We start from the raw sequence: 57,671 nt of genomic DNA on the forward strand, positions 1-57,671 counted from the left end.
ATGTTTTTGTTGTGTTGTTATTTTTATAAACTTTCTTAAAAACAGAAAAGCCCGATTCTTAGGTAGAACCGAGCTTTTATACTGTTGTATATATATTCTTTATTCCAAAGAATAGTTTGGTTCTAATGCGAACAATAGCTTGGCGTTACCAAGTATTGCTACGATATGTTTTTGTCCTGTTTTGATCATATGTTGAAAATAATGCATAAAAAAACCCGAGCCTTTTTTATGACTCGGGTTTTTATGATGTGATATCTATATTATTTAAAGATACAACTGGTAAAACCTAAGTCGTATGTCGGAATGTTTCCGGCACCTTTTCGATATGTAAGTTTTACGTTTTGCACTTTATAGTTTTTGTTAATATTTATTTTTTGTTTTGTCACGTTTTGATGTTTGCAAATATAGAAGATCATTTTTTAATTTTCCAAATTTATTTTTTCTCAGCCTCTTTTTTGAGGTACATTTTGAGCATGGAATGATCGGATTTCCAAGTGGTATTTTTTTCCGTTTTTAGAATTTCGACATCTTTGGAAACCCAGATGTGATCTAGGGAAAGTAACGGAATGTTCCAAAACCAAGTTTCTCGAAATCCGTTTCCTTTTTCCGTGAATGCATGTTGGTAATTTTTTTTGAATTTTTTAAAATATAACGACTCAAATGGCGTATTAAAGTCTCCTAAAATGATTGTTTTGTCTTCCGTTTTGACTTCAGAAATGATACTTTCTAGCATCGGTTTTCGAAAATGCCTGAGATCTGAAGAAACATCTATTGCATAAAAATGTGTGTTTTTTGTGCTAAAATGAACCACAACAACATGATCTTTTGTTTTTACTTTTGAATGAATTTTTATGGGTGTTTTTGAAAAAATTCCAACGGATTTTTCGGTGAGTTCAAAATGATAGTTTTTGTGTTTTTCTTTTATTTTTTGATAGTCGTATTCATCACATTCAATTAAAACCATCACATCAGGAGTTGATTTGCTTACCAAAAATGCATCTTCAAAGTTTCGGATTCTGTACGCATTCCACAATACAATTTCTAAGGAATTGCCAGTATCAACATCAGGCGAATACGTGTAGCTTCTACTTACCCAAATTACCGTTAATAGAAGCACTAATACTGTATAGTACTTTCTGGCGGAAGCCTTTATAAACAGCAGTAAAAATAATAATCCGAGCATTATCATCGGAAGCGGAGTTCCATAAAATACCAAGCCTGAGATATAGAATGCATCTTTGATCGTAAAATGAATTATGATCGCTACACACAAGAAAACTTGAAGTGATTTTTTTAGGTAATGACGCAGTTTTACTTTCAATTTTATGTTGTAAGCTGTAAATAGTTTTTAAAGAAATTTTCAAACCATACCAAATCGCTTCTTAAATGATTGCTTTTGAAGCCTTCTATACTTATGATTGTGACTTGATTTCCTTCTTTATCTTCCAAGAAAACATTTCCCATCAAAATACTATCGCCGTGAATTTCAATACTGTTTTTGATAGTTGCTAAATTTTCTACATCATATTTTTTTTCCTTTCCATCTACTTTCAGGACTAATTTCCTATTGGAGAGAACTTTTGATGCATGATTTTCCTTTTTCTTTTTTCGAATGCGCAGTAAACCACCATACGCAAAGCCTATTAGAGCAAAGCCACTTACATATGCCAATCCAAATACTAGTTGAATTTTAGGAATATAAACGCCATAAAAAATGATGAATAGAGATACACCTAGTACAACAATACTCCCTAAAGTTAATGGCATTAAGAAGTAAATTAGAAGTTGTTGATAGTCTGTTTTTGCTGTTTTGATGATGATGCGATCACCTCTTTTTTCAAAATTGATTTTGTGTCGTTTTAATTTTTGCTCAAATAAGTTAATCTCATTTTTTATGTTAAACATGATCTGTTTTTTGAAGTAAATCTTGGGTTCATAGTCGTTTCCCGCTTAGGTGAGAACAAGCTTATCGCAACGGATATCCTTTTCCTGCCCACCAAGGATGCAATTCTATTTCCAAACGTCCTGCTTTTACAGATGGATCTGAGTTTGCTAAACTGTCTGCCATTTCAAGGGTTGGCACATTGTAAATTGTAACGCCACGAATGTCTCCCAAATCACCAAAAGGTCCCGAAATATCTGCATATCCTAAGTCATACATTTTCTTTAAATGTGCCAAATGCAAGCGCTGTAAACTGTCTGCCGTTCGCTTGCTTTGTTCACGGTTTTTTCCTTTTTTTAGAAATGCCATGAAGTATTGTTGCATCAAGATGGTATCTTTTGTTTTTGGATCTATAAATTCTATGATTTTATACCCTTTGTCTGTTAGTTTTTTGATTTCAGCTGGGGAAAATTTTTTGGTTTCTTTGTGTGTATGTTTAATTTCTTGTTTGTGATTTCCGTTGGAATTGTTACACGAAACGCTAAAAATTGCGATCAAGATTAGGCAGATATATTTATTCATGACGCCAAGTTTTATATGGTTTTTTACTGAGTTGAGAGTTGTAATAGTTGGTTTGACCTGTAACTTCTTCGCCAAGCCAATCAGGTTTTTGAAAGGTTTCATTTTCATGCTGTAATTCTACTTCGGCTACAATAAGTCCTTCGTTTTCGCCAAAGAATTCGTCTACTTCAAAAATATGATTTCCATAAGGAATGTTGTACCGTATTTTTTCAATGATTCCTTTTTCGCAGAGATGTAGCAATTCTTTTGCTTCTGCTACTGAAATTTCTGTTTCCCATTCGAAACGACTTGTTCCACTTTCGTTAGATTTTCCTTTGATGGTTAGAAATCCTTGATTTCCTTTTATACGAACTCGAACTGTACGTTCGGCATGTGTATTGAGAAAACCTTGCGCTATTTGGAAAGAACTTCTGGCTTCTTTTTTAAATTTTAGACTGTTAACGAGAAATTTTCGTTCTATTTCTTGCATGAATATCGTTATAGACTGCTAAAGATATTATAATTTTGAATATGGACTTTGATTTCCCTTTACGAAAAATTATTCATGTGGATATGGATGCGTTCTATGCGTCTGTAGAACAGATGGATAATCCTGAACTGAAAGGAAAAGCACTTGCGGTTGGCGGTGGCGGAAAACGTGGCGTTGTGAGTGCAGCTAGTTATGAAGCACGAAAGTTTGGTGTACGAAGTGCCATCAGCGGTTTTTTGGCTAAGAAACGTTGTCCTGAGTTGATTTTTGTGCGCCCGAGATATGAACGTTATAGTGAAATTTCTAAACAGATTCGGAAAATTTTTTATGAGTATACCGATCTCGTGGAACCTTTGTCTTTGGATGAAGCGTATTTGGACGTGACTCAGAATAAGAAAGGAAATCCGAGCGCATCTTTGATTGCTGAGGAAATTAGAGCTAAGATTTTGAAAGATGTAGGCTTAACCGCTTCCGCAGGAATTTCCATTAATAAATTTGTTGCAAAAGTTGCCAGTGATTATAATAAGCCGAACGGACAAAAAACGGTTCCGCCAGAAGAAGTATTGGAGTTTTTGGAAGCGTTAGATATTCGAAAGTTTTATGGCGTTGGGAAAGTGACTGCTGAACGCATGTATCAGCTCGGAATTTTTACAGGAAAGGATTTGAAAAACAGAGATGTTGAGTTTTTAACTGAACATTTCGGCAAGTCGGGAAGCTTTTATTATAACGTTGTGAGAGGAATTCACCTCAGTGCTGTAAAACCCAATAGAGTTGCAAAATCGGTTGCTGCCGAACGTACATTTTCAGATAATTTGACAAGTGAGATTTTTATGCTTGAAAAACTTGAAAATATTGCCAACGAACTCGAAAAGCGCTTAAAAAAGTATGCTATTTCGGGAAAAACAATTACTTTAAAAATAAAATACAGCGATTTTACCACACAAACTCGAAGCAAAACTATTCTCTATTATATTGCAGATAAAGATTTGATTTTTGAAACGGTAAAAGATTTATTGTATCAAGAGAAATTGAAGGATTCTGTGCGTTTGTTAGGCATTTCTTTAAGCAATTTGAACACTGATAAGAAAGAAAAAAGCACAAAAAAAACTGAAGAGAAAAAGAGTATTTCTGTTCAGTTGAAGTTTGATTTTTGATTAATTAGATCGCTAACGCTCTTAGACCGCTGTCGCTTCTAGATTGTTAGACTGACTTAGACTTCTTGGAATGTTAGATTTTTTTTATTCTATATTCTTATTCTATTTTTTTAGTGGAATTTCCTTCTTTTACAAATAGATTCCTGCCTGCGCAGGAATGACAATGAAGTTTAAACGTCAGTTCGAGTGGAATTCTGAAAGAATTTTGTATCGAGATCTACTTGGAAAAGTGATTGTTTATTAATAGATCTCGATACAACGAATCACAGATTCGTCACTCGATCTGACGCCTTAATTTCACTAATTTATAGATACTTTCGAAAGCACATACAACATTTCGGTTCCTATTTGTTGGCAACGTTCGTCATATTTTGCAGCTTCTTGTGGTGTTCCATCAAATGCTTTTGGATCTTTAAAAGGCAAGGCAATTCTGAAATCTGTTCCTGGCACAAAAGGACAACCTTCATCAGCTTCCGTACACACCATTATTGCAGCGAATTCTTCTGTAGGATTCGGAGCTTCTTCAAAACGTTTTGAAAATGCTTGATATGCTTCTTGATCTGTTTTCCACTGAACATTATAGATCGGGTTTTTAGCTTCAGCCTCTTTTGTTACTTCAAAACCGATTCTTTGTACCGCAGCAATTGCATTTGGATTGAAAGCCGTTGCTTCCGTTCCACCTGAAAAAGATTCTAGCGTTGGCAATTGATAATAATCTGCTGCTGCTGCTAACCATAATTGTCCTAAATGACTTCTTCTTGAGTTGTGTGTGCAAATCACAATCAGTTTTGGCGCTTTTTTATCGTTATACTTTTTTTGAATGTACGCAGATAGTGTTTCTAGTTGCGCTTTTCTATCCTCAGCAATTGAATCAAAATTCTCTGTGAGTTTTTCAATGTTTTCTAGTAATTCTTGAAGAATCATAATTGGTTTTAATTAAAAAAATATGCTTTAATACAGACACGTATCAAAGCATATTGCTGTACTATTTATTTTTTTGATTTGATTTGTTTATTCGATCAATGATACACGCAAGGTATTTACCATTCCTTTGTCTGTAATTGGCATGGCAGCCAAGTTGATTAACATATCGTCTTTCTTTACAAACCCTTTTTCTTTAGCTATTAGATTTACATCTTCAACGGTATCATCTGTACTTACAAATTTGTCATAGAAGAATGCTTTTACGCCCCAAAGTAGGTTTAATTGTGTTAGAATTCTTTTGTTTGATGTAAATACTAAAATGTGTGAAGCTGGTCGCCAAGCAGATATTTGAAATGCTGTATATCCACTATTTGTTAAGGTACATATAGCTTTTGCTTTTATTTCGTTTGCCATGTGCGATGCATGATAACACACCGATTTTGTAATGTATCGTTTGGTACGAATGTGTGGCGGTTCTTCTGGCACGTTGATTAACGGAGAATCTTCAACACTTTTGATGATTCTTGTCATTTGCTCAATTACTTGCACAGGATATTTACCAACCGAAGTTTCTCCAGATAACATTACTGCATCTGCTCCATCCATAACAGAGTTTGCTACGTCATTTACCTCAGCTCTTGTAGGCGTAAGGCTTGTAATCATGGTTTCCATCATTTGTGTAGCAATGATTACTGGTATTCTCGCTTTTTTAGCGCGAAGTACTAGTTGCTTTTGGATTAATGGAACTTCTTGTGCTGGCACTTCTACTCCCAAATCGCCACGTGCAACCATTAAACCATCACAATAGGCAACAATTTTATCAATGTTTGCAACTGCTTCTGGCTTTTCTATTTTGGCAATGATTGGAATTTTATGTTCTGAATGTTCATTGATAATGGCTTGTAAATCCATTAAATCTTGACTGTGACGTACAAACGATAAAGCTAACCAATCTACTTCTTGCCCAATGGCAAAAATGGCATCTTTCACATCTTTTTCTGTCAAAGCAGGCAATGAAATATCTGTATTTGGAAGATTAACTCCTTTTTTAGACTTTAATGGACCACCTTGAATTACTTTGGTAGTTACTTCTTGTTTTCCATCACTTTTTACGACTTCAAACATTAGTTTTCCGTCATCAAGTAAAATACGTTCACCAGCTTTTACATCTCTTGGAAAGTTTTCGTAATTCATGTACACCCTTTTTGATGTTCCTTTGAATTCTTTTCCTGTACAAAATTTGATTTCGTCTCCTGGCTCTACAATAACATCTTCTGACATTACGCCAACTCTTAGTTTTGGGCCTTGTAAATCGGCTAATATTGACGTGTTATATCCGTATTCATCACTTAATTCGCGAATCATTGTTATACGTTCTTTTACATCGTCATAATTGGCATGCGAAAAGTTGATGCGAAATACATCTACTCCTTGCTCTATCATTTTTTTAAGGGTTTCCTTAGAGCTTGTTGCAGGTCCTAATGTAGCTACTATTTTCGTCTTTTTTCTTTTTGGCATTACTCAAAAATTAAATTGTTCTTAGATTTTAGTTGGTTTGCATCTAAAATATATGCGGTAATTACTTCTGCTATTGCATTTATTTTAGATACTATGATTTTTGGGGATTTTAAATGACTTTCGGTCGATATTTTTACAAAATAATCAACTTTTTTTCGTTCAGGAATTAAGTACTTGGAAACAGTTCTTTTTCCTTGTTGTTCTGAAAATAATGATCCAGCGCTTGCAATTCGTTCTACTTCTTTTCTGCTTGTATTTGTTACTAAATTCCAAGTAACAAAGTTTTTTTCATCATCCCATTCATAAATAGAAAAAGAAGCTTCCATATAATTATAATCCAAATCTTCCTGTTTTCTTGCTAATTTTAGATTGAGATTACTATTTAACAAATACGCCAATCGATAATCTTCTGCTGAACAATGAATTGCAATCAACGTATAGTTATCTTCTTCAAAATCATCCTCAAAGAGTTTATGAATTGCCATAAATCTTGTTATTATCAAATGTAAATATAGGACTTAATGCCTATATAAAGGTTAATTTTTAGTAATGTTTATGAAGATTTCGTAACGAAAACGTTATAGCTGATGTATTCTTTTTTAGAAATCGTAAAATAAGAGATGATTATTGCGAAATTTGAGATAAAAACAGTGGATTGTCTCTAAAATATTAGGGCATAATTTGTTTTTGAAAGGCAAAATAAGCTCTTTTTGATGCTTTTTCTTCTGCTTTCTTTTTGGAAGTTGCACGTGCTTTTCCAACAACACGATTGTCGATAAACAACTTAACTGCAAAATGTTTCAATTCGTCATTTCCGGTATCTTCATATACATCGTATTTGAAGTTCTTTTTTTCTTTTTGACACCATTCAATGAGCAAACTTTTATAGCTGATTACCTTTCCTTCTAAACGTTCAATATCTACATACGGAGAAATTACACGAAGGTGAATGAACTTTTCGCAGTATTTATATCCTTTATCTAAAAAAATAGCACCAACTAAGGCTTCAAATAAATTTCCATGAATGTTTTCACCAAAATTATCTTTAGGAATGCGAGAACGCACTAAATCGATCAATTTTAAATCGCGACCTAATTCATTTAAGTGTTCACGACTCACAATTTTTGAGCGCATTTTGGTTAAATATCCTTCATTTCCAGAAGGAACTTCTAAAAAAAGATACGAAGATATGACACTGCTTAACATGGCATCACCTAAAAATTCTAGTCGTTCGTAGTTTACAGAATTCCCTTTCGAGTCTTTCTGATTCATCGAACGATGTGTAAAAGCTTTCTTATAAATTCGCTTTCTTTTGGTTTTAAATCCGAGAATATCTTCAAGTTCAACAAAAAAATCCCCATCTTCATCAGATCGGGAATTTAATATTTTGCGAACAAAATTCATTTACGAGTCTAACTTTTTAAATAATACACAAGCGTTGTGTCCTCCAAATCCAAAAGTGTTGCTCATAGCAACTTTCACATCTCGTTTTTGGGGTTCGTTGAGTGTTAAGTTAAGGTTCGGATCAATATTTTCATCTACCGTAGAATGATTTATCGTTGGCGGCACAATTCCGTGCTCAATGGCTAATATCGAAGAAATGGCTTCAATAGCACCAGCTGCTCCTAATAAATGTCCTGTCATGGACTTGGTAGAGTTAATGTTTATGTTTTTAGCATGATCGCCAAATACTTCGGTGATCGCTTTCAGTTCTGCAACATCTCCTAATGGAGTTGATGTTCCGTGCGTATTGATATGATCTACTTCTTCTGGCTGCATTCCTGCATTCTCCAAACAGTTTTTCATTACGGCTACGACTCCAATTCCTTCTGGATGTGGTGCAGTCATGTGATATGCATCTGATGACAATCCGCCACCAATAACTTCAGCATATATTTTAGCTCCTCGTGCTTTTGCGTGCTCATATTCTTCAAGAATAATTGCTCCAGCACCTTCACCTAATACAAATCCGTCACGGGTTGCATCAAATGGTCTAGAAGCTGTTTGTGGATCATCGTTTCGTGTTGACATGGCATGCATGGCATTAAATCCACCCATTCCAGCAATGGTAACAGCGGCTTCACTTCCTCCAGTTACAATTACATCACAATGTCCCAGTCTAATATAGTTTAAGGCATCAATCATCGCATTGGCTGATGATGCACATGCAGATACCGTAGTATAATTTGGCCCCATAAATCCATGTTTAATAGAAATATTTCCAGGCGCAATATCTGCAATCATTTTTGGAATAAAGAAAGGGTTGAATTTTGGAGTTCCATCACCGTTGGCATAGTTAATCACTTCTTCTTGAAATGTTTCTAAACCTCCGATTCCTGCTCCCCAAATAACACCAACTCTTAATTTATTGATAGTGTCCATGTCAAGTTTCGCATCTCCAATAGCTTCATCGGAAGCAACTACAGCGTATTGCGAAAACTTATCCATTCTTCTCGCTTCTCTTCTATGGATAAAATCTGTGACATTAAAGTTTTTAACCTCACAGGCGAATTTTGTTTTAAACTTTTCAGGATCAAAATGCGTTACTGGAGCAGCTCCGCTTTTTCCAGCGACTAGTGCATTCCAATATTCCTCTACGGTATTTCCGATAGGAGTCAATGCTCCTAAACCTGTAACTACAACTCGCTTTAATTCCATCTTTGACTAAGTTCGTTTAAAAAATTAAGAAGAAATTCCTTTTTAACAAAACATTAGAATGCATAATATGCATTCTAATGTCGCTTTTAATATAGAAAATTTATTCTTTTCTTACTTTTTTGCTTCTTCAATGTAAGAGATCGCTTGACCTACAGTTGCAATGTTTTCAGCTTGATCATCTGGAATTTGGATATCGAATTCTTTTTCGAATTCCATAATCAATTCAACAGTGTCCAATGAATCTGCTCCTAAGTCGTTTGTGAAGCTTCCTTCCGGAACTACTTCGTTCTCATCCACACCTAATTTGTCTACGATAATCGCTTTTACTCTTGATGCAATGTCTGACATAATCTTATAGTTTTTAAAATTTAATTGTTGGCAAAAATAAAAAACTTTAATTTAAAACAACATTTTGTTTGAAAAATGTGATCTAATTTACTAAAATTTTACAATAAGTTATTTGCTTTTGCCTTCATTTTGTTAATAATTATTCTTTTTTTTGTCGAAACAACAGTTACTAAAATTTCATTCTTTTATGAAGCGTATTGCAATTTTTGCTTCAGGTTCCGGAACTAATGCTGAAAATATTATTCGATATTTTCAAGAGCGAAACAATGCTTCCGTTGTTCAGATTCTGACTAACAATCAGCATGCCAAAGTTCTAGACCGTGCTAAAAACCACAAAATCAGTGGGTTTAGCTTCAACAAAACTGCTTTACACCGCAGTGATGATGTACTAAATTTACTCCAAAACGCCCAAATTGACCTCATTGTCCTTGCAGGGTTTCTATGGAAATTTCCTGTGCATATTCTCGCTGCATTCCCAAACAAGGTAATTAACATTCATCCTGCTTTGCTTCCAAAATATGGAGGAAAAGGCATGTATGGAGTTCATGTGCATACTGCTGTGGTTGCAAATAAAGAAAAAGAAAGCGGTATTACCATACATTTTGTCAATGAAAATTATGATGAAGGTGCTATTATTTTCCAAGCTAAGACAATTGTGACTGAAAATGATACACCTGAAACACTCGCTCAAAAGATTCATCAGCTTGAATATAAGCACTTTCCAGTCATTATTGAACAAGTACTTTTAAATTCATAATTATGGAAGACGTACGTATTTACACAGATGGTTCCTCTAGAGGAAATCCAGGACCTGGTGGCTATGGAATTGTTATGGAATGGGTAGGAAAACCGTATCGCAAAGAATTTTCGGAAGGGTACAGAAAAACAACTAACAATCGCATGGAATTGTTGGCTGTTATTGTCGCTTTAGAAAAATTAAAGTTTATGCATACCGATGTTAAAGTTTTTACCGATTCGAAGTATGTAGTAGATTCTGTAGAGAAGAAATGGGTTTTTGGTTGGGAGAAAAAAGGGTTCTCTGGAAAAAAAAATAGTGACTTATGGATGCGCTATTTAAAAATTCATCGAAGACATATTGTCCGTTTCCAATGGATTAAAGGTCATAACAACCATCAACAAAACGAACGTTGCGACTTTTTAGCTGTAGAAGCTTCTAAAAAAGAAAAGGTGAAAATTGATTCTTTTTTCGAAAACGAGAGTCGTAAATTGCTGTAAATAGTTTATTTGAGATCATATTTGTATTTTCGCAGCTCTATATTCCTCAAAATCAAACATGAAAACCTATATTGCTATTTTTAGTTTACTAATTGTAATGCCACTTTTTGCTCAAAAAAACTGGAAACTCAAGAAAGATAAAAATGACATCAAGATTTATGTAAAATCTTCAAATACAAGCAGTTTGAAGTTATTTAAGGCCGAAATGACTGTTAAAAGCTCCATAAATAAAGTATTAGATGTTATTTTAGATGGTGATAAACTACAGGATTGGAGTTATAAAACATTAGATAGTAAACTAATTAACAAATCTTCAGAAAACGAGTATTTAATTTGGTTAGCACTCGATCTTCCTTGGCCAGTACGCAATAGAGATGTTGTTATTGCGCTAAAAACACGTCGAATTACAAAAGGTGTTATTAAAATTGATGTTTCAGCTGCTTCTGAACAATATGCAGAAAAAGACGATTACCTACGTATTACCTATTTTGAAGGTTATTGGCTGCTAGAACAACAAGGAAATACGGTAAAAATTACACATCAAATGCATGGTGACCCAGGCGGAAGCATTCCAAATTGGTTTATAAATAGTACCATTACAAAAGCACCTTATTATAACTTTAAAGCATTAAAAGAACGCTTAGAATAGCATATTTTTAGCAGACTTCTTATCAAAACAATCACAAAACCTATATCTACACGCAGAAGCTATTTTTCTTGGAAAAATTTTATGTAAGTTTGCAAAAAATTTTAATTCAAGAAATGAGCAAATTATTAATTGTAGGAACGGTTGCTTTTGATGCTATTGAAACACCATTTGGAAAAACAGATAAAATCTTAGGTGGCGCAGCTACATATATTGGATTATCTGCTTCAAACTTTAATGTAGATTCAGCAATTGTATCAGTTGTCGGAGAAGATTTTCCGCAAGAGCACTTAGATATGTTAGTTGCTAGAAATATTGATATTTCAGGAATAGAAATAGTTAAAGGAGGAAAAACATTTTTCTGGAGTGGAAAATATCACAACGATATGAACTCTAGAGATACATTGATTACAGAACTGAATGTATTGGCAGATTTCAACCCTGTAGTTCCAGAAAATTATAAAGATTCTGAAATTGTAATGTTAGGAAACTTACATCCTGGCGTACAAATGAGTGTGATAAATCAAATGACAGAGAAACCAAAATTAATTGTATTAGATACAATGAACTTTTGGATGGATTGTGCTTGGGACGATTTATTAGCAGTGATCAAAAAAGTAGATGTAATTACAATTAATGATGAAGAAGCGCGTCAATTATCTGGCGAATACTCTTTAGTGAAAGCTGCACAAAAGATTCACGAAATGGGTCCTGAATATGTAGTAATTAAAAAAGGAGAACACGGAGCATTGATTTTTAACGACGGAAACATATTCTTTGCACCAGCATTACCATTAGAAGAAGTATTTGATCCTACTGGAGCTGGAGATACATTTGCAGGTGGATTTTCTGGATACTTAGCAAAACACGAAAACATTTCGTTTGAAAGTATGAAAAATGCCATCATTTACGGTTCTAACTTAGCTTCATTCTGTGTAGAGAAGTTTGGAACACAACGAATGGAATCACTCACGAAAGAAGAAATAACAGAGCGACTGAAGCAGTTTAAACAACTGACTCAGTTCGAAATAGAAGTAAACTAAAAAAACGCGCTCAAAACTGAGCGCTTTTTTTTGTCACAATAAGCAACAACAACACAACAAACTACAACAATGAGTGACGCTTTGAAACACGAGTGCGGTATTGCACTTTTAAGGCTATTAAAGCCATTAGAGTACTATAAAGAAAAATATGGTACTGCATTTTATGGAATCAATAAGATGTATTTACTAATGGAAAAACAACACAACAGAGGACAAGATGGTGCTGGATTGGCGAGTATTAAACTCGATACAAAGCCAGGTGAACGTTACATCAGTAGAGTTCGTTCCAATCAACAGCAGCCTATTCAAGATATTTTTGCACAAGTAAATGAACGCATTAATGCTATTATGGATGAAACTCCAGCATTAAATGATAATGTGGCACGTCAAAAAGCAGAGCTACCATATTTGGGAGAATTGTTTTTAGGACATGTACGTTACGGTACTTTTGGAAAAAATAGTATTGAAAGTGTGCATCCGTTTTTAAGACAAAACAACTGGATGCATCGTAACCTGATTGTTGCTGGAAACTTTAACATGACCAATGTAAATCAGCTTTTTGAAAAACTAATTGAACTTGGACAGCATCCAAAAGAAAAAGCCGATACCATTACTATTATGGAAAAAATTGGTCACTTTTTGGATGATGCAGTCGCTAAATTATACAAAAAGCTTAAAGCAGAAGGTTATAACAAGCAAGAAGCTTCTCCGCTGATTGCAGAGCGTTTAAATATTGCTAAAATTTTAAAAAGATCTGCAAAAGATTGGGATGGTGGTTATGCAATGGCAGGATTGCTAGGTCATGGAGATGCTTTTGTATTGAGGGATCCAGCGGGAATTCGCCCAGCATATTATTACAAAGATGATGAAATTGTAGTGGTTGCATCAGAACGTCCTGTGATTCAAACTGTATTCAATGTAGATTTTGATGATGTACAAGAAATTGATCCAGGAAATGCATTAATCATCAAAAAAGATGGAACCGTTAAGAGTAAAGAAATTTTAGCTCCTTTAGAGCGCAAAGCATGTTCTTTTGAGCGTATTTATTTTTCTCGTGGAAGCGACGCAGAAATCTATCAAGAGCGTAAAAACCTTGGGAAGTTATTGCTTCCTAAAGTATTAAAGGCAATTGATGATGATATTAGAAATACCGTATTTTCATTTATTCCAAATACAGCAGAAACTTCTTTCTTTGGTCTTACAGAAGCCGTAGAAGAGTACTTGAACGAACGTAAAACCAACGAAATTTTAAATGGACAACGTTCATTATCTGCTGAAAAAGTACGTGAAATTCTATCCGAAAGACCACGTGTAGAAAAAATTGCCATCAAAGATGTAAAATTACGAACGTTTATTACTGAAGATAGCAGTCGTGATGATTTGGTAGCACACGTATACGACGTAACATACGGTGTAATACAACCAGAAGACAATTTGGTCATTATTGATGATAGTATTGTACGTGGAACTACATTGAAAAAGAGTATCATTAAAATGATGGATCGTTTGCATCCGAAGAAAATTGTAGTTGTATCATCTGCGCCACAAATTCGTTATCCAGATTGTTATGGTATCGATATGGCACGTATGGAGGACCTAATAGCATTTAGAGCTGCTCTATCTCTATTAAAAGATCGCAATCAATACGATTTGGTAGAAGAAGTATATAACAAGTGCAAACTGCAAGAAAATTTAAAAGATATTGATGTTCAAAATTTTGTAAAAGAAATTTACGATCCTTTTACAGACGAAGAAATATCAGAAAAAATAAGTGAACTTATCAAAACCGATACAGTAAACGCAGAAGTGAATGTAATTTTCCAAAAAGTAGCCAACTTAAATAAAGCATGCCCAAACAATTTAGGTGATTGGTATTTTACAGGAAATTATCCTACCGACGGAGGAAATCGTGTAGTGAACAAAGCGTTTATTAATTTTTATGAAGGCAACAAAGAGCGCGCATACTAAGTTTTTGAAACTCAATAAAAAAAGCGTTTTTCTTTGTAAGAAATTTTCCAATGTCAGTATTGGAATCTTAAATAAAAGTTAAATTATACACTTAGTCTAAAAAAAAGGTATTTGATCTGATTTATTAGTGCTGTTTTAACGAGTCTACTTACATTAGCAATGCCATAGCATAAGTAGGTTAAGTTCATGGTAAGATTTGGGGCAAAAAAAGGTGGTTTATTCCACCTTTTTTTATGCGCTAAAGTGAAATTTTAGACTTGTTTCCGCTATTTAGAAACTTTAAAAACTGAATTCCATAAAAAAAAGACGAACATTGCTGTTCGCCTTTTCTATTTTACAGAAGTTCTTTTACTTCTTATTTGTTTTCTGCATAACGTCTCTCAACTTCATTCCAGTTAATTACATTAAAAAATGCTTTGATATAATCTGGGCGTCTGTTTTGATAGTTTAAATAATATGCGTGTTCCCATACGTCTAATCCTAAGATTGGTGTTCCTCCACAAGTGACACCTGGCATTAGCGGATTGTCTTGATTTGGTGTAGAACATACTTCTACTTTTCCTCCTTTGTGTACACAAAGCCAAGCCCAACCAGATCCAAACTGCGTAGCAGCTGCCTTGCTAAAAGCTTCAATAAATGCATCTTTAGAACCATAAGCAGCTTCAATAGCATCTTTTAATTCCCCTGAAAGATATCCTCTACCTTCTGGGTTCATTACTTCCCAGAAAAGGCTGTGATTGTAAAATCCACCTCCATTGTTACGAACTCCAGCATTGTTCATATCTAAGTTCGTTAATATATCTTCAATTGATTTCCCTTCTAAATCAGTTCCTTCAATCGCTGCATTTAATTTATTTGTATATCCATTATGATGTTTTGAATGGTGGATTTCCATCGTTCTAGCATCAATATTTGGTTCTAGAGCATCGTATGCATAAGGTAATTTCGGTAATTCAAAAGCCATTATGATTGTTTTATTTAGTTAAACATTTGTTCTTATTACGTACAAATTTAATCATCTATGGCGACATAATAAAACGATTGAAACAGATTATCACAATCCCTACATAGAGTTAATCTATTTGTAATGAAAGCGAATAGGTCTTTTACAATAACACAATGCATAATAGTTTTTAATTAACATTGTCATTATATCTATTGACAAATACTTCTGTTTTTTATGCGTAGCTCTTTTAATAGTTTTAGCATATGATTGCCAAAAAAGTGAAGCTTTAAACAAACAATATTCACTTCAATAAAAACATTTTTTAAAATTTATATGCTCATGAAAAAACAGGTATTCTCTCTAGTTTTATTTTTGATACTTAACTTTATTGGAAATTCTTCAAACACAAATAATTCTATTCAAATAAACGATCCAGAGTTCGATATTGTAGGTTATAACTGCTCAAACAATAACTATTTATTAACTGTTATATCTCACATTGTAGATAATGGTCCTCAAGATTACAAATGGACATTATACGAAACAACTGTTCAGGGTTCTACTTCTTTAGATGATGTAGTGGCATCTAGTCAATATCAATCTGGAAATTCCAATGCTATATTTATAGTAGATTCTCAAAAATATTATTTCATAAGCCATAGTGTAAAAAAAGAAGCAAATGGAGTTTTTGAAGAAACAAGAATGGCGGTTCCACAATATTTTCAAGGAATTACACAGTTTACATTAGAAGATCATGTTGGAATGGAACGTGCTATATTTTGTGACAAAGATGAGATATTTTTAAATCCGCTTGGATCACAAGGAGAAGGATTTTACAAAATAAGCATTGAAAGACGGTTTGTTGGAATTGGAATTGTAGGTGTTTTTTCTGATTATCAAGAAATCGACTGGTTCCCACCATATACAATAAGTGTACTTCTAAATGATGAATTTACAAATGCACAGTTTCCGGATTATTTTATACCAAATTATGAATATAGAATAACATTCTCACTTTCCGACGGAACAACATGCGGCAATACTTCTCTACAAAAAATCTTTAAAATCATAACTGATTGTAGTACTTGTGAAGAAGCGACACCTCCAAAAAATTTACAGGCTAATGGTAATGTATTGTCATGGGATCCTGTTATTGGAGCAACTAGTTATCTTGTATTTTCGCCTGCACAATCAGAGGTTAGTTGTTCATGCAAAGGCATTACGATGCATTCTCCTGTTCAAATATTTACAAATTCATATACAATTCCTCCATCATTTTCAACAAAATGTTTCTTATGGAAAGTTCAAGCAATATGCAATAATGGAACATCTGCAACAACATCAGAAGAAACGCTTTGTTATGGCGGATCTGAATTAGAAAAAGAAAAACTGAACACAATTTCAATTGCTCCAAACCCAACAAAAGGAATTGTAAATTTTACAATAAACACTTTAGAAATAACAGAAGTAACAATAGTGATATATAACTTTTCTGGACATAAAATCACATCATTTACACAACAAGTAATACCAAAAAGAGAAAACACATTTATATGGAATGGAACAAGCAAATTAGTAAAAGGAATATACTTTGCTCATTTTAAAACAGGCAAACAAACCATCGTCAAAAAAATCATAGTTGACTAAATTAATTACGAGCACATCATTTTTAAAACCACTTTAATTTTCAGCACAAAGAATACTGCATTAACAAATTGATAATCTTACGTGTATAATATTTAACTAAAAATTTTAAATCATGAAAAAAAAGAATCTAATCAAGAAGTTACAATTAAAAAAACGCAAGCATCCAACTTAGCAAAAAATCAATACGTACTTCTTCTATTTTAATAGACTTAGATATTAAAAAATAAAAATATTACAAATTGAAGCATCTACTTTTAAAATGCTTCTCGTTTAGTTACTAATGGGTAACATTTTAACCAATTGATACTCTTAGTAGTAAATGTTAACTATATAAAATTTTTAAATTATGAAAAAAAAGAATTTAATTAAAAAGTTACAGTTAAAGAAAACTCAGGTTTCTAACTTTAACAAAGATGGAGTTGTCGGCGGACTTAGAAGCTTTAAAGTTTTTTGTGGTCCAATTGACTTATCGATTGCTGAAACTTGCGTTGCAGATTGTGACTTAACAGTAACATGTACTAATTATACAGATTGCAATCAATATACATTTGCCAACTGTTCACAGAACAATTGTGGAACTGGAGGAACTGGTGGCACAGGCGGAACTGGAGGTACAGGTGGAACTGGAGGAAACTCTGGAGAACCATCTTGTGCTAACTTTAGCTGCTAAATATTCAAGGAAAGTCAATCGGAAGATTGGCTTTCTTTTTACAATCAATTCAATATATACTACTTCCACTCTAATACACTCACATCTTAAAAAACAAAATACTACAAATTGATACGTACTTTTTTGAAATACTTTTCGTTTCTTTATATACATAGTTGAAAATTAACCACTTGAAACTATCAAATAAAAATATTTAACCACAAAATTTTTAAATCATGAAAAAAAAGAATCTAATCAAAAAGTTACAGTTAAAGAAAAGTCAAGTTTCTAACTTCAACAAAGATCAAATTGTTGGAGGATCTAGGTTTGGGTGCGGACCAATTGACTTATCGGCAATAGAAACATGCAATGTAGTATGTAACTTAACTGATACATGCACACAGTTTAGAACATGTAATGACATATCGTTCTTAAATTGTACTGTTTACAATTGTCCTTCCGATGATTGTGGAACTGGAGGAACTGGCGGTACAGGTGGAACTGGAGGAAACTCTGGAGAACCATCTTGTGCTAACTTTAGCTGCTAAAATATTCAAGGAAAGTCAATCGAAAGATTGGCTTTCTTTTTTATAACCAATTCAATACCTACCGCTTCTACTCTAAAAAATTTACATCTTAAAAAATAAAATACTACAAATTGATACATGTTTTTTTGAAATACTTTTTGTTTCTTTATGCACATAGTTAAGAATTAACCACTTGAAACTATGAAATAATAATGTTTAACCACAAAATTTTTAAATCATGAAAAAAAAGAATTTAATCAAGAAATTACAGTTAAAGAAATCACAAGTATCCAACTTTAGTAAAGACGGTATTGTGGGAGGTATTAGATCTTTAGCATTTGGGTGCGAACCAATTGACTTATCTATTGCAGAAACTTGTATTGAAGGTTGCGGTCTTACAGTAAATTGTACAAATTACACTAACTGTAACAACTACACCTTTGCAAATTGCTCTGTAAACTGTCCTACAAACGGTTGTGGAACTAATAATTGCGGAACTAATGATTGCAACCCTTCTGGAGGTATTTCTTGTCCAGGATATGTATGCTAAAAACACATTTCTATAATAAAAGAAATCCAGCTTTGTAACGAAGCTGGATTTTTTGTTTTCCATCAACTTCATTTTTTAAACTATCTTTGTAAATACCTATAAAACCTCTTTCGTGTCTACACCTTTTATTATCTATAATGCTTCCGCAGGATCGGGAAAAACGTATACACTCGTTAAAGACTATTTGCGCATTTTACTTTCTTCTGTTCAAAAAGATACGTACAAGCAAATTTTAGCGGTTACTTTTACGAATAAGGCTGTTGCCGAAATGAAAGCACGTATTATTGAGAATTTAAATGCTTTTTCTTTTGATGAAACTGCCAAAAATTCGCCCATGTTTGTGGAATTGGCTGAAGATTTAAAACTGCATCCAGCGCAATTACAGCAAAAAGCTAAAGAAGTTCTAAAAAGTATTTTACACAATTATGCTTTTTTTGAAGTTGCTACGATAGATAAATTCACGCATAGTGTCATTAGAACATTTGCTTACGATTTAAAGCTTCCGCTGAATTTTGAAGTGGAACTCGACACGGATGCTTTATTAAATGAAGCTGTAGACCAATTGATCTCAAAAGCTGGTGAAGACAAACTCATTTCAGATGTTTTAATAGCGTATGCACTCGAAAAAGCAGACGACGATAAAAGTTGGGACATTGCGTTTGATTTAAATAAGATTGCAAAATTACTATTGAATGAAAACGAAAAACCGCATCTACGGAAGCTAAAACATAAAACACTTGAAGATTTTAGCGAATTAAAAGAATTGCTTAAAAAGAAGATCGGCATAACTTCCAAAGAACTTTCAAAAGCTGGAACAATGGTTTTAGAACTGATTGAAAATGCAGGACTGGAGTTTGATGATTTTCTACGCAAAACGCTGCCCAATCATTTTAAAAAAATTACAGATTCAGATTTTAATGAAAAAAGTCTGTATGGAAACAAACTAGCCGACAGTTTAGCCAATGGAAATGTGTATAAAAAAACACTAGATCCTACCAAAGCTGCAACGATTGATAGTTTATTGCCACAATTAACCGAACTCTATCACAGTTGTAAAGAAAATGTGTATGAGTTGAGTTTCTTGAAGAATTTTTATAAAAATGCAACGCCACTTTCTGTACTAAATGCCATTCAGCACGAGCTAGAAACTATTAAAGATGAACAAAATTTATTGTTGATTTCCGAATTTAATACATTAATAAGCGAAACCATTAAAGATGAACCTGCGCCATTTATTTATGAACGTTTAGGTGAAAAATACAAGCATTACTTTATTGACGAATTTCAAGATACGTCCGAAATGCAATGGGAAAACTTAATTCCACTGATTTCAAATAAGCTGCAAACCGAATCTTTGAGTACAAAAGGTGGTTCATTAACCATTGTAGGTGATGCAAAACAATCTATTTATCGCTGGCGTGGTGGAAAAGCTGAACAATTTATTGGATTGAACAAAGAGGTAAATCCGTTTTTTGTGGAAAAAGCACCTAAAAATCTACCTAAAAACTATCGCAGTTATGACGAAATCATCAAATTTAACAATGGTTTCTTTCAGCATATTTCACAGTTTTTTCATCAAGAGGAATTTGCAGATATTTATAAAAATGGCAGCACACAGTTGGCAAACGACAAAAAAGGTGGTTTGGTGTCTTTCGATTTTATAGAAGCAAAAACGGTAGAAGAAGAGTTTGAAATTATTCCTGAAAAAGTAGTGGCTCAAATCCAAGAAACACTACAAAAAGGATTCGATTATAAAGATATTTGTGTGCTAACACGCAGAAAAAACGAAGGAATTGCTATTGCAGATGCGCTTTCAAAACATGAAATTCCTATCATTTCATCAGAAACTTTATTGATCAAACGCTCGCGAGCAGTTCAGTTTATTAATGATGTATTGCGTTTGGCAATTCAACCCAAAAACAATGAAGTCAAGTTGCATTTATTAAATTATTTGGCAACAGATAAATTACAAATTTCCCAAACACATGAGTTCTTAAAAGCATACGTAATGCTGGAACCTGAAGCATTGTTTGAAGCCTTGACTGACTTTGATTTCGATTTTACTTATTTCTTGCAATTATCGTTGTATGAAGCCGTAGAATATTGCGTGCGTGCGTTTCAACTCACTGATGAATCTGACGCGTACATTCAGTTTTTCCTAGATTTTGTATTGGAATACACACAAAAGAAACAATTAGGTTTTGCTGGTTTCTTAGAACATTGGGAAAAGAAAAAGAATCACATAAGCATTATGGCTTCTGGTTCAGAAAATGCTGTGCAAATTATGACCATTCACAAATCGAAAGGTTTGGAATTTCCTGTAGTGATCTTTCCGTTTGCCAATACAGATATTTACAAAGAATTGGAGCCGAAACTCTGGTTTCCTATCAATAAAGATGATTTTAACGGTTTTGAAGAAGCCTATTTAAACTTAAATAGTACGGTTAAAGAATATGGCGAATTGGGCGAAACCTTGTATGAAGCACGACAATCGCAATTGGAATTGGATAACTTCAATATTCTCTATGTAGCTTTTACGAGACCTGTGCAGCAATTGCATGTGATTACCAAAAAAGACGTAGATAGTAAAGGAAATGAACGTTTGCAGACATTTTCAGGCTTATTTATCAACTATCTAAAAACAAAGGAACTATGGAATGATGAACTTTCCACGTATACATTTGGTAATTCTGAGGAAAATCTAGCGGAAGCGAACAACTCAGACGAAATAAAGACAATAGTACAGGAAAAATTTATCAGCACTGCCAAAGAAGATCACAACTTGCATTTAATGACCAAACAAGGTTTGTTATGGGACACATCGCAAGAAGCTGCTATTGAAAAAGGAAATTTAATTCATGATATATTGGCGCAAATAAAATATCCTTCAGACATTGATTTTGTGTTAGACGAATACATTAGCAAGGGAATTATTGACGAGCAACAGCGCGAAAAACTACAGGGAAGCATTTATCATGTAGTAAATCATCCTGAAATCATTATACACTTTGATCAAGACAATACGGTTTATAACGAAAAAGACATCATTTCGAAAGCTGGAAAAATTCTACGTCCCGATCGAATTGTAGTCAATACAAACAACGAAACCACAATTATTGACTATAAAACGGGTATGCACGATCCACGTTATGTTGAAAAAATTTATGAATATTCCGATACTTTAGCGGAAATGGGCTTTGTAGTCACCCAAAAAATATTGCTATACATTAACGAACAAATAATTGTTAAATATGTGTAATATCGGTGTCTATATTGAATTTATCACAAAAAACAAGACTCAAAAGAGTATTTAATTGCGGTAAATTCAAAAGATACTATGGTTAACTCAAAAATCGTAACTATTTTTGCAAAAACCTAAATAAGCATGTACGGAAGTATTCAACAACACTTACAAAAAGAACTTGAAGATATAAAAGAAGCTGGTCTTTATAAAAAAGAGCGCGTTATCACATCAGCACAAGGAGCAGAAATCACCATAAACACTGGGGAAACTGTGATTAATTTTTGTGCGAATAACTACTTAGGATTGTCTTCGCATCCAGAAGTAATTCAGGCAGCAAAAGACACGATGGATACGCACGGGTTTGGAATGTCTTCAGTACGTTTTATATGTGGAACGCAAGATATTCATAAAACATTGGAAGAAAAAATTGCTAGTTATTACGGTACAGAAGATACCATTTTGTACGCAGCGGCTTTTGATGCGAATGGTGGTGTTTTTGAACCTTTATTAACGAAAGAAGATGCAATTATTTCCGATTCACTAAATCACGCGTCAATTATTGATGGTGTTCGTTTGTGTAAAGCAGCACGTTATCGCTATCAAAACAACGACATGGCCGATTTAGAAAAGCAATTGCAACAAGCAAATGCTGATGGTGCACGATTTAAAATCATTGTAACCGATGGCGTATTTTCTATGGATGGATTGGTAGCTCCACTAGATGAAATTGCAGTATTAGCAGAAAAGTATGACGCTTTGATTATGATCGATGAATGTCATGCTACAGGTTTTATTGGTGAAACTGGACGTGGAACCTTAGAAGAAAAAAATGTAATGGGCAGAATTGACATCATTACAGGAACACTAGGGAAAGCTATGGGTGGCGCTATGGGCGGATACACTACAGGAAAAAAAGAAATCATTGAAATATTACGTCAACGTTCACGACCGTATTTATTTTCTAACTCACTAGCTCCAGCAATTGTTGGTGCATCTATCAAAGTATTTGAAATGTTAGAAAACGATACTACTTTACGTGACAAACTATCTGACAATACAGATTATTTCAAAAAAGGTATTAAAAGTGCTGGTTTTGATATTGTAGATGGTGACTCGGCAATTGTACCTGTAATGTTGTACGATGCTAAGCTATCGCAAATAATGGCCGATAAGTTATTGGAAAAGGGAATTTATGTAATTGGATTCTTCTATCCTGTTGTTCCTAAGGAAAAAGCAAGAATACGAGTTCAGCTATCGGCAGCACATACCAAAGAGCATTTAGACAAAGCCATTGCTGCATTTACAGAAATTGGAAAAGAATTAAATGTCATTTAAAAGCTTAAATATTCATATTTCTTAATGTTTTCTAAAAAAATTAATATATTTGTCTTTGTTAATAAGTATTAACAACTTACATTTGTCCTTTAATTAACACTTAAAATTAAATAATTAAAACATGAAACATCTTAGCAGATTTTTAGTTGCTTTGTTGCTTGTAGTAGGATTCAGCAACGTAAAAGCTCAAGACTCAAATAACCCATGGCAAATTAACGTTAGCGTTAATGCTGTTGATTTCTATCCAACGAATGATATGGAAGCAGCGGGTATTACAGGAAAGTGGTTTGACGAATATTTCAACATCGGAGATCACTATAACATCCTACCAACACTTTCAGCAATTAGCGTTTCTAAATATGTTGGAGACGGATTTTCTGTAGGAGCAAGAGGTTCTGTTAACAGAATTGAGAAGTACGGAGAGCAAAAAGTAGAAGATTTAACTTACTACGGATTTGACGCACTTATCAAGTACAACTTCAACGAACTTTACAACTTTGGGAAATTTGATCCTTATATTGAAGTTGGTGGAGGTTACACATGGGTAGATGATATCGGAGCTGGTACTGTTAACGCTGGTTTAGGTCTTAACTACTGGTTTACTGAAAACATCGCTTTAAACTACCAAACAACTTATAAGCACTCTTTCGAGGACTATTTAGCTCCTCATTTCCAACACTTAGTTGGTATTGCAATCAAATTCGGAGGAAAAGATTCTGATGATGATGGAATATATGACAAAGACGATGCTTGTCCAGACGTAAAAGGTTTACCTGAATTCAACGGATGTCCTGATACTGACGGTGACGGAATCGAAGATAGTAAAGATGACTGTCCTGATACTGCAGGTTTAGCTGCTTTAAACGGATGTCCTGATACTGACGGTGATGGAATCGCTGATGGTAAGGATGACTGTCCAGAAGTTGCTGGTTCTAAAGCAATGAACGGATGTCCTGATGCTGATTCTGATGGAATCACTGACGCTAAAGATAACTGTCCTAACGAAGCTGGACCATCTGCAAACAAAGGATGCCCATGGACTGACAAAGACGGTGACGGAATCTTAGACAAAGATGATAGATGTCCAGAAGTTGCTGGTGTTGCTGAGAACGACGGATGTCCTCCAATCGCTAGAATGACTGAAACTGAAATCACTGTTTTAGATAACTTAGCTAGAACTGTATACTTCAACTCTGGAAAAGATTCTTTCAAAGCTGAAACGTATGCTATCTTAGACAAGATTGCTGAGTTAATCAAAGGTTTCCCTAAAGAATCATTTACTATTGGTGGTCACACTGACAGTGTAGGATCTGAAAAGTTAAACCAAAAATTATCTGAAAAGAGAGCTAATGCAGTTAAGACTTACTTAGAAAGTAAAGTAAATAACAAATTTACTGCTGTTGGATACGGAGAATCTGATCCAATTGCTTCTAACAAGAACAGAAAAGGTAGAGCACAAAACAGAAGAGTAGAGATCAAATTAAATAAATAATATTTAATTTAGATTCCAAAATAACTTCATAAGAAACGCCTCGATATATCGAGGCGTTTTTTTATTTTTACAACATGAAGTCATTTCTTTCTCATGTTGTCAATTACATTTTAGAAAACAATACCAATATTAGCAATATTACCTTGGTATTGCCTAGTAAAAGAGCTGGTGTCTTCTTAAAGCACGAACTCTCACAACAAATTCAACAAACTTCCTTTGCACCAAATATTCTTAGCATTGAAGAATTGGTAGAAGAAATTTCAGGATATACTTCAGTCAGCAATACCGAATTACTTTTCGAGTTTTATACCGTTTATAAAGAACTCACACCAAAAGATGCGCAAGAACCTTTTGATTCCTTTTCAAAATGGGCACAAATATTATTACAGGATTTTAATGAAATTGATCGTTATTTAATTTCTCAGAAAGACATTTTCAATTATTTAGGAGCCATTCAAGAAATCAATCATTGGTCACTAGAAAAAGAACCAACAACCTTAGTCAAAAACTATTTGACATTTTGGAATAAACTTCAAGAGTATTACGACGCATTAACCGAAAAAATTACCCAAAAAGGAATTGCCTATCAAGGATTGGTGTATCGAGAAGCTGTAGATAGTTTGGAGTTCTATTTGCAGAAAAATGAAGATAAGAAGCACTACTTTATTGGTTTCAACGCTTTAAATACTGCCGAAGAAAAAATTATACAAGAATTTCTAGAAGTTGGTTTAGCTGAAATTTTATGGGATACAGATCACATCTTTTTTGACGATCCAGAACACGATGCAAGTCTGTTTTTACGTCGCCATAGATACGAGTGGAATTACTTTGAAAAACACAATTTCTCTTGGATTGCTGATAATTTTTCAGCCAATAAAAATATTGAAATCATTGGAGTTCCTAAAAACGTTACTCAAGCCAAATACATTGGAGAAATTCTTGAAACACTACAACAAGAAGATGAAACGCTTCAAGATGTTGCTGTAGTACTTGGCGATGAGCAACTGTTAATTCCGTGTTTAAATTCGCTTCCGCAAGAAATAGAACGACTCAATATTACGATGGGATTTCCGCTAAAAGACATTCCACTCGCAACGACGTTCAATAATTTATACTTGCTCCAGGAACATCACCGAAACGATACATTTTACTATAAAAACATTATCAATGTATTGTCTGATACAAATTTACGTCCGCTATTTCAGCTAAAGGATAAAAATTTGGCGGCAGACATAATTCAATACATTCAGTCGAATAATATTATTTATGTTAGTACAGAGGTAATTGTAGAACGCTTTCCAAAGAACGTTCAGGAAATTGCCAAACTGTTGTTTACGTATTGGAATGATAAACCAAAACTTGCTATTCAAAACTGTGTCACGCTTATTCGTAGTTTGAAAGCTAAATTGGTTGAAAACCGCGAGCAGCATTTATTAGCATTGGAATATTTATACCGTTTCAACGAAGTCTTCAATCAATTACAATTGCTCACCAAACAACACAATTATATCACAGATATTAAGTCTTTACTGGCTTTGTATAAAGAAATTATCAGTACGGAAACACTCGATTTTAAAGGCGAACCTTTACAAGGATTGCAATTAATGGGAATGTTAGAAACACGTGTGCTCGATTTTAAAACCGTGATTCTTTCCTCTGTAAACGAAGGAATTTTACCTTCCGGAAAAAGCAACAATTCCTTTATTCCGTTCGATCTAAAAAAACAGTTCAATCTGCCAACATACAAAGAAAAAGATGCGATTTATACCTATCACTTCTATCGATTGTTACACAGAGCCGAAAACGTGTATTTATTATATAATACCGAAGCCGATGGTTTAAATGGTGGCGAACGAAGTCGTTTTTTAATGCAATTGGAAACCTATGCAATGCCCAATCATACGGTAACGCAAAACGTGGTAATTCCGAAAGTGCCAAAAATTGAATATCAACTACAAGAAGTACAAAAAGAAACTACGATGCTAAAACGCATCAAAGATATTGCAAACAAAGGCTTCTCGCCTTCTGCGCTGACTTCCTATATTCGCAATCCGATTGATTTTTATTACCAAAAAATACTCGGTATCAACGAATATGAAGCGGTTGAAGAAACTGTTGCTGCCAATACACTCGGAACCGTTGTGCATGATACCTTAGAGTTATTGTACAAACCGTTTGAAGGCAAAATTGTCACTACTGAAGACATCAAAGCGATGTTTAAAGATGTGGAAGAAATTGTAGTGGAGAATTTTAAAAAAGCGTATGGAGAAGGTAACATTCGTAGAGGAAAAAACCTCATCATTTTTAATGTTGCCAAACGTTATGTAACCAACTTTTTACAACAAGAATTGCAGACTTTAAAAAGTGGAAAAACGTTGCGTATTCTACAAATAGAACAAACACTAAAAGCCAAAGTTGAAATTCCAGAATTGGATTTCCCTGTATATATTGGCGGAAAAGTGGATCGTGTAGACGAACTCGATGGCGTCATGCGCATTATTGATTATAAAACAGGAAAAGTATCGCAAGGCGATGTCGAAATTGTCGATTGGGATTTGCTTACGCAAGATTATAAATTCAGTAAAAGTTTTCAAGTATTGGCGTACGCATATATGATTTATCAAAAACAAGCATTTCAACAAGAAACTGAAGCGGGAATTATTTCTTTTAAAAATTTACAAAGCGGATTTTTAAAATTCGGGACCAAAGAATCTGCGAGATCACGCAACAAAAATCAAGTCATCACTCTTGATACACTCGACGATTTCGTTGTAGAACTCAAACAGTTGATTCTTGAAATTTGCAATATGAACATTCCATTCACCGAAAAAGAAGTATAATCATGATCCAAAAGCTTAAAAACAAGGTTTTAACACGCGAAAACGATAAAAGCATACTGATAGATTACTTTTTTAAAAAGAACCATCAGCAGAAGCCTATTGTGATCTTTTGTCATGGTTACAAAGGTTTTAAAGATTGGGGCGCTTGGGATTTAGTTGCAGAAGCTTTCGCTAAAGCGGATTGTTTCTTTGTGAAGTTCAATTTTTCACACAATGGCGGAACGATAGAACAACCGATCGATTTCCCAGATTTGGAAGCATTCGGAGAAAACAACTATACAAAAGAACTCAACGATTTACAATTCGTGATTGATTCCCTAGTTGGCAATAGCTTTGAATATTCTGCGGAAGCGAACACACAATACATTTCTGTAATTGGACATTCTCGCGGCGGCGGAATTGTTACAATAAAAGCAGCAGAGGAAAGCAAAGTTTCAAAGGTAATTTCTTGGGCTGGCGTTTCAGATTACGCATCACGATTCCCGAAAGGAGACGCATTGAAAGATTGGAAAAATTCAGGAGTTTATCATGTGATTAATGGAAGAACGAAGCAAGAAATGCCACATTTTTATCAGTTTTTCGAAGATTTTCAAGCAAATGCAACTCGTTTAGACATTGAAAGAGCAGCCAAAAATATACAAATTCCGCATTTAATTATTCATGGAACAACCGATCCTGCCGTTTCTGCGGAAGAAGCCAAACAATTGCATCAATGGAATCCTAGTAGCAAGCTTCATCTTATTGAAAATGCCGACCATGTTTTTGGCGCACGACATCCGTGGAAACAAACTCAATTGCCAAATGATTTGGAAAAAGTTGTGGAAACGACAATAGATTTCATCAAAAACTAAAAAAGCGAACCGAAGTTCGCTCTCTTTATTTATAAAATAATAATATATTCTACCGTAGTGAGTCCGCCGCTAATCTCATTAGCATGCTGAACTTCGTATTGTTCTAATTTTTCTAGCATAACAATTATTCTTCTTGGTTATGACATTTTTCATGACACGTATATATAATCGCCGTATCACCGCTGCAATTTTCATTGTCCGAGCCTCTTCTAAATTGTCCTTTTATAGCTTCAATTTTTAGACTACTAATTACTTTTTTGTTTAGTTCAAGGTTTTTAAAATTTCGTTTTTTCATCTTTTTAATGTTTAAAATTTTATCGTTGTTCAGAAGGGTTACAAGTTTCTGGATGACATGTGTATATTGGTGCTGTATCTCCGCTACACGGATCGCCTGTAGCTCTTTTAAGTCTTCCTGTTAATGCTTCAACTTTTAAACTACTAATTACTTTTTTACGTAGGTTCAAGCTTTTTAAATTTCGTTTTTTCATACTATAAAGTTTTGGTTTCTTTTTTAAAGTTACACAAACCTAGTCTTGAGTACTTACGGTATTCCCGTAATATCAAACACTTACACATAAAAAAAGCTACTCAAAACATATTTTGAGCAGCTTTCTATATATTAAAAAAATTCTTTTTTATTCAGTTCCTTTCAATACTAATAAAGGCAAACGACTTTCAAAGTCAATTTTCTTTATTGAGTTTTGTTCCCAAAGTTTTTTGAAAAATCCGCGTTTGCGTCTAAATACACAAATCATATCAGGAGTGTTTTCATTTAAATGCTCCAAAACACCTTGAAATAAAGTTGCATTTTCAGAACTCTTATACGCAGATGTAACTGCTGCTAATTCTGAATGAAACTCTAAATCTTCTTCTAAAAAGTTTGGTGTTTTGACTTGTAATAAACGCATTTTTGCACCAAAAGTATCCAAAATAGCTTCCAAAGGATTCAATACTTCTTTACGCTTAATAACGCCCGATTTTATAGCTGTTAGCACCTTTTTTACAGGCTTAAACGTATATCCTTCAGGAACCACTAATACAGAAATATCAGTTTGTTTTACAATACTTCCCGAAGTGTTTCCTAAAAACATTTCTTCTTTAATTGAATTGCTTCTTGGCCCAAGAATAATAAGGTCAATTCCGAGTTCTTTATCAATTGAATTAATACTATCTATTACATTTCCTTTCGCAGAAATCACAGACACATCTACACCTTTCAAGTCTACATTTTCTACTACTTCTTTCACTTTGCTTGTTGTCTCACGACCAACAATCTCATCAACATTTAAAATAGTTCCTGCTTTCGAAAGTACTTTAAATGCTCTAAATACAAATACCTTTGCGTCCATTGCTTGTGCAAAATCAATTGCATACTGCAAAGTATTCTCTGCATTTGCTGATTCTCCTATGGGAACTAATATATGTTTCATCTTTTTACTTTTATTTATTGTATTTGTTGAATGGAATTTGCTAATAATCACATAATTTACAACTAATTAACCGTTACAGCGCATTCCATAAACTTAAAATTTTTGCAAAAATAATCATTTTTTAATTCTATTATGATATTTCTGTTTTTTTAAACTTCAAAATAGTTTGATCTTTTAGAAGTTTATTTTAGTTTTAACAATAGCTGAAAATGCAATACATAAAAAATCAACCAAAAGAAAATGAAAAACATCATATACATACTAATAGGAATCCTAGTAGTTTGCGGAATCGTATATATCATCACAAATCTAAAAAAGAGCGAGAAGCCTTTAAAGACGACCATGAAGACGGAAAAAAACCAAGAAACTAAGGCTGAGCAACCAACCAGTAATACTAACGATCTTCCTTTTTCAGAAAAACTGAATCAAACAAAAAAAGGATACCCATTTAAAGCATGGAGAGAAGCATTTTTTGAATATGAAATGGAGCAATACTCAGAAGAAAATTGCAATGCTGCTAAAGCTATTTTTGACAATTTAATCTCCAAACTTATTAAACTAGGTGAACATGGAAATGAAAAAGACAAAATAGCTCTTTTTAAAAAAGCAGTGAACTCATTAAACAACTTAGATAATTCCGTTGAAGGTTTAATCGAAACTGGCGAAAGAGAAGATTTATGTGAATTAATTGACCAAATAACAATCGCTTCTGGACTGAACCCTCAAAACTATGCTGACGGAGAAGGACTTGCGGATCTTTGGAGAGAATGGTAAGCAATTTGAGCATGAACAAACATAATTTCAATTTTATTTTCCAAAATGCATTCGATACGTTCAAGGTTTTTGAAACGATTCCGTTAGAAATTAGTGGCGTTTTAATTGAAGGACATTCTAAAACGATTTGGCAAACACTGAATCATTTATTAAAATGGAGGGAATTTCAAATCCAAAAAATAGCAAACATTCATGCTACAATTGATTTTAAGGAATCTGAATCTTGGATCACGGAATCGAAGCCGAATACTAAGAATGAATGGGAATTAAAGATTAACGAATTCCAACATCAAACAGAACAAATTAAAAACCAAATTGATACACTTGATGCTTCAGATGAAAAAATAGACGAAAAATTGAAGCTAATTCAAGATTCAAGTACTCATTTAGCTTTTCATTTGGGTGAAATAATACTAATAGCCAGGCAGAAAAATAAATACCCTAAGCCAAGTGAAATGAATCAATTTTTGGCGGAATAAAATTACTCATTATATAACCGTTGTAACTTAACTAAAAAAATGAACCTATTTGAAACGGAAAGATTACGAATTAAAAGCCTAGAAAAGACAGACAAAGTACATTTTGCTGAACTATTTACAGACCCAAAAGTTTTGGAGTTAATTCCTCAAAAAGCATTCACAGAACAGCAAATAACAGATAGATTCAATAACAACCTAAATATCGTATTAAGCGATATAAAAACACAAAAATGTGCTTTTGGAATCTTCAAAAAAGACGATCCTGAGTTAATTGGACTTGCTTTATTTTTAAAAAACGAAAATAATGAAGAAGAATTAGGATATCGCTTTCGAGCAAATGCTTGGGGAAATGGCTACGGGACAGAAACAACAAAAGGAATGTTGAATTTTTATTTCAACACATTACATACAGAAAAAGTTACCGCAGATGTTAATGTTGCAAACATTGCTTCCGTAAAAATTTTAGAGAAATTCATGAAATGTGTAAAAGAATTTTTTAACGAACGAGACAACTGCACAGACAGAAGATACGAGCTAGAAAAAAATAACTGGTTGCAACAAAATCAATAAAAACACATGAACTTACAAATTCGCAAAGCAACTTCTCAAGACATTGAAGCACTCATACAGATCACCAAAGCCTGTGCAGCATTCATGATTCAAAAAGGAATTTTTCAATGGAATGAAAACTATCCAAATCGGGAAGCATTTGAACATGATATCACTCGAAATGAACTCTACGTTTTGCAAGAAGCGAATGAAATTATGGGTTGTGTCGTTATTTCTACTTTGATGGATGAGGAATATAAATCTGTAAATTGGGGTACGCCAGATGGAACTAATATATACATTCATCGATTGGCGGTTCATCCAAAAGCACAAGGAAAAGGCTATGCACAATTTTTAATGCAATATGCAGAAAGCTACGCTATAAAAAATAATTATCGTTCTATAAGATTAGATACGTTTAGTAAGAACCCTAGAAACCAAAAGTTTTACGAACTTCGTGGCTATAAAAAACTGGAAGATATATACTTTCCGAAGCAAAGTGTATATCCTTTTCATTGTTACGAACGAATACTTTGAAAACAAAAGTCACCACATCACTAGTTAACAAACTCGCTATTCCCGCGTTAATTGCAGGAGTTGCCGAACCTTTACTGTCTATCACAGATACTGCAGTTGTTGGAAATGTAGACATAAACGCAACCGAAGCCTTAGCCGCTGTCGGAATTGCAGGTGCATTTATTTCAATGTTGGTATGGGTTTTTGGACAAACTCGAAGTGCAATCTCCTCATTAGTTTCGCAATACTTAGGCGCAAACAAGTTAGAAGAAATAAAAACCTTGCCTGCACAAGCCATAGGAATCATTCTTCTTATCAGTTTTGTGGTCATTGGTATAAGTTATCCTTTTGCAGAGTATATTATGCATTTTTACAATGCAGAAGGCATCATTTTAGACTACAGTAGTGCATACTTCCAAATTCGCATTTTTGGTTTGCCGTTTACATTGCTCACTTTTGCCATATTTGGTGTGTTTAGAGGTTTGCAAAACACCTACATTCCAATGGTAATTGCCATTCTTGGCACACTACTAAATATTGTATTAGATCTTGCTTTTGTTTATGGAATAGAAGGGTTTATTCCTGCCATGCATGTAGAAGGTGCTGCGTATGCAAGTCTAGTTTCACAAGGATTCATGGCTGTATTATCAGTTATTCTTTTACTGAAAAAAACGCAAATTCCACTCAAAATCACCTTGCCTATTCATAACGAATTGCCCAAACTTGCTGTAATGATTCTCAACTTAATCATTAGAACCATTGCTTTAAATGTGGCATTATACTTCGGAATTTCTTTTGCAGCAAAATACGGTCCTGCTCATAATGCAGCGTATACTGTTTTGCTAAACATTTGGCTCTTTGGCGCTTTTATTATTGATGGATATTCGAGTGCAGGAAACATCTTATCTGGAAAACTCTATGGTGAAGAAAACTATGTCGAATTGGTAAAACTCAGTCAACGATTAATACGTTATGCCATTATTGTTGGTCTTGTTATGCTAATTATTGGCGGTATTTTATATTTCCCTATTGGGCGAATTTTCACTAAAGAAACTGCTGTTTTAAACGAATTCTATGCTGTTTTTTGGCTTGTATTGGCGATGCAACCCATTTGTGCCATTGCTTTTATCTTTGATGGAATGTTTAAAGGACTAGGGAAAATGGCAATGTTAAGAAACGTATTGCTTGTGTCTACCTTTGCCGTATTTGTTCCTACTATTTTCTTGTTAGATTGGTTCGATTTAAAACTATATGCTGTTTGGATTGCTTTTACCTTATGGATGATAGCACGTGGATTTCCGCTTATTTACTTCTTTAGAAAAGAATTTGTTCCGAAAACGAAAAGTTAGACTTCTTAGACTGACTTAGACTCGCTTTGCTGTTAGAATCGGCTTTGCCTTTTAGACTTGTTTCTCGTTCGTTATTTTAGATCGTCAGTTCGAGTGATTTTCTGTCACATAGAGCGCAGTCGAAATGAAAGAAAATTGTATCGAGATCTTCTTTTAAATACTGAGACATCTCAATACTAATATCTAAATTCTCACTACTAAAAATATCTTTCTATTTTTGCAACACAAAATCACAACATCATGACTACAACACGAAGCAACGGAAGTTTATACACAAGCATTCAAAACAACATCGCAACGATAGAATTTGGGCATCCAGCAAGTAATTCTTTTCCTGGCGAATTGTTAGATAGATTGACGAGCGAATTGCACAAACTATCCGAAAACGATGCTGTACACGTGATTATTCTTAAAAGTGAAGGCGATCGTGCATTTTGCGCTGGTGCATCTTTTGATGAATTAGTAGCTATTGATAATTTGGAAGCTGGAAAAACCTTCTTTAGTGGTTTTGCCAATGTCATTAACGCGATGCGAACTTGTGGAAAACTCATTATTGGTCGTGTACAAGGAAAAGCAGTTGGTGGCGGTGTTGGATTAATCTCTGCGTGTGATTACGCCATGGCAACCGAAGCAGCTTCTATCAAACTCTCTGAATTAACTATCGGAATTGGTCCTTTTGTAATTGCGCCAGCCGTACAAAACCGAATTGGAAAAGCCGGATTCTCAGAATTAAGTCTGGCACCAAGCGAATGGAAAACGGCATATTGGGCAAAAGAAAAAGGCTTGTTTGCTAAAATCTTTGAAACACAAGCTGAATTAGACAAAGAAATAGAACTCTTTGCTGCAAAACTTGCTTCCTACAATCCAGATGCCTTAGCTGGCATGAAAAAAATACTGTGGGAAGACACCGAAAACTGGGATACACTTTTAGCAGAACGTGCCGAACTTTCGGGAACACTTGTTTTATCTGACTTTACGAAAAGTGCGTTGGCGAAGTTTAAAAAGTAGTTGTTGGTTTCTTGTTGTTAGTTGTTTGTCATTCCGCACCTGATGCAGAATCCATATTGTACTAAATTTGACTCAGCACCTCATCATTATATTGCAATTGCAAAACGTCTGTTCGAGTGATTTTCTATCATATCGAGCACAGTCGAGATAGATAGGAAATTGTATCGAGAACTACTTTGAAACCAAAAAGTAAGGCATAAAATTTGATACTTTATCGGAAGCTAACCGTATTCCCATGAAGAAAATCATTTTAAGTTGTATCGTTTTTGCTATACTATTTTCATGTTCTAACAAGGAACAATATTATGGAGTTTGGAGTATTTATGGTTATAGTGGTTCAACTCCTATTTATTTAAAGATAGACGCAGACAGTATCTATTTAAGTAAACTTGGTAGTCATTGGAATTCTTTTCCTATAAAAATTAAAAACAACAATATACGCTTTGCTGGACAAACTTATCCCACTTCTATTTTCAAGGATTCTTTAATTTTTAATCAAAACCTTTATCAAAAAGACACTATCTATTCACCTATAGAGATACAGCTGCCAAATATTAAATCTGAAAGTAATGTTGAAATTGATCCAGATGCGAATATTTATTATATATCCTATGGTAAAAAACCAAACACTACCGAATATGCATTTTTACTAAATGATAGATATGGTTCTTTTTTAAATATTAAGTCCTTTGTTTCCTCTTATAATACTTGTCGTGGCGGAACATATGATCCTGCTCATACATTATTTATATGTGATAAAAATACATCCACAAGAGATCTAGAAAAATTTTTCTTGGAGTTATCAAGAGTAAATGCTAGAACTTTATACACTGTGAATTCTACTGATTATAAAATATCTACCAATTCTATAAAATCTATTTCCTCTCAACAAAAACAAATTCTTTCATATATTTTCAATCCAAATTACGATCAAAAAATAAATGGCGATGTTTTTCAACCAACAATGCTAAGAGATTTTTCAATATATCCCACAAAAGATATACAGCCTGAAAAAATAGTTTTTGCTTTTTTAATTCAGAATGAATTTTATTATCAAAAAGAGAATTGTAGTTATGGTATGTTTTCTTCTAAAATTCAGCAAGCAATCTCTCAAAACAAAACATTGATTACATTATTTGATTTAAAGTCAGATTACAAACATTATTTAAAGTTTAACGACATTGTTAATAGTAAATACCTAAAAATCTATGATAGCATTACCAAGCAAAAATACAACACAACTTACAAGCAATTAGATGAAGAAAAAAAAGTAATTGTTAGAAGATTATATACAAAAAAGGTGATTCAAAACATTTCAATTCCACATTTTTTATCTTTTGAAGAATCTCCAATAGAAGACATTGACTTTCCATTTAAAAATGTAAAAGAACAAATCCCAGAAGCGTATTTTGAATCATTGAAATAAACTAAAAAAGCTGCTAATCATTAAATTTTTCCAAAAAGCTAAGAGCAAACAGCCAAAAGCTAAGCGCTACAAACAAAATATCCTATCTTTGCACATTAATTGAAAATGAAAATGAGCAAAATTCGCATTACAAAGCAATTTAATTTTGAAACTGGTCATGCTTTATACGGTTATGACGGGAAATGTAAAAACGTACACGGACATAGTTATAAACTCTCCGTAACCGTGATTGGAACTCCTATTACAGACAATACCAATGTAAAATGGGGAATGGTAATTGATTTTAGCGATCTGAAAAAAATTGTCAAAGAAGAAGTTGTTGATGTATTTGATCATGCCATTGTATTCAACCAAAACACACCACATAAATCCTTAGCATTAACTATGCGTGGTGAAGGACACAATGTAATTTTGGCAGATTATCAACCCACAAGTGAAAACATGGTGATTGATTTTGCTGCGAAAATAAAAAGCAGACTTCCAGAAAACATTCAACTATTTTCACTTCGTTTACAAGAAACCGATTCGTCTTGCGCAGAATGGTTTGCAAGTGATAACTAGCGAAGCGTAGTACTCAACTTGATTGAGTACCTTTTTATATGAAAACGATACATTGCATAGAAAAAGGTTCCAGGCTTCATAGGAATACTAGAATTCTTATATTTACACCATGAACATTCCCGAAGGAAAAAAAATATACTTCTCTTCAGATAATCACTTAGGCGCACCAACTGCGGAAGCTAGTTTTCCTAGAGAGAAAAAATTTGTAGCATGGCTAAATGAAATTGAGCACGATGCAGCAGCTATTTTTTTGTTGGGCGATTTGTTCGATTTTTGGTTTGAATATAAAACCGTAGTTCCAAAAGGATTTGTGCGCGTGCTTGGAAAACTTGCAGATCTGAGCGATAAAGGCATTCCGATTTACTTTTTTGTGGGAAATCATGATTTATGGATGCGTGATTATTTTGAGAAAGAACTCAATATTCCTGTATACCACAAACCGCAAGAATTCACATTTAACAATACTACTTTTTTAATTGGTCACGGTGACGGATTAGGTCCTGGAGACAAAGGGTATAAACGCATGAAAAAGGTGTTTACCTTTCCTTTTTTTAAATGGTGTTTTCGTTGGTTACATCCAGATCTTGGTATGAAGCTTGGGCAATACATGTCTGTAAAAAACAAACTGATTTCTGGTGATGAAGATGCCAAGTTTTTGGGAGAAGAAAATGAATGGTTGGTACAATATTGCAAACGTAAATTAGAAACCAAACACTACGATTACTTTGTATTCGGACACCGCCATTTACCTCTAGAAATTGACCTCAACGACAAAAGTCGCTACGTGAATTTGGGTGATTGGATTCATTATTATACCTATGGTGAATTTGATGGGAAAACACTTTCTTTAAAGAAGTTCGAATTGAATCTTTAGACTTTATTAGGAATAGCTTTGGCATTCGGAATCATAATAAGCGCTATGATTTATATGTTCGGAAGTATTTCTGGAACACACATAAATCCATCAGTTATAATTGTATTAATGATTGGAGAGTTAACGATAAAAAAAGAGATTTCTGCTCAAATTCTTGGAGCTGTTTTGGCAAGTGAATTACTTAAACTTATGTTTCTGTACCAACATTAGGTGCTATTATAGCAATGCTAGTTTGAAAAGGACTTAACAAAACAGAATAAAATTACTAAGCAATAGCCTATATAAAAATTTGTTATTTAAGCACTTAAACCAATTTGAATTTCATAATTTTATGGACAGTATCAATCCAAAAAAGTGGTGTTTTTAATCTGCTACTTTTCATGCACAAAATCGTTGGCAACAATTTAAAAACAAACTGCAAATAAATGAATAGCTTTAAAGACATCGAAACTCTTTTAGATAAATGGCAGCACTCAATATTTGGTTATTTACCAAAAATAATTCTTGCCCTATTGGTAATTGTAGTATTTTATTTTATTGCCAAACTGTTTCGAAATTTTAGTTTAAAGTTTTATTCAAGAGTCTTCAAAAAACAATCTGATATCGCAAAAATAATTTCAGTAGTTGTTTACTTTTTCTTTTTATTATCGGGTGTCTTTTTAGCTTTAGAGGTTTTAGGACTAGAAGGCGTTCTAACGAAGTTACTAGCCGGAGCAGGAATTATTGGTATTGTTGCAGGATTTGCTTTTAAAGATATTGCTTCTAATGCCTTTGCAGGGTTTTTATTAAATGTTCAACGTCCATTTAAAGATGGTGATTGGGTTGAAATAGATGGCGTTTTTGGTACAATAAAAGATATTAGTTGGATAACAACTTCTATTAAAACTATTTCTGGACAAGAAGTATTTGTGCCTAATCAACTTATTTATAATAATGTGTTTACCAATTATTCAACCTTCAGCAAAAGACGAGTTATTTTTAAAAGTGGTGTGTCGTATGGTGACGATTTAGATTTAGTACGTAAAGTTACTTTAGAAGAAGTTGATAAAATAGATGCTGTTTTAAAAGATGAAATTATCGATTTTTACTTTACCGAAATAAGCAGTTCAGCATATAATTTCGAAGTTCGTTTTTGGGTGCAATTCAATCATCAAAAAGATTATTTAAATGCAATGAACGAAATCATTACGCGTATTAAAAAACGTTTTGAAAAAGAAGATATTTCATTAGCATATAATGTCACTACATTAGATTTTGGTGTAAAAGGCGGAGTCAATATTTTTGATAAACCTATTGTTACAAAAACTGAATAATAACTATCATTTATATAGAAAATGTAGAAATTAATCGTTGACGCAAATCAAAAGAGTTCATCATCTAATTACTACACACATCGTTCAAATACCGATCGAGTTTTATTTGAAACAAAGTTCCTTCAATCAAATCGGAAATGGACACTAATTCTTTCTCAGAAACTGCTAAATCTATTATAGTAGCTGGAGTTTTCAATAATATAGAACGACAATTATTAGTGGCTTTACATGCTGAGCAACAACCACGCGATACAGCTTGCTGAATGAGCTTTGCAAAGTTTTCAATCTGCGGAAGCGTCAAATAAAAACCTGTATCTCTAAAAATAATTTGAAATTTATTGTGTTTGTTTTTAGCTATATCTTGCTTCCATTGAAAAGCAATTCCAATATCATTGTGATAAATTCGTCGTATATCGCTCATTATTTTCAGTTTTAAATTTCAAATATACAATTATTTATAATTAGTCTAAATAAAATCAATGTTAATTATAATCACTTTAAACCTTTTGTTAAAACAAAGGTCTTACTCACAAATCTTACTTTATGAAAATTCCTAAAATCATTCTTATAACTCTTATTTCTTTAGTATGTTTTGCTTGCGCGAATGATGATGCAGTTGTTTCAGAAACGCCAGAAACAACACCAATTACAACTTCTAGCAAACCGAATATCTTATTGATTATTGCAGATGACATGGGATTGGATGCTACACCTGGTTTTGACATAGGAACTGTAAAACCAAACATGCCCAATTTGCAAAACATGATTAATAGTGGCGTTCGATTTACGAATTTATGGTCAAATCCGACATGTACACCTACGCGATCTAGTATTTTGACAGGAAAATATGGTTTCAGAACCAATGTATTAAATGTTGGTGATGTATTGTCTACTTCAGAAACCTCTTTGCAACAATTTTTGACAACAAACAGTCCTGAATATTCGAATGCAGTGATTGGAAAATGGCATTTATCTTCGAGTGCATCACATCCAACAGCTATGGGAATTGATTATTATGCAGGTTTAATATCTGGCGGCGTGCAATCGTATTGGAATTGGAACTTGACAGAGAATCAACAAACTTCAAATTCTACCGAATATACGACTACAAAATTTACGGATTTAGCAATTGATTGGGTTTCCAATCAGACCGATCCTTGGTTTTTATGGCTAGCCTATAACGCGCCACACACACCTTTTCATTTGCCTCCAAACGAATTGCATTCACAAGGAAGCTTACCTACTGATCAAGCTAGTATTGATGCAAATCCGCTTCCGTATTATATGGCAATGTTAGAAGCAATGGATTCCGAAATTGGTCGCTTGCTAAATTCCATGTCTGCCGAAGAAAGAGAAAATACAATTATCATTTTTATTGGAGATAATGGTACGCCGAATCAAGTTGTACAAGAATACATTTCACAGCGCGCTAAAGGAAGCGTATATCAAGGTGGCGTAAATGTTCCGATGATTGTTTCTGGAAAAAATGTGGGTAGATTTAATACTATTGAAGACGCACTCATAAACACAACCGATTTGTTTGCAACAATTGCAGATATTGCAGGCACTGGAACTACAGAAATTAACGATAGTAAAAGCTTTAAAGAACTCTTAACTACGACAAGTACAGAAACACGTGAATATGCATACACAGAAATAAGTAGAGATATTGGATCTGATTATACGATTAGAAACGCCACACATAAGTATATTCTATTTTCTAATGGAATTGAAGCTTTGTATAATTTAAGCGCAAACCCTTTTGAAAATCCGAATTTATTAAATGCAAATCAACTGCCATTAAGTGCTGCTGATAGTGCTATGAGAGATGAATTAATCAATAGATTGAACGAAATACGACAATAAAGAAACTATTCTTCATCTTGATGTGCTTCCATGTCTTTGGTTAAATCTAATTTTCGGAACGATGGAGAAACGATTCCCGTAGTGATTACAGTAATTAAAGTCATAGTTCCACCAAAAACTACTGCTGTTGCAGCTCCCATCAGTTTTGCGGCTACTCCACTTTCAAACGCACCCAATTCATTGGATGAACCTACAAACATAGAATTTACGGCAGATACACGTCCACGCATTTCATCAGGCGTTTTCAATTGTAATATCGTTTGACGAATGACCATCGAAACGCCATCAGTTACACCACTAAAAAACAGTGCTAAGAGTGATATCCAAAATATGCTAGATAATCCGAAAATGATGATACAAACTCCAAATCCAAAAATAGCTGCGAGCAATTTCATTCCCGCATTTTTAGTGATCGGAATATATGCTGTGATCAACATTGTTAATATAGTTCCAACTGAAGTTGCTGCACTTAAAAAACCATATCCAAGCGAGCCAACATCTAAAATATCTGCTGCAAAAATTGGCAATAATGCTACTGCGCCACCAAATAAAACGGCAATCATATCTAAAGTTATAGCACCCAAAATGGAAGGCTCATTGCGTACAAAGTTGATTCCTTCTTTTAAACTTTCCTTAATACTTTCTCCAATTTTTGGGTTCATAATTGGTTTCTTCGGAATTAGCAATAAAAGTCCAAATGATAAAACCACCATTGCAAATACTACACATAACGAAAAGTGCACACCAATCCAGTAAATGGAAAATCCTGCAAAAGTTTTCCCCAAAACATTTGCAAGCTGCCAAGTAGAACTGTTCCAAGTTGCGGCATTCGGATATAGTTTTTTTGGAACAATTAATGACACCAACGAAAAGATGGTGGGTCCAAAAAATGATCGTAAAAGTCCACCAAAAAACACCAATATATAAATACACAATAAAACGGTATTTTGCGACCAATCTGCAATAATTTCAGGCCATGTCAGCAAAAATAATCCTAAACTTATGATGGAAAATAAAGCAATACAGATTAATAGTAAATTTCGTTTTTCACGCTGATCTACAATATGACCTGCCAATAATGCCATTGAAACCGCAGGAATTGCTTCTGCCAATCCTATATATGCTAAGGACATCGGATCTTTGGTCATTTGATACACTTGCCATTCAATCACTAGAAACTGCATGGACCAACCGAATACCAGAAAAAATCGTACTAATAAAAAGATATTAAATTCTTTGAATCGCAAAGCTGCGTACGGATCTTGTTTTTGCATGAAAGTATTATTCTGAATTCAATTTAAATGCTACACGTCTGTTTTTCTTTCGTTGTGCTTCAGTATCATTTGGAACTATTGGTTTTGAACTTCCAAAGCCAAACCATGTAATTCTTGAGGTTTCCAATCCTTTTGAAATTAAGTAATCAGAAACTGCTTTTGCACGATGTAAAGATAATTCTTTATTTCTTCTTTCCGTGCCAATATTGTCGGTATGTCCATAGATTTCAATGGAGAGTAAAGGTCTTTTTTCTAAGTATGCATACAACTCGTCCAATTCTTTTACAGAAGTTTCTACTAAAATTGCTTTGTCAAACTCAAACAGCACATTTTTAAAAGTATACACTTCATCTGCTGCTATAACTGTTTCAACGTTTGTTTTTTCTTTTCGTTTTTCTTGTTGAACGATCACTTCACCATCAAAAGGAGTCACAGAAATATCGTCAATATAATAATACGCAAATTCGTATTCTTGTGCCCGTTGCATTTTGATCAAGTTGGTTTTTCGGTTCGAATTAAAGTTTCCGATAGAAAAATAATTCTCAAATCCTGAAGCTGTATAGGTGAATGAAATTTTTGTCCAACCTAATTTTTCTCGGTAGAAACGTTCACGATCAATTTCAACTTTATGAAATTGTTTATCCGTTGCTTTTTTAGGTTTGATCTGTTTTTCACAATGTTTAACATGAAAGCATTTTTTGAGTTTCTCTTCCGTAAATAGAATATCTATATCGGTTGTGGCTTTTGTAGATAATTCAGCCAAACTCACATAAAACGTAACAGTGTATTTTTTTCCTTTTTCGAGTGTTTCTTTTAGCTTTCCTTGAACGTATTCACGATAATTTCTTTCCGTATATACATAAATACCTGTAAGTGCAGTTCCCGATCTCGGTTTCTGATATCCGTTATAATGATTGTAACTTTTTTGACTTTTATAATTAAAATAATCCGTCGTACTTATATTTGGCGTGCTCCAACCAATAATAGTATTGTTGAGCTGTCCTGTTGTTCGTTCACAATGCAAACACTCTTCAAAACTTGGGTTATTGACTAAATTCTGAGAAAAAATTAGTGAAGACGTGATAAGAATAAATAGTTGTACAATCCCTTTCATTTCAACTAAACGGTTTTACGATCAACTTAGTATTTAATTCTCACAATCCATCAAACGAAAACGCAAGATTCTAAAACTTTCTTATTACTTCTTTATAAAACTAATCGCAGTTCCGCCACCAGCAGCCAATTGTAAATTTAACTTTGTTTCCGAACTAACTTCCATTGTTTGAATCTCAATCGCCGTTGGATTATCATTCCAATGTGCATCTTTTCCATCTTTATAAATCGTTGCAACGTATGTAGTATTTGGCACTAAAAAGTCTAATGGAACAGCTAATTCACGAGCGTTTTCATCAGTGATACTTCCTAAGAACCAGTTTCCAGTATTTCGTTCTTCACGAGCAATCGTCACAAAATCTCCAATTTCTCCATTCAAAACTTTAGTTTGTTTCCAATCCACACCAACATCACGGATAAATTGCAAGGCTGGGTTTCCTTCATAATTTTCTATTAAATCTGCCGCCATTTGAATTGGACTATAAATCACAACATACAATGCCAATTGTTGTGCAATCGTAGTATTGACTTGATTGTTTTCCTTGTAAGGAGTAAGTTTAATATTGAATATTCCAGGCGTGTAATCTATTGGACCAGCTAACATTCTAGTAAACGCTACAATTGGTAAATGTTCAGGAGGATTTCCGCCATCAGCTGCCCAGGCATTAAATTCTTGTCCGCGCAAACCTTCTCTTGATATAATATTTGGATACGTTCTACGCAAACCTGTCGCTTTGATAGGTTCATGTGCATTAACCGCAACTTCATAATCTGCAGCTTTTATTGCTGCATTATTGTAATGATTTACCATCCATTGTCCGTGATGATATTCTCCTTTCGGGATAATTTTTCCAACATATCCAGATTTTACAGAGTGAATACCCAAATCTTTCATGAGTTGATAGGCTTTGTCCATTTGTTTGTTGTACGTGCCAATTGCTGCCGAAGTCTCATGATGCATGATAATTTCCACTCCTTTTTCTTTTGCATAACGCACCACTTCTTGCAAGTCGTAATCGTCATAAGGTGTGATAAAATCAAAAACACCTTCTCTATCTTCAAAACCAATCCAATGTTCCCAACCTGTATTCCAACCTTCTACTAAAACACCTTTGATGTTGTTTTTGGCTGAAAAATCGATAAATGCTTTGGCGTTTTCGGTAGTGGCGCCATGTTTTCCTGCAGCTTTGTCCCAAGACGATTTTCCTAAGTGCATTTCCCACCAAATTCCTGTATATTTCATTGGCGTAAACCAAGAAACATCTTTTAATTTTGAAGGTTCATTTAAGTTTACAATCAATTTTGAATCAATCAGTTCCGTTGCTTTTTCCGCAATTTGAATCGTTCGCCAAGGTGTTGTAAATGGTGTGGTTCGTTTTACTTTATAATTGGTACGTTTAGAACCTACCAATTCACTTTGAAGCGATAAATTTTTAGTATCTACTTTCAGTGTCATTCCCGAATAATCAATTAATGCCGCTTCATGAATACTGATGTGCAAACCAGCTGCTGTTCGCATGGTAACAGGTGTATTTACAGCATTTTCTGGAATATATGTTTGTGCTAAACTTCCATGATTTGCTTTACTTAACGCATCAATTTTAGAAACTTTTGAGGTTGTATACAAATGTTCATAAATATCCCAATCGCCCGGAATCCACCAAGTTTTATGATCGCCTGTAAGTTGAAATTGTGTGTTTTCATCCGTAATAATAACTTCTTTTAAGTGTTCTTGTTCAGGGAATTCATAACGAAAACCAACTCCATCATCATATACTTTAAATACAATGTTTAATTTTCGCTGTAATGCATCTTTCTCTTGCAGTTCTATGGTGAGTTCGTTATACTGATTGCGTACAGTTTCCTGTTCGCCCCAAGGCATATTCCAAGTTTCATCAACAGAATTTGTAGTCGTTTTTACAATTTTAAAATTTCTATCTAAAGGAGCAACATCTTTCAATTCAAAACCTAAAGCAGAAGTATCGATAACTGTTTTTGTTTTGTGTAAAACTTTATACCGTGCAGTTCCGTTTTCCGACAAGGAAAAAGAAACATTTAAAGCTTCATTTGGTGAAGAAACAGCAACATTTTTTACTTCTTCAGTACAAGAGATAAAACAACAAATTCCTACTAAAAGGAATATTTTAAAAACGGATTTCATAATACGTACGATTGATTTCTTTTTAAAAGTAAAGTTTTCAACCTAATAAAAAAGTACGCAACCGTTTTCGTGTTGATAAGTTGTGCCTATTTGACCGTTTAGCTTTATATAGAAGCAAAAATATTCGTGTATTCGAGGTCAAACGGCTTTTATTTCAAAACCAACAAATTGACGAAACAACAAATTAGCTACCGAATATCTCGTAATCGTAATTGCAACGTCGTTTCTCCATTCCATGTATTTTCATCTATAGAATACACCGCATCAAATGGTTTTTTACCTTGTACTTTTGGAAGTTTATCACCTAAATTGAAACCAATTCCATTAATTCGTGGTGATCTTCGTTGCACAGCGCATAATTTCAAATGATCTTCTTCTGCGCCAACACATTTTGCCCAACCAGTATCTTTTAGTTCCGTACTCATAAAAATAGGGCTCATATTTTGTGGACCAAATGGTGAAAATTGTTTAAGAATTCGATAGAATTTTGGAGTAATCTCACGCAATGTAATTTTGGTATCAATTAAGATTTCCGGTGTGAGTAGGTTTTTATCAATTGTATTTTTCACTACTTCTTCAAACGCATCTTTAAACGCTTGGTAGTTTTCTTCTTTCAAGGTCAACCCTGCGGCATATTTATGTCCACCAAACTGAATTAAGTGTTCTTTGCACTGTTCCAAAGCATTGTACACATCAAAACCTTTTACAGATCGTGCGGAAGCAGCTAACTTTTCGCCACTTTTCGTAAAAACTAAGGTTGGACGATAATAGGTTTCTATCAAACGTGAAGCCACAATTCCAATCACGCCTTTATGCCAATTTTCATCGTACACAACTGTGGTAAATCGTTCTTGTTCTTCTAATTTTTCTATTTGTTGGAACGCTTCTTTGGTAATTTCCTGATCCAATTCACGACGTTCCATATTAAATGCTTCAATAGACGCTGCGTATTGTTTGGCAACTTCAAGATTGTTCTCAGTAAGCAATTCTACAGCGTGCAATCCTTGACTAATTCTTCCTGCTGCATTAATTCGTGGCGCAATCACAAAAACAACATCAGTAATGGTTAAACTATCTTTTTTAAGCTGATTGATAATCGCTTGAATTCCTGCTCTTGGCGCTGAATTAATGACTTGCATTCCAAAATATGCCAAGGTTCTGTTTTCCCCTGTTACAGGAACAATATCGGCTGCAATTGCTGTGGCAACCAAATCTAAATACGGAAACAAATCTGTCACAGTTTGCCCTCTTTTTGAACCTAATGCTTGAATCAATTTGAAACCAACACCACAACCGCATAATTCATCATACGGATACGTACAATCGTCTCGTTTCGGATCTAAAACGGCAACTGCTTTTGGCAATTCGTTTCCAGGTCGGTGATGATCGCAAATCACAATATCAATTCCTTTTTCGGTAGCGTATGCTACTTTATCAATGGCTTTAATTCCGCAATCGAGCGTAATAATGAGTGAAATATCATTGTCGGAAGCATAATCAATTCCTTTAAACGACAGTCCGTAACCTTCTTCATAACGATCTGGAATGTACGTTGCAATATTTGGATACATCGTCTTTAAATACGAAGAAACTAGTGCTACTGAAGTTGTTCCGTCTACATCATAATCGCCATACACCATAATATTTTCTTCGTTGGCAATTGCTTTGTCAATTCGCGCCACAGCGACATCCATATCTTTCATCAAAAACGGATCATGAATCTGTTCTATAGAAGGACGAAAAAAGCTTTTGGCAGCTTCAAAGGTTTCAATTCCACGTTGTAATAAAAGTGTTGCGACAATTTCATCCACTTGCAACACTTCCATTAGGTGTTGAAGTTTATGTGTTTCTGGTTTTGGTTTTAATGTCCAGCGCATGGTTATTTTGTTTAGATTTTTACTTTGTTTTTGGTTTCAAAATCTAATTTTATTCTTGGTTTGTTATTCTAATAATTGCCAAATCATCCATGAGTTTTAGCAATTCTTCTTTTTCTAAAAAAATCATTTTTCCTTTCAACATATCTTCATGATTGGTAGCATTTTTATCAACTGCTAAATAATCAATCATTTTTGATGTGTCTTCGTAATCTGTATGTTGACCTAAACGTTTAAAAGTATAGATTCCATCCGTCATAATACTCAAATCTTGTACATTTTTCAATGATATTTTTTGAGTAAAGTTGTCATACCAAACGGTAAAATCTTCTTGTAAATGATAGGCTAAGTAATCAGGTTTGTCACCTTGTTCATATTCAGTAATATCTCCGTTATGAACAATCAAACCATCACCAATTGTAATGATTTCTGCTTCTTTCGTTGTTTCATTATAAACTCCTAAAATAAGAGTACTTAGCAATTCTAACGTTTCAAGACTGAGTTGATTTTTTATATTTTTCAGTTCAAGAAAAAAAGTTTTCATTACATTTTTTAACTGGTTTTGTAATGTTTCTTCTTGTGAATGTAAAAATTCTGTGTAGAATAATTCTTGACTAATTTTTTTAAGAATCTTTGCAAAAAGTGTTGAAGCAAAATGACTTTCTGTTCCCATAGAACAGCCATCCATTACTGCTATTAGCACTTTATTTTCTCCAATTTTTGTAGAAACAAGAGCATCTTCACAATGATTTGTATGAAAATCTCCTCTTTGAATACTTGTATATATCTTCATTCGTTAATAGTAATTCCAAATACAATTTTCTTCATCTCGATGTCTTCGAAATGCTGCTTCTAAATAAAACTGAGGAAAATTATACTACGGAATTAAGAATTGTGAAAATACGTATTGATTTCCACTTTTGCAAAACGACGAAACATTTCCATCACACCACAATAGGTTTCTACTGATAAATCAACAGCACGTTGAATCTTTTTTTCATCTAAAGTTGCGCCATAAAAGTGATAATCAACCGTTACGGTATGGTAATATTTTGGGTGTTCTTCTGTGAGTTCTCCAGCGACTTCCATTTTAAACTCATCAACCGTAACTTTCATCTTGTTCATGATTGAAACTACATCCAACCCTGAGCAACCTGCTAATGACGATAACATCATTGCTTTTGGACCTAATCCTTCGTTATTCCCACCATTTTCTGGCGAAGTATCTATTAAAACCGTATGTCCACTCGGATTGTCCGATTCAAATAGCATATTTCCTTTCCACTGCGTTGTAACTTTATGTGCCATGTTTGAAGTTTTTTTCGTTTTTTATTCCTTAAATTAGCATTCTATGATTGATAAAAATATCATAGAACAAGAGTTCAAAAATACAAGTAATAAATTTAAAAATATACACTTATGCCATTAGTAACTCCATTGAACCCAGATCATGATTTGGAAACCAAAGAATTAGCCGAATTTTTTAACGAAACACTAGGGTTTTGTCCAAATTCAGTTTTAACTATGCAACGCAGACCCGCCATTTCAAAAGCATTTATCAACCTAAATAAAGCTGTGATGGCAAATGAAGGTCGTGTAACCTCTGCTTTAAAGCGAATGATTGCTTGGGTAAGTAGTAATGCAACAGGTTGTCGTTATTGCCAAGCACATGCTATTAGAGCCGCTGAACGTTATGGGGCAGAGCAAGAACAACTAGATAATATTTGGGAATATAAAACACATGCTGCGTTTTCGGATGCTGAACGTGCTGCTTTAGATTTTTCGTTGGCAGCTTCTATTATTCCAAATGCTGTAAATGAAGATATTAAAGCTGAATTATACAAGCATTGGAATGAAGGCGAAATTGTAGAAATGTTAGGTGTAATTTCATTATTCGGATACTTAAACCGCTGGAACGATAGTATGGGAACTTCTATTGAAGAAGGTGCTATAGAAAGTGGAAATCAGTACTTAGGAAAACACGGTTGGGAAAAAGGAAAACACGTGTAAAACGATGGAAGAAGCAGAAAGTAAATGCCCACATTGTGGAGCTGAAGTAGCAAAAGTAGCTATCATTTGTGAAGACTGTAAATTTCCAATTGCAGGAACAGAAAAGGAAAAAGCTATTTTTATTGGACGACAAACACTCAATATATCAAAAGTAGTGAGTGCGGAAGAGGTTGTTAAACGAACGCAAATTATACTTTATGTAGTAGCTGCATTTAAAGTCTTAACTGCTGTTTTGATATATTCAAATTTCAAAATTATTTTTGAAACTGTGTTTTATCTTGTTATTGCACTAGTGATAGCTGTATTTGCGTATTTATTACCAAAGAAACCTATTGTTTTTATTCTTGCTTCATTAGCCGTAATTTTAGGATATTACTTGTTGTTATTTATAGTAAATCCAATAATGTTATACAATGGTATTTTGTGGAAATTTGCTATTGTAGGAGCGCTTCTTTATGCATTGTACACCGTAGTGGAAAGTCAAAAAATTAAAAAGGAATACAATTTATAAAGTCTAAAACCCTTATTGTAAAGCAGTAAGGGTTTTATTTTTTGGACGAGAATCTCTTCAGAAATCGCAAGTGTCAAAAACTCTCATCTACACTTTTTTGCATTTCGTCTACACTTCTTCTTCGTTAAACTGCATTCACGTTTTAATCATTTTTTATGAACTAAAATTGTATTCATAATTGCTCACACAAGAAAAATGAAAAATTCATTAAACGTATTATTAATCGAAGACAACATGATTGAAATCATGAAGATGAATCGTACGGTTTCTTTACTTAAAGCCAAACATGAAATTACAGAAGCGAAAAATGCAGAAGAAGCGTTGGCAATTTTAGAAACCAAAGAAAATTTACCCGATATCATCTTATTAGATTTGAATATGCCTAAAATCAACGGAATCGAATTTTTATCTATTTTAAAAAATGATCCTGATTTACGACACATTCCAACAATCATTTTAACAACATCAGACAACAGGAAAGACATTTTAGAATGTTACCGCATAGGAATTTCTGGTTACATCTTAAAACCATTGAAATATGAAGAGTACGTTTCTAAAATAGAAATTGCACTTACCTATTGGTCTATTAACGAATTAAAAAGCGCTTAACCCCTTTTTATCCCTAAATTGTACTCGAATCTTTTTTTATAGATCCCCCCAAATCTATAAAAGAGAACTTAACCTAACTTTGCTTATGAAAGGAATTGTTTTTACCGAATTTTTAGACTTAGTAGAAGATAAGTTTGGATTAGAGATGGTTGACAAAATCATTACACAATCTAAGTTAGAATCTGAAGGCGTTTATACTGCCATTGGAACCTATCGCTTTTCAGAAATGTTGCAGCTACTACAAAACTTAAGCAACAATACTCAAATTACTATTGATGATTTACTGCTTACCTATGCAGAACATTTTTTCAGCGTTTTGGAAGACAGTTATCCAGGTTTGTTAGCTACCTACAAAGATCCTATTGAAATGTTAGCTTCTATTGAAAATCATATTCATGTAGAAGTCCGAAAAATATATCCTGATGCCGAATTACCAACGTTTGTCGTTGAAGAAAAAACAGCAAATTCATTAATCTTAATCTATAAATCGAGCAGAGCTATGCATCATTTTGGATTGGGTTTAATGAACAAAACCTTCGAACACTTTAATAGTTCAGCCGAAATTATTCTAGAAAAATTAAAAGAAGACGGAACCGAAGTAAAGTTTATCATTAACAAAAATGAATGAGCCAAGAACAGATACACATATTACAACGTGCGCTCAATCGCGAAAAAGCGGCTCGTAAAGCAGCCGAAAAAATTCTGGAAGATAAATCCAGAGAATTGTATGTATTATCTGAAGAACTCAAAATATCTAATGCCAAATTAGAAGATTCTTTCAATGAAAAATCATCACAACTAGCAGGTGTTTTTGAGAATATTATTGATGCCTACGTGGTAATGGATTTACGTGGAAACGTATTAAAAATGAACGATGCCGCTTCCGATCTTTTTGGCTATAATATTGAAGAAGAAGCATTAAATGTTACCTGCTTAATTTATCCTGAAGATACTGCTTATGCGTTTGATTCTTTCAGTCAATTAGTAGAAAACGGCAGGTTTTCTAACTATACAGCACGTATTTTTACTAAAAAAAAAGAAGTTCGCTGGGTTCAAATTAATGCAAATTTAATATTTGATAAAAGCAACAAACCTATTGCTGCACAAGGAATTATTCGAAATATTACAGAATTAAAAAACTTAGAAGAACAAAAGGAAAAAATACGTCACGCACTCGAAAAAAGTAATAACGAATTATATGAATATGCGCATATTGTTTCGCATGATTTAAAATCTCCTTTGCGAAGTATAGATGCATTGGTTTCTTGGATAAAAATGGACAATGAAGGGAAACTAGACGCAGACACACTACAAAATCTTCAACTCATTGAAGGCACTTTAGAAACCATGGAAAGCTTAATTTCCAACATTTTAGAATATTCTAGTGCAGGATCTGAAACTAATGAATCAAAAGATGTAGACCTGAATGTGACCATGGACGATTTGAATACATTGTTATTTGTTCCTGAGCATATTTCTATTAATATTGTAAAAAAGCTGCCTATTGTAAAAGGCGATCCTACCAAGTTTCAGCAACTTTTTCAAAACCTAATGAGCAACGCTATTAAGTTTAGTAACAAAGAAAAAGGAATTGTAGAAATTGATGTTGAGGAAAAACCTTCATTCTATCAATTTTCAGTGAAAGACAACGGAATAGGCATAGAAAAAAAGTTCCACGATCGCATTTTTAAAATCTTTCAGTCATTAAATAAAAGTAAAGAATCTACTGGCATAGGACTTTCCATCGTGAAAAAAATTGTCGATTTATACGAAGGAACTATTTGGTTAGAAAGTGAGCTTGGAAAGGGCACAACATTCTTCTTCACGATCAAAAAATAGCAAATGAAAACAGTACAACTTAAAAGAACAAATGATTCCGATTGGGAATATTTGAGTAAAAATGTTCCTCTGAAAAAACCATTAGTATTGGTTTTTGGAAATAGATATTTACTAGAAAGCGAAACGATTTTTGAAGAAGTAAAAGTTCTTTTTCCAAATGGCGAATTCGTATTTGGTTCTACTTCTGGAGATATAACTTCGCACTATGTAGATGATGAAAGCATTACAATTACTGCTATTGAATTTGAGAGAAGCAAATTTGTAATTAAAACGGCAAATGTGCTGGAAAACGAATCCAAAATTAACAGCTACGAAACAGGAAAAAATCTCATTGAACAGTTTGACACAAAAGGCTTGAAGCATGTTTTTATTGTCTCGGAAGGAAGTTTTATCAATGGAAGTCAATTGACCTTAGGAATGAATTCAGCAACGGAAGACAACCTCCTAATTACAGGTGCTTTGTGTGGCGATGCTGCACGGTTTGAAAAAACAATAGCTTCGTATAATGAAGTTCCAAAATCTGGTGAAATTGTCGCTATTGGCTTATATGGCGAAACCTTAGATATTAGTTTTGCTATTAATGGCGGATGGACACCTTTTGGACCAGAACGCATTGTGACAAAATCGAATGCGAATGTGTTGTACGAATTGGACAATAAGCCTGCATTGGATTTGTATAAAAAGTATTTAGGTGAAAAGTCAAAAGAATTACCTGCAGCGGCGTTGTTATATCCGCTAAAAGTAAAATCGACCAACGAAAAACAATCTATTGTTCGTACCATTTTAAATATTAATGAAGAAGAAAACTCCATGATTTTGGCGGGCGATATTCTTGAAAATTCGCGCGTACAACTCATGATGACAAATGTTGATACTATTGTAGAAGCTTCTGAACAAGCAGCAATACAAGCCTTAGCATTACGAAAAAACGAACCAGATTTGGCAATTTTAGTCAGTTGTATTGGACGAAAACTCGTGTTAGATCAACGTGTAGAAGAAGAAGTGGAAGAAGTGATAGAAGTTGTTGGTGAAAAAACGACAATTTGCGGACTGTACTCGTACGGAGAAATTGCGCCTTTTAGTGGCGAACATAACTGTCAACTGCACAATCAAACAATGACTATTACATTAATTAGTGAATAAATAAATGAATCCTCTTTTAAAGCGACAATTGCGAAAATACATGTCTCAGGAATTGCAAGATCATCCTGAAATGGAGCGTTTTTTAGATGCTGTAAATCGCTCGTATAACACATCTAACGAACAGTTTGCTATGTTACAACGTGCAACCGCAATAAGTTCAGAAGAACTCTTTGAAGCCAACCAACAGCTTCACAAGGAATCGGACGCACAAAAAGAGATCATTCAAAAATTAAAGAATGTTATTGATACGTTAAAATCGTATGAGTTAAGTAATGGAGAAACGCGTGAAAAAGAGGAATCTGAATCCTTGCATTTGGTAGATATTATTGACAATCAAACCAAAGAAATTTTACAAATCAATCAACAAAGAGATAAATTATTGGCAAACTTAGAACGCCAAAATCAAGAACTCAACGATTATACACATTTGGTATCACACGATTTAAAATCGCCTTTGCAAAGTATTGATGCACTAACAACCTGGCTCAAAGACGATTATAATGAATTATTGGATGAAAGTGGAAAAGAAACTATAAAACTCATCCGTAGCAATGTGGAAAAAATGGACACTTTGGTCAAAGGAATTTTAAGGTATTCTACGATTGGTCGTGTGGAGAAAGATTTTTATAAAGTAGACACTCATGAAGTGTTTAAAAGAGTTGTAAGTTTTATTAAAATTCCTGATCATATAAAAATATCAATTCCACAAAAATTACCTGAAGTTACGGGCGATCATTTCCGCCTGGAAGAATTGTTTCGTAACTTACTTAGAAATGCAATTAAGTTTAATGACAAGCCCAAAGGCGAAATCACTATTGGGTATACCGATAAAGATGATTTTTGGGAGTTTTATGTACAAGATAATGGCAAAGGAATTGAAGAAAAATACTTTGATAAAATATTTGTGGCATTTCAAAAATTAGAAAATAATTACAAATCAACTGGCATTGGACTTTCAATTGTAAAAAAAATCATCGAACTTTATAATGGTGAAATTTGGATAGAATCCACACCAAATCTAGGGTCAACCTTTTATTTCACCCTAAAAAAATAGTCCATGGAACAGCCAAATTTAACCTACGTAGAACAATTAGCGCGCGGCGATACTAAAATACGACAGACATTAATTGATGTAATCAAAACTGAATTTCCCGAAGAAAAAAAGGAATACTATGATAGTTTAGATAAAAAAGATTACAAAAAAATAGAAGAAAATGTTCACAAAATTAAGCACAAAATTAGTATTTTGGGGCTTGAAAAAAGTTATGAGCTTGCCAATGTATACGAACACAATTTACGTGAAAAGAACATGCAAGGCGTAGCAGATTTTGAACAAATTTTGAACACGATAACGGCGTATATTAAAACGATATAAAGGTATGAATTGTATAATTATTGATGATGAAAAGCTGGCAAGAACCATTATAAAAACCTTGTGTGATGAGATTGATTCGCTGCAAATAGTTGGAGAATTTTCAAATGCAATGCAAGCTATTAAATACTTGAATGAGAATGAAGTAGACCTCATCTTTTTAGACATTCACATGCCCGATTTTACAGGATTTGACTTTGTAAAAACGCTTAAAAATCCGCCAAGTGTTGTATTGACTACTTCCGATCCGAAGTTTGCTATTGAAGCATTTCAGTACGAATGTATTGTTGATTATTTACTGAAACCTATTGAAGCTGATCGTTTTAAAATAGCCATTAAAAAAGCAGAAAAACAGCAACTTTTAGCTGTGAAAACAGCAGAAACCTCAACAGATACAAGCTACGAAAATGATTTTTATATTAATATTGATCGTCGTTTGATAAAAATTGACATTCCAAGTATTTATTTGGTTGAAGCAAAAGGCGATTATATTCACATTAAAACGGAAGACAAAAATTATACGGTACATTCTACCTTAAAGAAGATTGAAGAGAAATTACCTGATACTTTATTCCTAAAAATTCACCGTTCGTATATTATCAATTTGAAAAAAATCATTGATATTGAAGACAATAGCGTGCTTATTAAAAAAGATGTGATTCCTGTAAGTCGTTCTAAGCGCCCGGAATTGATGAAGCGATTGGATTTACTTTGATACTGGGTTGCTGGCGCTTTTGGGTGTTTGGTGTTTGGTCGCTTTGCTTCGACAAGCTCAGCACGAGTGCTTTTAGATTTTTCTTTTGTTATTTTAAATGTTAGATGTTGAATTTTAAATTGTTTCTCACTCTTACGCTAACGTCAGATCGAGTGTTTTTTCGAAGAAAAATTGTATTTCGACTGCGCTCAATAGAACTATCGAGAGCTACTTTGAAACGCTAAAGGTTCTTAGAAAACATCTTGATTCTTGAATCTAAAATCCTGATTCTTTTTAAAGCACATTATTCTGTTTGAAACGTCTCAATACTCATTTCTCAGAACTAAAATCTTTTTCAACCACAACCTCAAAAGCCAACTTCTTTTTCCCATCTTTATCAATAATCCCAAACTTTTTCTGTGGATTGGTTCGCCATGGACGACTTCCAACAACTGAACTTGGAATGTCTTTAAAATCATACAATGTCCAGGCTAAATACGAGATGTTTTCTGCTTTTAAAACACTTTTCATTTCCTTGTAATAGTTGGCTTGCTTTTTCTGTGATCCTGCAAAGGGTTTCCAAAATCCGCCGTACGAAGATTGTCCAAATTCTCCTAAAACGATTGGTTTATCGTTGATTTTCGATTTTAAGTTTGTGTAACTCTGAGCAAAATCTGCGGCAGCGTTATAATAATGAAAAGATATAAAATCAAGCTTGTCTTGTAGCAAATGAGCGCTTTCGGTGTTAGACCAACCAATGGTGATTAAATGTTTCTCATCAATTGATTTTACTAAGGAAATCATCTTGTCTAACCAAGCGAGTACGTTTTCTTTTCCACGCGATTCAAAGTCTAAATTTGGTTCGTTTTTAATGTCCCAAGCCAAGATTGCATTGTGATTTTTGAACTCGGAAACAATCGTTTCTGCATGTCGCTGCGTCAAAGTCCAGTCTAATACTTCATAGTTTCCGTAGAAATCGAAAAGTGTCAGCACAACTTGGAGTTTTTTGGTTTCGGCAGCGTCCAAGACTTGTTTGAGTTTTTCAAGTTTATCTTCGTATACTTTTGCTTTGCCAAAATCTTCATATTGTACAAAAATTCGAATCGTATTGAAACCTGCATCTTTCATAATATCAAAGTCTTTTTGAATGATTTCAATATCAAATTCATCACCAAACATGTCCCAAGGAGTTGTTTGCGGATAGTAATTGATTCCTTTCATATTCAGGTTGGAAACTGCTTTCACTTTAGGAGATTCCACAATTGGTTTTACCGTTTCTTTTACCAAATGACGAATGCGCCAAAAACCATCTTCCAACAATAAAACAACTTTGTAATTTGCGCTTTCTGTCGTTTCCATGATGAACTTTCCATCTTTATACAATTGCTTGTATTCCACCACATTTTCATCTTTTAAAACAATGAGTTGTCCATCTTCACTAAAAAATTCAATATTTGGTTGGTGCGAAAGTGTCGTTGCATCTACAGAAATATTTTCTTGTTGATTTTGAGTGATAAACGCAAAGATATTTTTGCGCGCACTGTCCGTATAAAAATCATCAATTCCTGTGGTTTGATTGGTTTTATATGCCACGTTTCTCACATACCAAGCGTCTAAGTAATCATTTTCAATTTTTGCAAGTGTTTGTTCGTCTAGTTCTCTGCCTTCGTTTCCATCATCTGTCCAATTCATTTTTGGCGAATACACTTCCTCTTTTTTTACTTCCGTATGTAACATTTTACTTCTATCCGCGCCTGTATTTAGATAACTAAATGAACTACTTATAAGGAAAATTAACATGGAAATGATGACAACGTATGTCAACACTAAAAACCCACGCACAATATTTTTGTCTGCCTTTACCATAGTTTTTTCCCTTTAACCGTTTTTGTGATTCCTGCGGTTGTGATTTCTAAATTGTAATTTCCGTTGCTAAAAATGTTCGGATTCAATTCAAAATTTACAAAACCATCACGCGATTCTTTGATGTATTCTTTGATCGTTTTTCCATGTTGAGAGACAATCAGTTTTACTTGCAAACCATCTGGAATGAGTTGATTCATAAAGCTTCGCAATGGTCCAATTTCAATGTTTCTATTCTTTTCTGAGAAAGTCATTGTAAAATCTTCAATCACTTTTTTGTACGATACCGAAATTGTATTGCTTTCCGAAATTCCAGCTACCACAGCTTTTACATTCCAAGTTTCTTGATGATCGGGATGTATCATTTTTGCCGTTGCAACACCATCAATGGTCATTCCTGCAGTTTTTAATATGTTTCCTTTTGTGTTTGTAATGAAGAATTCCACATAACTTCCATCGCTCACAATATTGTCGTGTTCATCTTTTAAGATCGAAGTCGTAAACGTCGTAATTTGGTTTCCATCAGCGTATTCGTGTGCTCGCTTTGCAAAAAT

60 protein-coding genes (1 of these 60 running past the window's edge) are annotated in these 57,671 nt (G+C 33.8%); 36 read left to right on the forward strand and 24 right to left on the reverse strand.

All coding sequences use genetic code 11. The features are described from left to right. Nucleotides 1-260: 260 nt before the first annotated feature. The 5 genes from ACRBBL_RS09780 to ACRBBL_RS09800 form a co-directional block, all read right to left on the reverse strand. Nucleotides 261-386, reverse strand: coding sequence for a hypothetical protein (locus tag ACRBBL_RS09780; RefSeq protein WP_431368860.1), 126 nt, complete (start codon nucleotides 384-386; stop codon nucleotides 261-263). A 47-nt stretch (nucleotides 387-433) separates the two neighbouring features. Next, nucleotides 434-1,321, reverse strand: a complete 888-nt coding sequence (locus tag ACRBBL_RS09785; RefSeq protein ID WP_431368861.1) for an endonuclease/exonuclease/phosphatase family protein — start codon at nucleotides 1,319-1,321, stop codon at nucleotides 434-436. 2 nt (nucleotides 1,322-1,323) lie between these two features. Beyond that, on the reverse strand, nucleotides 1,324-1,905 hold the full coding sequence (locus ACRBBL_RS09790; protein ID WP_431368862.1) for a hypothetical protein: 582 nt from the start codon (nucleotides 1,903-1,905) through the stop codon (nucleotides 1,324-1,326). Nucleotides 1,906-1,966: 61 nt separating this feature from the next. Further along, the gene (locus ACRBBL_RS09795) at nucleotides 1,967-2,464 is read right to left on the reverse strand and encodes a YciI family protein (RefSeq protein WP_431368863.1); all 498 of its coding nucleotides are present in this window, start codon (nucleotides 2,462-2,464) and stop codon (nucleotides 1,967-1,969) included. Continuing rightward, nucleotides 2,457-2,933, reverse strand: a complete 477-nt coding sequence (locus tag ACRBBL_RS09800; RefSeq protein WP_431368864.1) for a CYTH domain-containing protein — start codon at nucleotides 2,931-2,933, stop codon at nucleotides 2,457-2,459. Before ACRBBL_RS09800 ends, ACRBBL_RS09795 begins: the two co-directional genes overlap by 8 nt. A gap of 41 nt (nucleotides 2,934-2,974) precedes the next feature. On the opposite strand from ACRBBL_RS09800, the gene dinB reads away from it, so the two are divergent. After that, the gene (dinB, locus tag ACRBBL_RS09805; RefSeq protein ID WP_431368865.1) at nucleotides 2,975-4,087 is read left to right on the forward strand and encodes a DNA polymerase IV; all 1,113 of its coding nucleotides are present in this window, start codon (nucleotides 2,975-2,977) and stop codon (nucleotides 4,085-4,087) included. 300 nt (nucleotides 4,088-4,387) lie between these two features. On the opposite strand, the gene ACRBBL_RS09810 is transcribed toward dinB, so the two are convergent. The 6 genes from ACRBBL_RS09810 to ACRBBL_RS09835 all read right to left on the reverse strand — a co-directional run bounded on the left by ACRBBL_RS09810 (nucleotide 4,388) and on the right by ACRBBL_RS09835 (nucleotide 9,535). Then, on the reverse strand, nucleotides 4,388-5,011 hold the full coding sequence (locus ACRBBL_RS09810) for a hypothetical protein (protein WP_431368866.1): 624 nt from the start codon (nucleotides 5,009-5,011) through the stop codon (nucleotides 4,388-4,390). Between the two features lie 87 nt (nucleotides 5,012-5,098). After that, a complete protein-coding gene (pyk, locus tag ACRBBL_RS09815; RefSeq protein WP_431368867.1) occupies nucleotides 5,099-6,529 on the reverse strand; it encodes a pyruvate kinase in 1,431 nt (476 codons plus the stop codon). Continuing rightward, nucleotides 6,529-7,014 (reverse strand): IPExxxVDY family protein, encoded by a 486-nt coding sequence (locus ACRBBL_RS09820; protein ID WP_431368868.1) that lies wholly within the window; start codon nucleotides 7,012-7,014, stop codon nucleotides 6,529-6,531. Before ACRBBL_RS09820 ends, pyk begins: the two co-directional genes overlap by 1 nt. A gap of 184 nt (nucleotides 7,015-7,198) precedes the next feature. Next, on the reverse strand, nucleotides 7,199-7,933 hold the full coding sequence (gene rnc / locus ACRBBL_RS09825) for a ribonuclease III (RefSeq protein ID WP_431368869.1): 735 nt from the start codon (nucleotides 7,931-7,933) through the stop codon (nucleotides 7,199-7,201). After that, entirely contained in the window at nucleotides 7,934-9,187 is a 1,254-nt protein-coding gene (fabF, locus tag ACRBBL_RS09830) for a beta-ketoacyl-ACP synthase II (RefSeq protein ID WP_431368870.1), read from the reverse strand. It abuts the gene before it with no gap. Between the two features lie 111 nt (nucleotides 9,188-9,298). Beyond that, entirely contained in the window at nucleotides 9,299-9,535 is a 237-nt protein-coding gene (locus ACRBBL_RS09835) for an acyl carrier protein (RefSeq protein ID WP_114901751.1), read from the reverse strand. A gap of 187 nt (nucleotides 9,536-9,722) precedes the next feature. Between ACRBBL_RS09835 and ACRBBL_RS09840 the strand changes: the two genes are divergently transcribed. The 5 genes from ACRBBL_RS09840 (at nucleotide 9,723) to ACRBBL_RS09860 (ending at nucleotide 14,428) form a co-directional block, all read left to right on the forward strand. Continuing rightward, nucleotides 9,723-10,292, forward strand: a complete 570-nt coding sequence (locus ACRBBL_RS09840) for a phosphoribosylglycinamide formyltransferase (RefSeq protein ID WP_431368871.1) — start codon at nucleotides 9,723-9,725, stop codon at nucleotides 10,290-10,292. 2 nt (nucleotides 10,293-10,294) lie between these two features. After that, nucleotides 10,295-10,771, forward strand: a complete 477-nt coding sequence (rnhA, locus tag ACRBBL_RS09845; protein WP_431368872.1) for a ribonuclease HI — start codon at nucleotides 10,295-10,297, stop codon at nucleotides 10,769-10,771. A gap of 58 nt (nucleotides 10,772-10,829) precedes the next feature. After that, a complete protein-coding gene (locus ACRBBL_RS09850; protein WP_431368873.1) occupies nucleotides 10,830-11,420 on the forward strand; it encodes an START domain-containing protein in 591 nt (196 codons plus the stop codon). A 113-nt stretch (nucleotides 11,421-11,533) separates the two neighbouring features. Beyond that, nucleotides 11,534-12,460 (forward strand): PfkB family carbohydrate kinase, encoded by a 927-nt coding sequence (locus ACRBBL_RS09855; protein WP_431368874.1) that lies wholly within the window; start codon nucleotides 11,534-11,536, stop codon nucleotides 12,458-12,460. 69 nt (nucleotides 12,461-12,529) lie between these two features. Beyond that, a complete protein-coding gene (locus tag ACRBBL_RS09860; RefSeq protein ID WP_431368875.1) occupies nucleotides 12,530-14,428 on the forward strand; it encodes an amidophosphoribosyltransferase in 1,899 nt (632 codons plus the stop codon). Nucleotides 14,429-14,783: 355 nt separating this feature from the next. Here the strand turns inward: ACRBBL_RS09860 and ACRBBL_RS09865 are convergent, their stop codons facing one another. Continuing rightward, on the reverse strand, nucleotides 14,784-15,392 hold the full coding sequence (locus tag ACRBBL_RS09865; protein WP_431368876.1) for a superoxide dismutase: 609 nt from the start codon (nucleotides 15,390-15,392) through the stop codon (nucleotides 14,784-14,786). Nucleotides 15,393-15,713: 321 nt separating this feature from the next. Between ACRBBL_RS09865 and ACRBBL_RS09870 the strand changes: the two genes are divergently transcribed. The 9 genes from ACRBBL_RS09870 (at nucleotide 15,714) to ACRBBL_RS09910 (ending at nucleotide 28,509) form a co-directional block, all read left to right on the forward strand. Continuing rightward, entirely contained in the window at nucleotides 15,714-17,021 is a 1,308-nt protein-coding gene (locus ACRBBL_RS09870) for a T9SS type A sorting domain-containing protein (protein ID WP_431368877.1), read from the forward strand. Nucleotides 17,022-17,367: 346 nt separating this feature from the next. Next, nucleotides 17,368-17,691, forward strand: a complete 324-nt coding sequence (locus tag ACRBBL_RS09875) for a hypothetical protein (protein WP_431368878.1) — start codon at nucleotides 17,368-17,370, stop codon at nucleotides 17,689-17,691. Nucleotides 17,692-17,906: 215 nt separating this feature from the next. Next, a complete protein-coding gene (locus ACRBBL_RS09880) occupies nucleotides 17,907-18,218 on the forward strand; it encodes a hypothetical protein (protein ID WP_431368879.1) in 312 nt (103 codons plus the stop codon). A 217-nt stretch (nucleotides 18,219-18,435) separates the two neighbouring features. Further along, nucleotides 18,436-18,747: a hypothetical protein gene (locus tag ACRBBL_RS09885; RefSeq protein WP_431368880.1), complete on the forward strand. Its 312-nt coding sequence runs from the start codon at nucleotides 18,436-18,438 to the stop codon at nucleotides 18,745-18,747. Between the two features lie 112 nt (nucleotides 18,748-18,859). Next, nucleotides 18,860-22,006 carry a UvrD-helicase domain-containing protein gene (locus ACRBBL_RS09890; RefSeq protein WP_431368881.1) on the forward strand — a complete coding sequence of 1,049 codons (3,147 nt, stop codon included), beginning with the start codon at nucleotides 18,860-18,862 and terminating at the stop codon, nucleotides 22,004-22,006. Between the two features lie 126 nt (nucleotides 22,007-22,132). After that, nucleotides 22,133-23,326 (forward strand): glycine C-acetyltransferase, encoded by a 1,194-nt coding sequence (gene kbl, locus ACRBBL_RS09895; protein WP_431368882.1) that lies wholly within the window; start codon nucleotides 22,133-22,135, stop codon nucleotides 23,324-23,326. 121 nt (nucleotides 23,327-23,447) lie between these two features. After that, on the forward strand, nucleotides 23,448-24,818 hold the full coding sequence (locus tag ACRBBL_RS09900) for an OmpA family protein (RefSeq protein ID WP_431368883.1): 1,371 nt from the start codon (nucleotides 23,448-23,450) through the stop codon (nucleotides 24,816-24,818). Nucleotides 24,819-24,892: 74 nt separating this feature from the next. Beyond that, a complete protein-coding gene (locus ACRBBL_RS09905) occupies nucleotides 24,893-27,658 on the forward strand; it encodes a PD-(D/E)XK nuclease family protein (RefSeq protein WP_431368884.1) in 2,766 nt (921 codons plus the stop codon). A 2-nt stretch (nucleotides 27,659-27,660) separates the two neighbouring features. Continuing rightward, nucleotides 27,661-28,509: an alpha/beta hydrolase family protein gene (locus ACRBBL_RS09910; protein WP_431368885.1), complete on the forward strand. Its 849-nt coding sequence runs from the start codon at nucleotides 27,661-27,663 to the stop codon at nucleotides 28,507-28,509. Nucleotides 28,510-28,633: 124 nt separating this feature from the next. Here ACRBBL_RS09910 and ACRBBL_RS09915 read toward each other — a convergent pair whose 3' ends face one another. The 3 genes from ACRBBL_RS09915 to ACRBBL_RS09925 form a co-directional block, all read right to left on the reverse strand. After that, a complete protein-coding gene (locus ACRBBL_RS09915; protein WP_431368886.1) occupies nucleotides 28,634-28,804 on the reverse strand; it encodes a hypothetical protein in 171 nt (56 codons plus the stop codon). Nucleotides 28,805-28,823: 19 nt separating this feature from the next. Beyond that, a complete protein-coding gene (locus tag ACRBBL_RS09920; RefSeq protein ID WP_431368887.1) occupies nucleotides 28,824-28,997 on the reverse strand; it encodes a hypothetical protein in 174 nt (57 codons plus the stop codon). Between the two features lie 147 nt (nucleotides 28,998-29,144). After that, on the reverse strand, nucleotides 29,145-29,939 hold the full coding sequence (locus ACRBBL_RS09925; RefSeq protein WP_431368888.1) for a universal stress protein: 795 nt from the start codon (nucleotides 29,937-29,939) through the stop codon (nucleotides 29,145-29,147). A gap of 240 nt (nucleotides 29,940-30,179) precedes the next feature. On the opposite strand from ACRBBL_RS09925, the gene ACRBBL_RS09930 reads away from it, so the two are divergent. From ACRBBL_RS09930 to ACRBBL_RS09980, 11 genes are all read left to right on the forward strand, one after another. Then, nucleotides 30,180-30,713 carry a hypothetical protein gene (locus ACRBBL_RS09930; RefSeq protein WP_431368889.1) on the forward strand — a complete coding sequence of 178 codons (534 nt, stop codon included), beginning with the start codon at nucleotides 30,180-30,182 and terminating at the stop codon, nucleotides 30,711-30,713. An 11-nt stretch (nucleotides 30,714-30,724) separates the two neighbouring features. Further along, nucleotides 30,725-31,192 carry a hypothetical protein gene (locus tag ACRBBL_RS09935; protein WP_431368890.1) on the forward strand — a complete coding sequence of 156 codons (468 nt, stop codon included), beginning with the start codon at nucleotides 30,725-30,727 and terminating at the stop codon, nucleotides 31,190-31,192. Between the two features lie 39 nt (nucleotides 31,193-31,231). Next, entirely contained in the window at nucleotides 31,232-31,762 is a 531-nt protein-coding gene (locus ACRBBL_RS09940; RefSeq protein ID WP_431368891.1) for a GNAT family N-acetyltransferase, read from the forward strand. A gap of 6 nt (nucleotides 31,763-31,768) precedes the next feature. After that, complete coding sequence (locus ACRBBL_RS09945; protein ID WP_431368892.1) at nucleotides 31,769-32,278, forward strand: GNAT family N-acetyltransferase; 510 nt, start codon at nucleotides 31,769-31,771, stop codon at nucleotides 32,276-32,278. Then, nucleotides 32,275-33,606: an MATE family efflux transporter gene (locus ACRBBL_RS09950; protein ID WP_431368893.1), complete on the forward strand. Its 1,332-nt coding sequence runs from the start codon at nucleotides 32,275-32,277 to the stop codon at nucleotides 33,604-33,606. The genes ACRBBL_RS09945 and ACRBBL_RS09950 overlap by 4 nt, the downstream gene beginning before the upstream one ends. Nucleotides 33,607-33,846: 240 nt before the next feature. Continuing rightward, complete coding sequence (locus ACRBBL_RS09955) at nucleotides 33,847-34,614, forward strand: enoyl-CoA hydratase/isomerase family protein (RefSeq protein WP_431368894.1); 768 nt, start codon at nucleotides 33,847-33,849, stop codon at nucleotides 34,612-34,614. A gap of 235 nt (nucleotides 34,615-34,849) precedes the next feature. Then, nucleotides 34,850-36,040: a hypothetical protein gene (locus ACRBBL_RS09960; RefSeq protein ID WP_431368895.1), complete on the forward strand. Its 1,191-nt coding sequence runs from the start codon at nucleotides 34,850-34,852 to the stop codon at nucleotides 36,038-36,040. 111 nt (nucleotides 36,041-36,151) lie between these two features. Beyond that, nucleotides 36,152-36,601, forward strand: a complete 450-nt coding sequence (locus ACRBBL_RS09965) for a 6-pyruvoyl trahydropterin synthase family protein (RefSeq protein WP_431368896.1) — start codon at nucleotides 36,152-36,154, stop codon at nucleotides 36,599-36,601. 109 nt (nucleotides 36,602-36,710) lie between these two features. Then, a complete protein-coding gene (locus ACRBBL_RS09970; RefSeq protein ID WP_431368897.1) occupies nucleotides 36,711-37,475 on the forward strand; it encodes a UDP-2,3-diacylglucosamine diphosphatase in 765 nt (254 codons plus the stop codon). Between the two features lie 12 nt (nucleotides 37,476-37,487). Continuing rightward, nucleotides 37,488-37,685 (forward strand): aquaporin, encoded by a 198-nt coding sequence (locus ACRBBL_RS09975; protein ID WP_431369050.1) that lies wholly within the window; start codon nucleotides 37,488-37,490, stop codon nucleotides 37,683-37,685. A gap of 215 nt (nucleotides 37,686-37,900) precedes the next feature. Next, a complete protein-coding gene (locus ACRBBL_RS09980; RefSeq protein ID WP_431368898.1) occupies nucleotides 37,901-38,788 on the forward strand; it encodes a mechanosensitive ion channel family protein in 888 nt (295 codons plus the stop codon). Nucleotides 38,789-38,852: 64 nt separating this feature from the next. On the opposite strand, the gene ACRBBL_RS09985 is transcribed toward ACRBBL_RS09980, so the two are convergent. Further along, nucleotides 38,853-39,209 carry a hypothetical protein gene (locus ACRBBL_RS09985; RefSeq protein ID WP_431368899.1) on the reverse strand — a complete coding sequence of 119 codons (357 nt, stop codon included), beginning with the start codon at nucleotides 39,207-39,209 and terminating at the stop codon, nucleotides 38,853-38,855. Nucleotides 39,210-39,331: 122 nt separating this feature from the next. Between ACRBBL_RS09985 and ACRBBL_RS09990 the strand changes: the two genes are divergently transcribed. Beyond that, a complete protein-coding gene (locus tag ACRBBL_RS09990) occupies nucleotides 39,332-40,654 on the forward strand; it encodes a sulfatase-like hydrolase/transferase (protein ID WP_431368900.1) in 1,323 nt (440 codons plus the stop codon). A gap of 5 nt (nucleotides 40,655-40,659) precedes the next feature. On the opposite strand, the gene ACRBBL_RS09995 is transcribed toward ACRBBL_RS09990, so the two are convergent. The 6 genes from ACRBBL_RS09995 to ACRBBL_RS10020 form a co-directional block, all read right to left on the reverse strand. Then, nucleotides 40,660-41,928: an MFS transporter gene (locus ACRBBL_RS09995; RefSeq protein WP_431368901.1), complete on the reverse strand. Its 1,269-nt coding sequence runs from the start codon at nucleotides 41,926-41,928 to the stop codon at nucleotides 40,660-40,662. 7 nt (nucleotides 41,929-41,935) lie between these two features. Further along, nucleotides 41,936-43,042 carry an OmpA family protein gene (locus ACRBBL_RS10000; RefSeq protein ID WP_431368902.1) on the reverse strand — a complete coding sequence of 369 codons (1,107 nt, stop codon included), beginning with the start codon at nucleotides 43,040-43,042 and terminating at the stop codon, nucleotides 41,936-41,938. 84 nt (nucleotides 43,043-43,126) lie between these two features. Then, nucleotides 43,127-45,202: a glycoside hydrolase family 97 protein gene (locus ACRBBL_RS10005; protein ID WP_431368903.1), complete on the reverse strand. Its 2,076-nt coding sequence runs from the start codon at nucleotides 45,200-45,202 to the stop codon at nucleotides 43,127-43,129. A gap of 188 nt (nucleotides 45,203-45,390) precedes the next feature. Next, a complete protein-coding gene (gene recJ, locus ACRBBL_RS10010) occupies nucleotides 45,391-47,079 on the reverse strand; it encodes a single-stranded-DNA-specific exonuclease RecJ (protein ID WP_431368904.1) in 1,689 nt (562 codons plus the stop codon). Between the two features lie 49 nt (nucleotides 47,080-47,128). Further along, the gene (locus ACRBBL_RS10015; protein ID WP_431368905.1) at nucleotides 47,129-47,869 is read right to left on the reverse strand and encodes a protein phosphatase 2C domain-containing protein; all 741 of its coding nucleotides are present in this window, start codon (nucleotides 47,867-47,869) and stop codon (nucleotides 47,129-47,131) included. A gap of 92 nt (nucleotides 47,870-47,961) precedes the next feature. Beyond that, nucleotides 47,962-48,384, reverse strand: coding sequence for an OsmC family protein (locus ACRBBL_RS10020; RefSeq protein WP_431368906.1), 423 nt, complete (start codon nucleotides 48,382-48,384; stop codon nucleotides 47,962-47,964). 111 nt (nucleotides 48,385-48,495) lie between these two features. Between ACRBBL_RS10020 and ACRBBL_RS10025 the strand changes: the two genes are divergently transcribed. The 9 genes from ACRBBL_RS10025 (at nucleotide 48,496) to ACRBBL_RS10065 (ending at nucleotide 55,275) form a co-directional block, all read left to right on the forward strand. Beyond that, a complete protein-coding gene (locus ACRBBL_RS10025; RefSeq protein WP_431368907.1) occupies nucleotides 48,496-49,086 on the forward strand; it encodes a carboxymuconolactone decarboxylase family protein in 591 nt (196 codons plus the stop codon). A 4-nt stretch (nucleotides 49,087-49,090) separates the two neighbouring features. Then, nucleotides 49,091-49,597, forward strand: coding sequence for a hypothetical protein (locus ACRBBL_RS10030; RefSeq protein WP_431368908.1), 507 nt, complete (start codon nucleotides 49,091-49,093; stop codon nucleotides 49,595-49,597). Between the two features lie 195 nt (nucleotides 49,598-49,792). Further along, a complete protein-coding gene (locus ACRBBL_RS10035; RefSeq protein ID WP_431368909.1) occupies nucleotides 49,793-50,206 on the forward strand; it encodes a response regulator in 414 nt (137 codons plus the stop codon). A gap of 85 nt (nucleotides 50,207-50,291) precedes the next feature. After that, the gene (locus tag ACRBBL_RS10040; RefSeq protein ID WP_431368910.1) at nucleotides 50,292-50,834 is read left to right on the forward strand and encodes a heme NO-binding domain-containing protein; all 543 of its coding nucleotides are present in this window, start codon (nucleotides 50,292-50,294) and stop codon (nucleotides 50,832-50,834) included. Then, a complete protein-coding gene (locus ACRBBL_RS10045; RefSeq protein WP_431368911.1) occupies nucleotides 50,831-52,045 on the forward strand; it encodes a sensor histidine kinase in 1,215 nt (404 codons plus the stop codon). The genes ACRBBL_RS10040 and ACRBBL_RS10045 overlap by 4 nt, the downstream gene beginning before the upstream one ends. A 3-nt stretch (nucleotides 52,046-52,048) precedes the next feature. Beyond that, entirely contained in the window at nucleotides 52,049-53,188 is a 1,140-nt protein-coding gene (locus tag ACRBBL_RS10050) for an FIST signal transduction protein (protein ID WP_431368912.1), read from the forward strand. Nucleotides 53,189-53,192: 4 nt separating this feature from the next. Then, nucleotides 53,193-54,242 carry a sensor histidine kinase gene (locus ACRBBL_RS10055; RefSeq protein ID WP_431368913.1) on the forward strand — a complete coding sequence of 350 codons (1,050 nt, stop codon included), beginning with the start codon at nucleotides 53,193-53,195 and terminating at the stop codon, nucleotides 54,240-54,242. Nucleotides 54,243-54,245: 3 nt separating this feature from the next. Further along, nucleotides 54,246-54,563, forward strand: coding sequence for an Hpt domain-containing protein (locus tag ACRBBL_RS10060; RefSeq protein ID WP_431368914.1), 318 nt, complete (start codon nucleotides 54,246-54,248; stop codon nucleotides 54,561-54,563). 4 nt (nucleotides 54,564-54,567) lie between these two features. Beyond that, a complete protein-coding gene (locus ACRBBL_RS10065) occupies nucleotides 54,568-55,275 on the forward strand; it encodes a LytR/AlgR family response regulator transcription factor (protein WP_431368915.1) in 708 nt (235 codons plus the stop codon). 309 nt (nucleotides 55,276-55,584) lie between these two features. Here the strand turns inward: ACRBBL_RS10065 and ACRBBL_RS10070 are convergent, their stop codons facing one another. Beyond that, entirely contained in the window at nucleotides 55,585-57,120 is a 1,536-nt protein-coding gene (locus ACRBBL_RS10070) for a glycoside hydrolase family 2 TIM barrel-domain containing protein (RefSeq protein WP_431368916.1), read from the reverse strand. After that, nucleotides 57,114-57,671: the 3' end of a hypothetical protein gene (locus tag ACRBBL_RS10075; protein WP_431368917.1), read on the reverse strand. It continues 651 nt past the right edge of the window; the window shows 558 of its 1,209 coding nt (coding positions 652-1,209); the start codon falls outside the window, past its right edge — the gene reads right to left on this strand; the stop codon is at nucleotides 57,114-57,116. The genes ACRBBL_RS10070 and ACRBBL_RS10075 overlap by 7 nt, the downstream gene beginning before the upstream one ends.

It is taken from the genome of Kordia sp. (assembly GCF_050633145.1).
Lineage (GTDB): Bacteria > Bacteroidota > Bacteroidia > Flavobacteriales > Flavobacteriaceae > Kordia.

Coding starts and splice junctions, on each gene's coding strand:
- kbl (WP_431368882.1), top strand. CDS start 22,133: ATGTACGGAAGTATTCAACAACACTTACAAAAAGAACTTGAAGATATA.
- rnhA (WP_431368872.1), top strand. CDS start 10,295: ATGGAAGACGTACGTATTTACACAGATGGTTCCTCTAGAGGAAATCCA.
- ACRBBL_RS09885 (WP_431368880.1), top strand. CDS start 18,436: ATGAAAAAAAAGAATTTAATCAAGAAATTACAGTTAAAGAAATCACAA.
- ACRBBL_RS09980 (WP_431368898.1), top strand. CDS start 37,901: ATGAATAGCTTTAAAGACATCGAAACTCTTTTAGATAAATGGCAGCAC.
- ACRBBL_RS09850 (WP_431368873.1), top strand. CDS start 10,830: ATGAAAACCTATATTGCTATTTTTAGTTTACTAATTGTAATGCCACTT.
- ACRBBL_RS09875 (WP_431368878.1), top strand. CDS start 17,368: ATGAAAAAAAAGAATTTAATTAAAAAGTTACAGTTAAAGAAAACTCAG.
- fabF (WP_431368870.1), bottom strand. CDS start 9,187: ATGGAATTAAAGCGAGTTGTAGTTACAGGTTTAGGAGCATTGACTCCT.
- ACRBBL_RS10020 (WP_431368906.1), bottom strand. CDS start 48,384: ATGGCACATAAAGTTACAACGCAGTGGAAAGGAAATATGCTATTTGAA.
- ACRBBL_RS09970 (WP_431368897.1), top strand. CDS start 36,711: ATGAACATTCCCGAAGGAAAAAAAATATACTTCTCTTCAGATAATCAC.
- ACRBBL_RS09940 (WP_431368891.1), top strand. CDS start 31,232: ATGAACCTATTTGAAACGGAAAGATTACGAATTAAAAGCCTAGAAAAG.
- ACRBBL_RS09855 (WP_431368874.1), top strand. CDS start 11,534: ATGAGCAAATTATTAATTGTAGGAACGGTTGCTTTTGATGCTATTGAA.
- ACRBBL_RS09800 (WP_431368864.1), bottom strand. CDS start 2,933: ATGCAAGAAATAGAACGAAAATTTCTCGTTAACAGTCTAAAATTTAAA.
- ACRBBL_RS09835 (WP_114901751.1), bottom strand. CDS start 9,535: ATGTCAGACATTGCATCAAGAGTAAAAGCGATTATCGTAGACAAATTA.
- ACRBBL_RS09840 (WP_431368871.1), top strand. CDS start 9,723: ATGAAGCGTATTGCAATTTTTGCTTCAGGTTCCGGAACTAATGCTGAA.
- rnc (WP_431368869.1), bottom strand. CDS start 7,933: ATGAATTTTGTTCGCAAAATATTAAATTCCCGATCTGATGAAGATGGG.
- ACRBBL_RS09995 (WP_431368901.1), bottom strand. CDS start 41,928: ATGCAAAAACAAGATCCGTACGCAGCTTTGCGATTCAAAGAATTTAAT.
- pyk (WP_431368867.1), bottom strand. CDS start 6,529: ATGCCAAAAAGAAAAAAGACGAAAATAGTAGCTACATTAGGACCTGCA.
- ACRBBL_RS09820 (WP_431368868.1), bottom strand. CDS start 7,014: ATGGCAATTCATAAACTCTTTGAGGATGATTTTGAAGAAGATAACTAT.
- dinB (WP_431368865.1), top strand. CDS start 2,975: ATGGACTTTGATTTCCCTTTACGAAAAATTATTCATGTGGATATGGAT.
- ACRBBL_RS10065 (WP_431368915.1), top strand. CDS start 54,568: ATGAATTGTATAATTATTGATGATGAAAAGCTGGCAAGAACCATTATA.
- ACRBBL_RS09880 (WP_431368879.1), top strand. CDS start 17,907: ATGAAAAAAAAGAATCTAATCAAAAAGTTACAGTTAAAGAAAAGTCAA.
- ACRBBL_RS09930 (WP_431368889.1), top strand. CDS start 30,180: ATGAAAAACATCATATACATACTAATAGGAATCCTAGTAGTTTGCGGA.
- ACRBBL_RS09925 (WP_431368888.1), bottom strand. CDS start 29,939: ATGAAACATATATTAGTTCCCATAGGAGAATCAGCAAATGCAGAGAAT.
- ACRBBL_RS09955 (WP_431368894.1), top strand. CDS start 33,847: ATGACTACAACACGAAGCAACGGAAGTTTATACACAAGCATTCAAAAC.
- ACRBBL_RS09860 (WP_431368875.1), top strand. CDS start 12,530: ATGAGTGACGCTTTGAAACACGAGTGCGGTATTGCACTTTTAAGGCTA.
- ACRBBL_RS10070 (WP_431368916.1), bottom strand. CDS start 57,120: ATGGTAAAGGCAGACAAAAATATTGTGCGTGGGTTTTTAGTGTTGACA.
- ACRBBL_RS09915 (WP_431368886.1), bottom strand. CDS start 28,804: ATGAAAAAACGAAATTTTAAAAACCTTGAACTAAACAAAAAAGTAATT.
- ACRBBL_RS09795 (WP_431368863.1), bottom strand. CDS start 2,464: ATGAATAAATATATCTGCCTAATCTTGATCGCAATTTTTAGCGTTTCG.
- ACRBBL_RS10025 (WP_431368907.1), top strand. CDS start 48,496: ATGCCATTAGTAACTCCATTGAACCCAGATCATGATTTGGAAACCAAA.
- ACRBBL_RS10055 (WP_431368913.1), top strand. CDS start 53,193: ATGAATCCTCTTTTAAAGCGACAATTGCGAAAATACATGTCTCAGGAA.
- ACRBBL_RS09910 (WP_431368885.1), top strand. CDS start 27,661: ATGATCCAAAAGCTTAAAAACAAGGTTTTAACACGCGAAAACGATAAA.
- ACRBBL_RS09900 (WP_431368883.1), top strand. CDS start 23,448: ATGAAACATCTTAGCAGATTTTTAGTTGCTTTGTTGCTTGTAGTAGGA.
- ACRBBL_RS09810 (WP_431368866.1), bottom strand. CDS start 5,011: ATGATTCTTCAAGAATTACTAGAAAACATTGAAAAACTCACAGAGAAT.
- ACRBBL_RS10060 (WP_431368914.1), top strand. CDS start 54,246: ATGGAACAGCCAAATTTAACCTACGTAGAACAATTAGCGCGCGGCGAT.
- ACRBBL_RS10040 (WP_431368910.1), top strand. CDS start 50,292: ATGAAAGGAATTGTTTTTACCGAATTTTTAGACTTAGTAGAAGATAAG.
- ACRBBL_RS09985 (WP_431368899.1), bottom strand. CDS start 39,209: ATGAGCGATATACGACGAATTTATCACAATGATATTGGAATTGCTTTT.
- ACRBBL_RS10030 (WP_431368908.1), top strand. CDS start 49,091: ATGGAAGAAGCAGAAAGTAAATGCCCACATTGTGGAGCTGAAGTAGCA.
- ACRBBL_RS10005 (WP_431368903.1), bottom strand. CDS start 45,202: ATGAAATCCGTTTTTAAAATATTCCTTTTAGTAGGAATTTGTTGTTTT.
- ACRBBL_RS10015 (WP_431368905.1), bottom strand. CDS start 47,869: ATGAAGATATATACAAGTATTCAAAGAGGAGATTTTCATACAAATCAT.
- ACRBBL_RS10000 (WP_431368902.1), bottom strand. CDS start 43,042: ATGAAAGGGATTGTACAACTATTTATTCTTATCACGTCTTCACTAATT.
- ACRBBL_RS10035 (WP_431368909.1), top strand. CDS start 49,793: ATGAAAAATTCATTAAACGTATTATTAATCGAAGACAACATGATTGAA.
- ACRBBL_RS09945 (WP_431368892.1), top strand. CDS start 31,769: ATGAACTTACAAATTCGCAAAGCAACTTCTCAAGACATTGAAGCACTC.
- ACRBBL_RS09790 (WP_431368862.1), bottom strand. CDS start 1,905: ATGTTTAACATAAAAAATGAGATTAACTTATTTGAGCAAAAATTAAAA.
- ACRBBL_RS09905 (WP_431368884.1), top strand. CDS start 24,893: ATGAAGTCATTTCTTTCTCATGTTGTCAATTACATTTTAGAAAACAAT.
- ACRBBL_RS09990 (WP_431368900.1), top strand. CDS start 39,332: ATGAAAATTCCTAAAATCATTCTTATAACTCTTATTTCTTTAGTATGT.
- ACRBBL_RS09865 (WP_431368876.1), bottom strand. CDS start 15,392: ATGGCTTTTGAATTACCGAAATTACCTTATGCATACGATGCTCTAGAA.
- ACRBBL_RS09960 (WP_431368895.1), top strand. CDS start 34,850: ATGAAGAAAATCATTTTAAGTTGTATCGTTTTTGCTATACTATTTTCA.
- ACRBBL_RS10050 (WP_431368912.1), top strand. CDS start 52,049: ATGAAAACAGTACAACTTAAAAGAACAAATGATTCCGATTGGGAATAT.
- recJ (WP_431368904.1), bottom strand. CDS start 47,079: ATGCGCTGGACATTAAAACCAAAACCAGAAACACATAAACTTCAACAC.
- ACRBBL_RS09965 (WP_431368896.1), top strand. CDS start 36,152: ATGAGCAAAATTCGCATTACAAAGCAATTTAATTTTGAAACTGGTCAT.
- ACRBBL_RS09920 (WP_431368887.1), bottom strand. CDS start 28,997: ATGAAAAAACGAAATTTAAAAAGCTTGAACCTACGTAAAAAAGTAATT.
- ACRBBL_RS09870 (WP_431368877.1), top strand. CDS start 15,714: ATGAAAAAACAGGTATTCTCTCTAGTTTTATTTTTGATACTTAACTTT.
- ACRBBL_RS09935 (WP_431368890.1), top strand. CDS start 30,725: ATGAACAAACATAATTTCAATTTTATTTTCCAAAATGCATTCGATACG.
- ACRBBL_RS10045 (WP_431368911.1), top strand. CDS start 50,831: ATGAGCCAAGAACAGATACACATATTACAACGTGCGCTCAATCGCGAA.